32 protein-coding genes and 4 pseudogenes are annotated in these 47,396 nt (G+C 40.1%); 13 read left to right on the top strand and 23 right to left on the bottom strand.

Annotated elements, in window-relative coordinates; genetic code table 11:
* From LC605_RS10260 to LC605_RS10160, 21 genes and pseudogenes are all read right to left on the bottom strand, one after another.
* Positions 1-628: pseudogene (locus tag LC605_RS10260) on the bottom strand (hypothetical protein); the annotation flags it as partial.
* Positions 625-1,050 carry a hypothetical protein gene (locus LC605_RS10255; protein ID WP_229547446.1) on the bottom strand — a complete coding sequence of 142 codons (426 nt, stop codon included), beginning with the start codon at positions 1,048-1,050 and terminating at the stop codon, positions 625-627. The pseudogene LC605_RS10260 and the gene LC605_RS10255, both read right to left, overlap by 4 nt.
* A 209-nt stretch (positions 1,051-1,259) precedes the next feature.
* Complete coding sequence (locus LC605_RS10250) at positions 1,260-3,290, bottom strand: ABC transporter ATP-binding protein/permease (RefSeq protein WP_229547445.1); 2,031 nt, start codon at positions 3,288-3,290, stop codon at positions 1,260-1,262.
* A gap of 265 nt (positions 3,291-3,555) precedes the next feature.
* Positions 3,556-4,947 (bottom strand): MFS transporter, encoded by a 1,392-nt coding sequence (locus LC605_RS10245; protein WP_229547444.1) that lies wholly within the window; start codon positions 4,945-4,947, stop codon positions 3,556-3,558.
* 526 nt (positions 4,948-5,473) lie between these two features.
* Complete coding sequence (locus LC605_RS10240) at positions 5,474-10,303, bottom strand: non-ribosomal peptide synthetase (protein WP_229547443.1); 4,830 nt, start codon at positions 10,301-10,303, stop codon at positions 5,474-5,476.
* Between the two features lie 92 nt (positions 10,304-10,395).
* A complete protein-coding gene (locus tag LC605_RS10235) occupies positions 10,396-11,373 on the bottom strand; it encodes a hypothetical protein (RefSeq protein ID WP_229547442.1) in 978 nt (325 codons plus the stop codon).
* Between the two features lie 148 nt (positions 11,374-11,521).
* The gene (locus LC605_RS10230) at positions 11,522-12,760 is read right to left on the bottom strand and encodes a glycosyltransferase family 4 protein (protein ID WP_229547441.1); all 1,239 of its coding nucleotides are present in this window, start codon (positions 12,758-12,760) and stop codon (positions 11,522-11,524) included.
* A 69-nt stretch (positions 12,761-12,829) separates the two neighbouring features.
* Positions 12,830-14,641, bottom strand: a complete 1,812-nt coding sequence (locus tag LC605_RS10225; RefSeq protein WP_229547440.1) for an ABC transporter substrate-binding protein — start codon at positions 14,639-14,641, stop codon at positions 12,830-12,832.
* A gap of 19 nt (positions 14,642-14,660) precedes the next feature.
* Entirely contained in the window at positions 14,661-15,830 is a 1,170-nt protein-coding gene (locus LC605_RS10220; RefSeq protein ID WP_229547447.1) for an aldo/keto reductase, read from the bottom strand.
* A gap of 29 nt (positions 15,831-15,859) precedes the next feature.
* On the bottom strand, positions 15,860-16,435 hold the full coding sequence (gene cysC, locus LC605_RS10215) for an adenylyl-sulfate kinase (RefSeq protein ID WP_229547439.1): 576 nt from the start codon (positions 16,433-16,435) through the stop codon (positions 15,860-15,862).
* Positions 16,436-16,469: 34 nt separating this feature from the next.
* Positions 16,470-21,356: a non-ribosomal peptide synthetase gene (locus LC605_RS10210; RefSeq protein ID WP_229547438.1), complete on the bottom strand. Its 4,887-nt coding sequence runs from the start codon at positions 21,354-21,356 to the stop codon at positions 16,470-16,472.
* 107 nt (positions 21,357-21,463) lie between these two features.
* A complete protein-coding gene (locus LC605_RS10205) occupies positions 21,464-22,258 on the bottom strand; it encodes an SDR family oxidoreductase (RefSeq protein ID WP_229547437.1) in 795 nt (264 codons plus the stop codon).
* 10 nt (positions 22,259-22,268) lie between these two features.
* Positions 22,269-22,991 (bottom strand): cupin domain-containing protein, encoded by a 723-nt coding sequence (locus LC605_RS10200; protein ID WP_229547436.1) that lies wholly within the window; start codon positions 22,989-22,991, stop codon positions 22,269-22,271.
* Entirely contained in the window at positions 22,984-23,592 is a 609-nt protein-coding gene (locus LC605_RS10195; protein WP_229547435.1) for a LysR family transcriptional regulator, read from the bottom strand. The genes LC605_RS10200 and LC605_RS10195 overlap by 8 nt, the downstream gene beginning before the upstream one ends.
* 142 nt (positions 23,593-23,734) lie before the next feature.
* A complete protein-coding gene (locus LC605_RS10190; RefSeq protein ID WP_229547434.1) occupies positions 23,735-28,510 on the bottom strand; it encodes a non-ribosomal peptide synthetase in 4,776 nt (1,591 codons plus the stop codon).
* Complete coding sequence (locus LC605_RS10185; protein ID WP_229547433.1) at positions 28,511-32,845, bottom strand: SDR family NAD(P)-dependent oxidoreductase; 4,335 nt, start codon at positions 32,843-32,845, stop codon at positions 28,511-28,513.
* 482 nt (positions 32,846-33,327) lie between these two features.
* Entirely contained in the window at positions 33,328-33,723 is a 396-nt protein-coding gene (locus tag LC605_RS10180; RefSeq protein WP_229547432.1) for a hypothetical protein, read from the bottom strand.
* Positions 33,724-33,919: 196 nt separating this feature from the next.
* Complete coding sequence (locus LC605_RS10175) at positions 33,920-36,055, bottom strand: patatin-like phospholipase family protein (RefSeq protein ID WP_229547431.1); 2,136 nt, start codon at positions 36,053-36,055, stop codon at positions 33,920-33,922.
* 588 nt (positions 36,056-36,643) lie between these two features.
* A pseudogene (locus LC605_RS10170) lies at positions 36,644-36,871 on the bottom strand (transposase); the annotation flags it as partial.
* 152 nt (positions 36,872-37,023) lie between these two features.
* A pseudogene (locus LC605_RS10165) lies at positions 37,024-37,473 on the bottom strand (transposase); the annotation flags it as partial.
* A 74-nt stretch (positions 37,474-37,547) separates the two neighbouring features.
* Complete coding sequence (locus LC605_RS10160; protein ID WP_229547430.1) at positions 37,548-38,855, bottom strand: DUF4158 domain-containing protein; 1,308 nt, start codon at positions 38,853-38,855, stop codon at positions 37,548-37,550.
* A 9-nt stretch (positions 38,856-38,864) separates the two neighbouring features.
* Between LC605_RS10160 and LC605_RS10155 the strand changes: the two genes are divergently transcribed.
* Together LC605_RS10155 and LC605_RS10150 are read left to right on the top strand one after the other, a co-directional pair.
* Complete coding sequence (locus LC605_RS10155) at positions 38,865-39,047, top strand: hypothetical protein (protein WP_229547429.1); 183 nt, start codon at positions 38,865-38,867, stop codon at positions 39,045-39,047.
* 523 nt (positions 39,048-39,570) lie between these two features.
* A pseudogene (locus LC605_RS10150) lies at positions 39,571-39,894 on the top strand (DUF1257 domain-containing protein); the annotation flags it as partial.
* Positions 39,895-40,056: 162 nt separating this feature from the next.
* On the opposite strand, the gene LC605_RS10145 reads toward LC605_RS10150, so the two are convergent.
* Together LC605_RS10145 and LC605_RS10140 are read right to left on the bottom strand one after the other, a co-directional pair.
* Positions 40,057-40,470, bottom strand: coding sequence for an HNH endonuclease (locus tag LC605_RS10145; RefSeq protein WP_229547428.1), 414 nt, complete (start codon positions 40,468-40,470; stop codon positions 40,057-40,059).
* A gap of 5 nt (positions 40,471-40,475) precedes the next feature.
* Positions 40,476-40,853: a hypothetical protein gene (locus LC605_RS10140; RefSeq protein ID WP_229547427.1), complete on the bottom strand. Its 378-nt coding sequence runs from the start codon at positions 40,851-40,853 to the stop codon at positions 40,476-40,478.
* Positions 40,854-41,016: 163 nt separating this feature from the next.
* Between LC605_RS10140 and LC605_RS10135 the strand changes: the two genes are divergently transcribed.
* The 11 genes from LC605_RS10135 to LC605_RS10085 form a co-directional block, all read left to right on the top strand.
* A complete protein-coding gene (locus LC605_RS10135; protein WP_229547426.1) occupies positions 41,017-41,220 on the top strand; it encodes a hypothetical protein in 204 nt (67 codons plus the stop codon).
* A 15-nt stretch (positions 41,221-41,235) separates the two neighbouring features.
* The gene (locus tag LC605_RS10130; protein WP_229547425.1) at positions 41,236-41,625 is read left to right on the top strand and encodes a hypothetical protein; all 390 of its coding nucleotides are present in this window, start codon (positions 41,236-41,238) and stop codon (positions 41,623-41,625) included.
* A 45-nt stretch (positions 41,626-41,670) separates the two neighbouring features.
* Positions 41,671-42,489, top strand: a complete 819-nt coding sequence (locus LC605_RS10125) for a hypothetical protein (RefSeq protein ID WP_229547424.1) — start codon at positions 41,671-41,673, stop codon at positions 42,487-42,489.
* Positions 42,490-42,556: 67 nt separating this feature from the next.
* A complete protein-coding gene (locus LC605_RS10120; RefSeq protein ID WP_229547423.1) occupies positions 42,557-42,766 on the top strand; it encodes a hypothetical protein in 210 nt (69 codons plus the stop codon).
* 14 nt (positions 42,767-42,780) lie between these two features.
* Complete coding sequence (locus LC605_RS10115) at positions 42,781-43,062, top strand: helix-turn-helix domain-containing protein (RefSeq protein ID WP_229547422.1); 282 nt, start codon at positions 42,781-42,783, stop codon at positions 43,060-43,062.
* On the top strand, positions 43,059-44,039 hold the full coding sequence (locus tag LC605_RS10110; protein ID WP_229547421.1) for a DNA cytosine methyltransferase: 981 nt from the start codon (positions 43,059-43,061) through the stop codon (positions 44,037-44,039). The genes LC605_RS10115 and LC605_RS10110 overlap by 4 nt, the downstream gene beginning before the upstream one ends.
* A complete protein-coding gene (locus tag LC605_RS10105) occupies positions 44,036-44,494 on the top strand; it encodes a DUF1392 domain-containing protein (RefSeq protein ID WP_229547420.1) in 459 nt (152 codons plus the stop codon). Before LC605_RS10110 ends, LC605_RS10105 begins: the two co-directional genes overlap by 4 nt.
* A 19-nt stretch (positions 44,495-44,513) precedes the next feature.
* Positions 44,514-45,311, top strand: coding sequence for a BRO family protein (locus LC605_RS10100; RefSeq protein WP_229547419.1), 798 nt, complete (start codon positions 44,514-44,516; stop codon positions 45,309-45,311).
* A 26-nt stretch (positions 45,312-45,337) separates the two neighbouring features.
* Positions 45,338-45,610 carry a hypothetical protein gene (locus tag LC605_RS10095; protein WP_229547418.1) on the top strand — a complete coding sequence of 91 codons (273 nt, stop codon included), beginning with the start codon at positions 45,338-45,340 and terminating at the stop codon, positions 45,608-45,610.
* A 73-nt stretch (positions 45,611-45,683) separates the two neighbouring features.
* Positions 45,684-46,280 (top strand): alpha-ketoglutarate-dependent dioxygenase AlkB, encoded by a 597-nt coding sequence (locus LC605_RS10090; RefSeq protein WP_229547417.1) that lies wholly within the window; start codon positions 45,684-45,686, stop codon positions 46,278-46,280.
* Between the two features lie 98 nt (positions 46,281-46,378).
* On the top strand, positions 46,379-47,396 hold a 1,018-nt coding region (locus tag LC605_RS10085), incomplete at its 3' end, for a DUF3854 domain-containing protein (RefSeq protein WP_229547416.1).

The raw sequence follows: 47,396 nt of genomic DNA, 5'->3' as shown, positions 1-47,396 counted from the left end.
TAGGGTCTTCGGCTGTGCCTTTATCATAGGCAACACTAAAATGGTACAAACCACGAAAAATCATTTCTAAAGAAATGCGGTCAAACGGTAGAGATAATTCGTCAGCAACCGCGTCTGCTAAATCCACTAATACTGCATAAAATAGCCAAAACGAGTAACTAAGTCAATAACTGTACAAATTTTACCTGCTAGTTGCCCTGTTTTCAAGTCTTCCAGGCTTTTTAGCTTACGGAATAAGGCTTCTAGCGTTGAGCCATCAGCAATCCAAATTCGTTCAAAATTACAGAGTGTAAATTTAACACTATCTGCTAATGGTCGCTGAAGCCGTTGTTGCCAATTCAGTTGTAATTGAGGTAGTAAATCTTTAAAGACTCGTTCAAATAATTCCGAAGGAAAAACTAAAAACCAAACTGAAGAGTGATTGTTGGGCAACTTTGGTGACTTGACACCATAAAAAACCTTCTCGTGCTAACAAACGATTTAACTCCTGAACGCCAGGAACTTGTCGCCACAATAACGTTAATACTGCTGCCACCATTAACGATAAATTCAGAATCCTGTCTCGACATCCTAACTGCTTATAATACTTTTGTTGTGCAAAAACTGCTGGAGTTAATAAAGCTTCTAGTACTTCTTAGTATTATTTATTTTTGTCCCCATAATTGATTGCTCTTTATCCTTTATGAGAAATTTAGAACTATTAATTCTCATGACTTCATAATTTTCTGGTGTAAACACAGAACTTAAAGTAGCTACCATATCTCCAATAGAAATCTTAAAAGCTAGTGGGATATGGAAATTCAAAAATGATTTTGGCAGTTTTTTAACATTTAAATACAATTTCTTTTGACTTACATACCATACTCCAGTAAATTTATTACCTGTTATAAGTTCTTTAGGTTTAGAGAAAAGCAATGTTTGAATTTTGGTTTGTTCATAAGTCATATCATCTTTAAATTCAATAGTAATTTTTTCTGAATCAGTATTAAAACGCCATTTTCCTAAAAGTAAAAGTTCTATTTCTAAATCGGAATGCTTACTATTACTCATATTTATTCTTGAATTAGCTTTAGTTCTAATTTTTCCCATTATTAACAAATATGCGATGAAATCATCGGAAAGTTGAGTGACAACTTTTTACACGAGAAAAGAATAAGTGCATTTGCCAAACTAAAAGTCCCCATTACAAAACTGTGCTTCCGTTAGCGTAGCGGTAGCGAGTCCGCGAGCGTCCTTCTGACTTCCGACTTCCGACTTCTTTAAGTTCTTACCCATTTCAACACCTTTGGGTCTTTGTCATAGCGGTAGGTAAAGCCATCTTTAGTAGTAATGGACTTGCCAAGGCTAGCCTTGCTTCTGATAGTGTTAATCTTGGAGTCTGTTAATCTCTGAATCTCTTGGTGAGACAGTCCTACAATTGTGCTTATCTCCGTCGATATTTCTGGTTGACTTTGGGATTCGTTATCGGGTAAAACATCTATTGTGATTTCAGTATTTTTGGGAGAATTAGTGACAAGTTCTTTTGCTTTTTGCAGTCGGTAATCCTGCACAGTTAAAAGTTGCCAACTAGAATCTTGTGAGAGTTCTAAAACCCATTGATGATAATTAAACAAACTTTCTCGATGTCCAACACTTATAAACGTTGTTTTTGTCTCTTGTAATTGTTGGTATAAATTACATTCATTATTCAAATCTAAAGCACTGGTTGCTTCATCTAATATAGTAAAGCTAGGATCGGTAACTAACAGTCGGGCGAATGCTAGGCGTTGTTGTTCTCCCAACGACAATATACTTTCCCAAGGGACTTCTGTATCAAAGCCTTCAACTCGACTGAGTAAGTTTTGCAGGTTTACTTGTTGCAAAACGTCTTTGAGTTCTGCATCGGTCATTTGACGATTCGTATTCGGATAAAGTAATTGTTCGCGTAAAGTTCCCAAGATGATATAAGGACGTTGGGGTAAGAATAAGACTTCTTCTAAAGGAGGTCGTACCAAACGACCAGTTCCCGCATTCCATAAACCTGCGATCGCCCTCAACAGAGAACTTTTACCTCGACCACTCGGTCCTATAATTAATAAGCCTTCGCCTGGTTGAACAGAAAGTGACAAGTCTTCAACGATTACCTGTTCATAGTTGGGCGTTTGTAAGGTGACATTCTCGAAAGCAAAACGGTTTTCTTCTATTGTTTTAATCGTACTGACATTCTCTGGTTGTTTGTTAACTGCTTCTAACGCATCTGAAAATTCAGATAAACGCTCAACATAACTAGAAAACCGTCCAGAATTTCCAAATTCCCTAATTAATGTTGCTATAGCATTGGCAAACTGATTACAAGCTATACTGGCTTGGACAACTTCTCCGAAATCAGCTTGACCACTCATATATATAGGTGCAAGTACCAGATATGGGAATATTTGAATAGCAGCTTTATATCCTCCGTCAAAAAAATCCTGATTTCTCTCCCAATTAATTTTGCGTTCGACATTTTTTAGGAGATTACTAAATCTTCGTTGAATTATATTAGACTCTTGGTTTTCTCCCTGAAAAAAAGCTATCGATTCAGTGTGGTCGCGGACATGAGTCAGACAATAATTGTATTCTGCTTTAAATTCTAGTTCTTCTTGATTAATTTTATTTAATTGTTGAGCTAAGTAAATAGCAATCAAATTACCAATGACTGTATAAACAACCAGAACAGTTGCGATAAATTGGGAGATTGACCAAAGAATTACCAAAAAAGTCGTCATTTCCAGCACTTTTTCTAGGAAAGTAGCTGAAAACGAGAGAGCATTACTGGTAATGGGTTCTATTTCTTGAGATATTCTTTGATCTGGGTTATCAACATCGGATCTAAAGTTGATTTTATAATAGGCACGATTGCTCAAATATTTTGATAGTGTGTGATTATTTAACCATCTGTACCAATCAAGAGCAATTTTTTTTCTGACAAATTTAGAAAATCCGCTTAAGAGTGTTATGCAGATAAGAGCAGCGCTGAAAAGCACTATTGTCTTAATAAAGTTAGGATAATCTTTCTCTTCAATAACATCTGTTATGTAGCGAGTAACGAAACTATTAAAGGCAGTTATGCCTACCAACGCGATTATTAATAAAACTAGAAGAATGAGCATCCCCCATGTCCGAATTACGTCCGAAAATACTCTTTCTTTAGACTCTGTTGGATACCAGTAAGGCCCGGCGATCGCTCTTACATTCTCCCAAAATTTATTAAAACCCGGAGGAGAAGGATCGTTTATTAAGGATTGAGTGTGAGAAACTTTGGTTGGCATATTCTAAAATCAAATGAATATCTTTTCTTAGCAGCTAAATTCACAATTATTTATTTTTAAAAATAGAAAATTAAAAAAATAAAATAATAGTTGGAAACTAGTACTCTAGCGACCCAATTTTGATAAGTAAAGGAACGAACCGCAGAGGCGCAGAGAACACAGAGAAAGAGGAAAAGAGAGATTCTAAAAGTTGATTTAACAAGGAAAATTGATTGGCAGAGTACTAGTAGAGTCTTTAATTAACTACCACTATGCAACGCCAAATTTAGGATACCAAAGAAACTGTGTCATTCTTGCTAGAAGCTGTATCAGCAGCGATCGCCACTGCATTACTAACATTAGGAAGTTCATCTTCCACAAATCGTAGGCGAGGGTACAAGTAGGCAATAGAGCTTTCTAAAATGGTCAAGACTCCCATAATAATTAGTAGAAGTTCCATACCACGACCTGACCCAACACCGATGATTTGTCCGATGCTTCCCGCTAAAGAACCGTCAGTAGCCATTAAGGGTTCAAAAACCTTCTCGGCTAGCGGCCCAATCGTGATGTAGCCTAGAGGTAAAGCAGCCGCTTCAATCGCTCCTTTGATCGCAAAAACTCTACCTTGCACACTAGGTTCTACTTTTTTTTGCATGACAGCTTGCGTAGAACTAGAAATGATCGGTTGTGTCAGGGAGAATAAGAAGATGCTAACAGTGAAGATGACAAGAAAGGGTTGCAAACCAGCGACGATAATAAATACACCATTCAAAAGCATACACCCGTATATTGCATATATATTGCGTTCTAATCCTCCCCAAATGCTCACGAGCAAGCCGCCGACTAAAATAGCAATACCGAATAGTGAAAGAATAGTTCCCAGAACGCTTACTGAAGCGAAATTTAACACTAGTGGCACAGTGATAACATTAATACCTCCTACAAGATAAAGACTGGAAGCTGAGAATAAAACTAGTCCTAGCAGTCCGGGTCGAGTGGTCAAATATGTAAATCCGTAAGTTGCTTCACTTAGGAATGAACTTTTTGCAGTTGCAACAGCACTCATGTTGACTTGTGGAAACCGAACCAGCATTAGGGAGACAACAGCAATCAACACACTGGTTACGTGAAGCAAAATAATCCATTGGAGATGAACAATGCTTAGTAGAACACCTCCGAGAGTTGGTGCAATGATTAGGGAAATGCCATACATCAGACTCATCAACCCATTGGCACGATTGAGGTGCTGTTTCGGCACTAGTAAGACTGTTGATGCTGTATAAGCAGGTGTGTGAAAAACCATGAAAACAGCAGTGAAGGTATTGGCTAGGTAAATATGCCAAACTTCCAACCGACCTATGACAAATAAAACGCCGATCGCAACTGTTCCCAAACACGCCAAGACATCAGCAATAATCATTGTCTTTCGACGATCCCACCTATCTACTAAAGGCCCGGCGATTGGGGAAATTAAGATTAGTGGTAGAGTATTGAACAGGGTAACTAAAGCAAACTGAGTGACTGAACCAGTGCGATCGTAAACCCAGATATCTAAAGCAAAGGCAGTGGTACTCGAACCAATCAGGGCAATCAACTGTCCTAGCCAAACAACTATAAATAGCTGCATTTCCCGTAAAACAGTCAATCTTGTTTTTTCTATAATCTGTACGTCTGACATAATAATCTGGTATTTTCTAACTTTTTACTGTCCAAATCCGAACACTGTATTTTTGAAAAACTACTTGTTAGCTCGACTTTATCCAAAATTAAGAACTTGGCTCTCTTGATATGACCAAAGCCTAGCTTTTTGGCAAAAACTTTTTCCATGTCACTGATTATCGGTGAAATCGAAAAAGTAGAACTACCGTAGCACAGAGGTTTCAGCGTCAAGTTGAGCGTTGGCAAAAAATGGATAAAGTCGAGGTTAGAGCATGTTTGAAAAGTCCTATTGTTGGTAGCAAAACGTTTTAGATCCCCCTAAGTCCCCCTTAAAAAGGGGGACTTTGAGAAGTTTTCCCCCCTTTTTAAGGGGGACTAGGGGGGATCAACTAGTGCTTAACATCACGACCAACAACTTTTCAAACACTCTCTTATACCTCCAAAATTAAGTAACAGATATAAATCATAAAATTCTTGCTAATTTTAAATTACGAATTACGTTAGCGCAGCGTTAGCGACGCAGGAGTGTCATTACGAATTACGAATTATGAAATTGCACGGCATTGAGAATTATGCCGTCGAAATAATAAGGAAAGGTCACTCAGCCGGTATTCGGGATTAGTAATTAGCAGCTCAAGCAACACTAGAAACTGAGTAACCACACGGCTAATAGTAGTAGCATCAAACAAATCGATTTTGTAGCACCATTTCCCTTCAATGCTTCCTAATGTTGTTTGTTGAAGATAAATATCCCAATCAAATTCTGCTGTATTAGTTTCAATTGACCAGGAACGAACAGTCAAATTTGTCAGTTTTAAATCTGATGGAGGCAAAAAGTTAAACATCACTTGATATAACAAAGAATGGCTTGGTTCTCGTTTTGGCTGTAGTGCTTCTACTAACTTTACGAAAGGAATTTGCTGGCGATCGCAGGCTGCTAAAAAACATCCACGCACCTGATACAGCAACTCACTCAGACTTGGATTGCCCCCCAGGTATGTACGTATTGGTAGCATGTTAATGAAGCAGCCAATAAGTTCTTTATTTTCCACCTGCTGGCGATTGGCAAAAGGAGTGCCGACAATAATATCTGACTGTCCAGTGTAATAGAACAGTACTATTTTGAAGGCTGTTAGCAGAGTTACGAATAGAGTTACATTATGCTGTTGGCTCAAATTTAAGAGAGTATTTGTTAGGCTTTTAGGAATGGTGAAAGTTTGACTTGCACCTTGAAAAGTTCTTATTGGTAAGCGCGGGCGATCGCTAGGAAGCTGTAGTAAAAGTGTGCTATTGCTTAGTTGCTGTTTCCAGTAGTCAAGCTTAGATACGAAAGCAGGACTAGTAACCCACTGCTGTTGCCAAAGGGCAAAGTCAGCATATTGGATAGGTAAATCGGGAAGCGGTGAGGGCTGACCATGACAAAATGCTGCGTATAATTTTGTTAGCTCCTCTGAAAACACACCCACAGACCAACCATCAAAAACCAGATGATGGATAGTTACTATGAGTAAATGCTCGGCATCAGAGAGCCGTAACAGCTTAACGCGTAACAATGGGCTTTGTTCTAGATCGAAAGGCTGATTTTTTTCCTCATTTACAAATCTTTGAGCTAAAGCCTTTCGCTCAGTTTTAGAGTGAGAAAGTTTTCGCAAGTCTACTACTGAAAATGGTAAAATAGGCTCTTTGGCAATTTTCTGAACCACTTGTCTATCCGTAATAGCAAAAGTAGTTCGCAAAGCTTCGTGACGACGGACAATTTCAACAAGGCTTTGCGTCAGAGCAGTTACGTTGAGTAAACCCGTCAAGCGATACGCCAAGGGAATGTTATAGATGGGAATGCCCGGATGCAATTGAGCTAATATCCAAAACTCAAGCTGAGTCAAAGAGATTGGCAACTCTTTTGTGTTCTGGGGTACTGGTTTGAGCGATGGAGTCAACTCATTTTGACAAGAGGGCAGAGGGGCAAAGAGGGATAAGGAAGATGAGGGAGATGAGGAAGATAGGAAAATAACTTCTTCTCCTGCTCCCTGCTCCCTGCTCCCCTGCTCCCCTGCCTCTTTTTGGCAGTATTCTGAAATCTGCCGATCTAGCTCGACTACTGTCGGGTAATCAAACAGACAGCTTATGGGTAACTCAACTTTGAAGGTTTCTCGCAACCGAGCAATGACTTGCATTGCTGATAGGGAATGCCCTCCCAATGCAAAGAAATTGTCGTGGATACCAACTTGTTCTAGTCCTAAAACATCGCTCCAGATTTCTGTCAGAACCTCTTGGGTAGCAGTACGAGGTGGGATTAAGTCTGTAGAGATATTACGTTCCCTACTCGAAGGTGCTGGTAAAGCGCGGCGGTCTGTCTTGCCACTGGGGGTTAGAGGTAGAGCATCTAGCAACTTCACGAAAGCAGAAGGCAGCATATATTCTGGTAGCTTTTGTTTGAGGTAACAAAGCAGTTCGCTGGTGTCTAGGTGCTGTTTGGGAACAATGTAGGCGACGAGACGCTTGTTTCCTGGTTGGTCTTCTCTGGCAATAACTACTGCTTCTTTTACCTGTGGATGCGCGGCGAGTACGGTTTCAATTTCCCCCAGTTCAATGCGAAAGCCCCGCACCTTCACTTGATTGTCAATTCTACCGAGAAATTCAATGTTGCCATCAGGTAAATATAGAGCGCGATCGCCTGTTTTATATAAGTGCTGAGTGCTGTTAGCGGAAGCGGGGCGTTTAGCCCGTGCTGAGTGCTGAGTAAGAAGTGGAGAGTTATTTTCTTGGCTCCCCTGCTCCTCTGCCCCCCGCTCCTGATCACTGAGCGTAGCCGAAGTGCTGCCCCCTGCTCCCCTGCCTCTTCGGAAGGGGTGAGGAATAAATTTAAGAGCAGTCAATTGAGGCGAATTAACATAATTTCTAGCGATCGCAACGCCGCCAATATACAGTTCTCCAGGAACTCCAACAGGTAAGGGCTGTAAATACTTATCTAGGATGTAAATTTGCGTGTTGGCAATGGGACGACCAATGGGCGGAAGTGGCGACCAACTGCTTGCAGCATTTTTTAAAGTAAAACTTGTTACTACATGGCTCTCCGTTGGGCCGTACTGATTTTGCAGCGTACAACTAGGAAGCTCCCTAAAAAAGTTGACTAAAACAGGAGTAATTTGTAATTGTTCTCCTGCCGTCATAATCTGACGCAAAGATGCAGGATAGCATTGAGCAATAGAGGCGGCATTGGCTAACTGCTGAAGGGCGACAAAGGGTAAAAATAGTCTTTCCACCTTTTCTTGTGCAATTAACTGTAATAATGCGAACCCATCCTTCTGTACTTCTTCGGTGATTAAAACTAAGGTTCCGCCGTCACACCAGGTAGAAAAGATTTCTTGAAAAGAGACATCGAAACTGATAGAAGCAAATTGCAAGGTTTTGGCACGACAGCAAGCACTTTCTTCCATTTGCCAATATAAAAGGTTAACCAGAGAACGGTGACTCATAGCTACACCTTTGGGTTTGCCGGTTGAGCCTGAAGTATAAATCACATAAGCCAAGTTCTCTGGTGTTACTTTACTAACAGGATTTTCCTCGCTGTTTTGGCAGAAATCCGATGTATCTAAACAAACTACTGTTAATAATTGCCCAGATAAGGGAATTGACGAATCTGTTAGCAACACCGACGCTTGAGAATCACTTAATATATAATTCAAGCGTTCTTGAGGCGATCGCGGATCTAAAGGTACGTAAGCACCACCAGCTTTGAGGATTGCCAACAATCCTACTACCATCGATAAAGAACGCTCAACGCAAATCCCTACCCGCACTTCTGGTTTTACCCCAAGTTTTTGTAGATGGTGCGCTAACTTGTTAGCCTGACAATTTAACTGCTGGTAAGTCAGTTGTTGGGATTGGAATGAGACTGCTACTGCATCCGGTGTCTGTTCCACCTGTTCTTCAAACAACTGAGCGATACATTTGTCAGGATAATCTATTTGGGTATCATTCCATACTAAGATTTGGCGTTGTTCGCTAGCAGTTAGCATAGGTATTTCTCCTACCATCTGCTCAATGTTAGTGACCATACCCTCTAACAAAGTCACAAGATGTCCCATCATCCGGTGAATCGTTTCGCCATCAAAGCGGCTACCATCATAAAGAATGCGTAGGGATAACTCTTGTCCTGGTACAGCGATCGCTGTTAGTGGATAATTGGTTTGTTCGATGACTCGGCGTTGAGTGATTTGAATGCTGCCATTTAAATTGAATAAAGATGTATCTTGCGGGTAGTTTTCAAACACTACAATACTTTCAAACAAAGGCTGTTCTGGAGGAATTTCGCTGAGAGCCTTGATTTGTACTAATGGACACCAAGAATAGTGCGATCGCTCTACCTGTTGAGCCTGCAATTCCCTCAGCCATTGCCATAAAGGAGTTGCTGGTGGTACTTTCACCGTGACTGGTAGAGTATTAATAAATAGTCCCACCATAGATTCCACCCCCGATAAAGTGGGAGGACGACCGGACACAGTTGCTCCAAATACTACCTCAGACTCATCAGTGTAGCGACTGAGTAAAATTGCCCAAGCAGCTTGGACGAAAGTTGAAAGTGTTAGATGATACTGCTGTGCTTGGGACTGTAAAGCAGCAGTTGTAGTTGCCGATAAACAGCAGTGCTGCTCGTGGTAGGTTTTTGATTGTTGAGAATGTGCCTCACCTTTATTTACTAGCAAAGAGGTAGGCTTAGTAAAGCCTTGGAGTTGTTGTTGCCAAAAGATTTCTGCTGCTCTTAAATCTTGTTGTTGTAACCAATTTATATAATCTCGATAAGGGCGGGGGTTATTTAAATATAAATATTTGCCTTTAACTAAGGCATGATAAAAAGCAAGCACTTCTTTAAAGAGAATTGGCCAACTCCAGCCATCAATTAATAAGTGATGAAAACTCCAAATAAATTCGTAAGTATTATCGGCAATTTGAAATAAAGTGAAGCGCATGAGTGGCGCTTTGTCAAGAATAAAACCTTGAAGTCGATCTGTTTGTAAAAAAGCTTCTAAGCGCTCTTGTTGTTCTTGAGTAGATAAAGAACGCCAATCATAATTTTGCCAAGGTAAATCTATTTGTTTACATACTACTTGAAGCGGCTTTTCTTGTTTTTCCCAAACTATCAGAGTACGCAGAATTTGATGACGCTTCACTACTTGCTGACAGGCTTGCTGAAGCACTGCAATATCTAAATTGCCGGAGATAGTTAAACAGAATTGCTCGAAGTAGACTCCTGATTCTGGCTCATACAGGGTATGAAAAAGCATACCTTGTTGCATGGGAGAAAGAAGATAAATAGATTCAACGTTTTTGTTTTTAAGTAGTTGCAGCTTGCTCATATCATACAGATATTTCATTTTCAGCCATAATTTTACAGGGCTGATAGCAATTCATAAATAAAATACTCTACATAAATGTTACAACTAAAAATTAAAATCATAAATATTAATTATAACTTATTGGCAAATAATTTTCCATCTTTATGACCCAAATACTTGATAGCTAACTTACTATTTGATTGCTCAAATTGCTGCATAAATTTCTGCTTTTCTTCTGGCAATACAAGCAGATCATTTACTAAAAATGTAGGTATATTTGAGATTATTTTGCATATGATTCTATCGTTGACAAAATATCTTAAAAAATCTTGATATCTTCGCCAGTAATTATCATAAAATTTATTGACAAATTTTTCTATAACTATCTCATTAAAACTATTTAAATGCAAAATTATTTTCGTCATTCTGGCTGAAGGAGATACATTAATTTTTTCAATACAATCAATTTCAAAAGAAGCTTTATTCTCTAATAGATTAATGGCTTTTAAAAAATCATCAAAAATATTATTTTTCATATTTTTTTTGTCAAATTGTCTAACAATAATATTTTGATATCCAAATATATCTGCCCAATTTTCTAGTATTTGATAATAATTAAACATATGTTTATATTCATTATAAAATTCTTTGATGTCTACTCTACATGCTCCTATATTAACCATGTAACGATAACAAGATTCTAAAAAATCATCTTGTTTTCTTAGATAAATAACGATCTTGATTTCATAATTGTTTAAGAAATCTTTGACTTTAGCAATTGTTTCAGGTTTATAAAAGACATCATAAAAAGTAAAAGCCTCTGCCGAAATTATCACATTTTTAGGATTAATAGAATCTATTTCGGTTTTAAGACCTTCCCAAGTCGAAAACTGTGAAAGTAAATCATCTTTTTCTTTAAAATCAAGAAAAAATAGAGCTAAAAGATTATGACAATAGCGATCTTCTATTTCTTTGGCATTATGACGTATACCAGACAAGGGATATAAATATCCATTTTCTAAAAGTTTATCTCGGTTATTAAATAATACTTTTTGTAGGGAAGTTGTCCCGGTTTTAGGCATACCAATATGTAAGTAAATAGTTGTCATTTTATCTAATCTGTAGGGTTTATTTATTGAAAAGGCAAGAATTTATGATTGTGAGTAATCCCACGCTAAAATTCAAACTGAAAGTAGACAAAAGGTTGATGTTAATACTAACATAAATTATTTTTCATCAATTGTGTTCTCCCAAATTTTAAATTTGTTTGTACCGATCAAATAGACTTTCACTCAAGCGATCCCAAGAAAATTTTTCAACCGCTCGTTGTCGTCCAGCTTTTCCCATTGCTTTGCTGAGATTTTCATCTTCGAGTAAGCACAGGATTGCCTCAGCTAGAGCATCGGGATCATTTCTCTCCACTAAAAAACCTGTCTTTCTTTGCTGCACAAGTTCTGGAAAAGCACCGCTATAAGTAGCAATAACAGGCAATTCCATAGCCATTGCTTCGATAATTGGTATTCCAAATGGCTCGTTCCAAACAGATGGGAAGATAAAAATATCACTTTGTTCATAATGTTCAATTAACTTAAAATTTTCGACTGTTCCCACAAAAAATACTGAATTGACAGCGTTTGCAGAAATTATCTTCCGCAGTTGCGAACCATAGTTTTCTTTATAAAAAGGAGTTAGTTTTAATACATTGGGGTCTTCTCTATTCATCATTCCCCAAGGTAATATAGCATTTTCGGGCCCGATTATTTTCAGTTGTACATTAGGATAATTTAATATCACTTTATTGAAGGCTTTTAATAAGATATGCACTCCTTTTTCTGGTGAGATTCTACCAATAAACAGTAATTGTTTAATTTTATTTGCTTTTATTTGGTTATTTTTAGTATTCGGAGAAAAAATATTAACGTCTACACCATTAAAAATAGTTTGACACTTAATCTTAGGAAAGCTTTTGTGGATTTTATTAGTAACGTAATCGCTACATCCAATGACCAGATCGACTTGCTTAATTTGTCGTTCAATCATCACTGAATCAAGCTGTGTCAACCACTCGGTATTCATGTGTAAAACAATTTTGGCTTTAGGATTAAATGCTCGGATGAGAGGAACAAATTGAGAAACAAGGTGCATATGGACAACATCACATTGCTGCAACTGTATATCTCTAGCAATCTGCAAATAATATCCTAAATAATATAATCTAGAAGCAAAAATTGGTCGTTGAGGATTAGATATTTGCCAATTATCAAGTAAATTCAATGGTTCTAATAGCCGATCGATAAAGCTCTTTGGAATTCTTCGATAAAGAATTCCTTCTTCGTAGTATTCTAATTCTTGATGCTGTGGGGCTTTTGAACCATAGAAAATAACTTCATGAGAACGAGCTAAATAACGTCCCATTTGATAAGAATATAGACATAGCGACCCAACGGTAGGTGGCTCTGCAACAGTCCAAGGATAATCAAAAAAGGCAATTTTCATGTTTTTCGTCCTTATTTAATATTTTGAATGCTTATTCTAAAATCGATAATTTAGACGGGTTAAAATCAGCTAATCTTCAGTCAGTTTCAAGTTATAAGAGTTCCAAAATGTTCCTATTAGGGCAGAGTGTTCAATACCTTGGATACGATTTCGTACTGCCATCATTGAGAAAGGGTTAACTAGATAAATAAATGGCAAATACTCCTGAGTAATTTGTTGAGTTTCTACATAGATAGCTTTACGCTTTGCTTCATCCACCTCAGAGGCTGCCTGAATGTATAAATTACCAATTTTTCGTTCCCAATCTGCAACCTGTCGCCCTATTATCGGCGTTTGTCCTGCTTGAGATTCTTGATTAAAAAAGTGCCAACCAGCTTCAGGCAACCAAACATTAGCCCAATCATTTGGTTCTTGACCGACAGCAACCTCAAGTAATTGACACTCCCAATCGAAAGTTTGAGTCAATTTGTTGATGAAAATGCTAGCAGCTACGGGATTAAAATCAACAGTTATGCCAAGATTACTCAAATTTTGTTTTATGTGTACTCCCATCGCCTGCAATGCATTATTGGTACTATTCGTCATTAGGCTAAAGCGTACAATATTTCCTTGCTCGTCTAATAGCTGACCTTGATTGTTGTATTTAAAACCTGCTTTTAGAAGTAATTTTTTTGCTTTTTGAAGATTGTACTCATAGACAGTTTGGACAGGATAATAATACTTGCTCTGTACAGCAATCGGCGAATTTTGCAGTTTACCCAATCCTTGATAGATATTGTTGAGTATTTGTTGGCGGTCAATTCCATAGGCAACTGCTTGTCTAAATTCTACTGTATTGAACCAACGAGATTTTATAGGATCGACCAGTGCTTGACCATTCCTACTGCCTTTATTGAGATTAAAAGTAATAGCAGTTGACCCGACGAAAAGACCGCCATTATAGATAGTAAACTTTCCTTTGCTTTCTTCATGTTTTAATAATGAAAAATAATTAGTATTGACGTTGATGTAATCTAATCCTCCAGAACGAAATTGGATTAAAGAAGTATCTTGATTAGGAATAATTTGCCCAATCACACGCTCGATATAGGGTTGTGAATTGCCTTGAATATCTTTACGCCAGTAATAAGGATTTTTGCGGAAAATTATTCGCTGGCTCGGAGTATAAGATTCTATTGTATAAGGGCCGTTGACAATAATATTTTCTGGGGGAGTATCAGTCCCCCAAGTAGACATAAATTTAGGTCTGCCTTCCTGCTCTTTTGTTTTGACGCTTTCCCGAAAAATATGGGCTGGTAAAATTTCGAGTTTTGTAGCCCGAATAAATGGAGCAAATGGTTCAGGTAATGTAAATTCAACTCGCAAATTATCAAGCTTTCGCACAGTAGGTAAGGTACGATTTTTACCAATTACAAAAAAGTCTTTAGCGTAAGTAGGAATGTCTGGATTACGGTAAATTTCATTGTAGGTAAAAACGACATCTTCAGCCGTTAGTGGTTTTCCATCTGACCATTTTAGCCCTTTTCTGAGGGTATAAATTACTTGTTTATTATCTTTGGAAGTTTGCCACGATTTGGCTAGATTAGGTTCAATTTCTCCACGAGCATTTTCTTTAACTAGCCCTTCATAAGTATAATTTAAAATATAAGCCGATTCTACAATTAAAGCTGGATTGAAAGTTGTGGGTTCAGTTGGGAAAGGGACAATAATTTCAGATATTGGTTTTGCTTGGATTTTTAAGTTAATTTGATGATAGATAATTATGGCGTAGGCGAAGCCCGTCGTAGACATCGCAGTTATCAAAGCCAATAAAATTACTAGCCAACGATGACGAATTAAAGTATATTTCTTATTAATTTTTAATAACTTATAATCCAACATCGCCAAACCACTCCGCAATTTATTCTTGACTAGGTTGAGATAACAATCTATGAGTATCTTCTAATAAAGCTGGTATTTTGTCAGCATGAGGACTATAACGCAAGCAATTGCTTAAATCAAATTCTCTAACTCGTTCTGCTGTTAAGCCAGGAAACCAGGGATCGGCAGTATTTAAGTGGTTGTAACGCCTTGTAGCATATTCAAACATATCAAAAGCGATCGCTAAATTTCGTAACCATAAAATAACTGGAATATTAATCTCACCAGGGGTTTGTTTATAGGTGGGTAAACCAATGTGCCAGTTACAATACCAGTCTTTTCCGAGTGAGGCGATCGCTGCTTTTTCTAAACGGTTTAAAATTGGCGGTAAAATTTCATTCGCTTGCTCTAAAAGTTCTATAACCTTCAAGTGTTCATCAAAATCTGATGGTTTAGATGCGCCCAAGCTGAGAGTATGTACTTGAGGATGGCTCAAACAAAACAGATCGTTAAACACCATCGGGCTAAGAGGATGGCACAAGTCTAATAACTTTTGTGGAGGCTTATAAAGCATACCACCTTTATCTGATGGGCTAATGATAAATACACCCATGTCATGATGTTTAGCGGCTTCAATGGCGGGCCAATTGAATTGATTAATGTAGTACCAGTGGAGATTGACATAATCAAATTGATTGGTTTCAATGGTTTTGATAATTAAGTCTGTCGGAGCGTGGGTAGAAAAGCCAATAAACTTTACCTTACCCTTAGCTTGCAACTGTCGCGCTACATCAAGACAGCCATTGGGACGAATGCTATCTTCGAGATGTTGATAATTATTAATGCCATGCAGTGTTAATAAGTCAATGTAATCTAGCTTTAATAAAGCCAAAGATTTCTCACACAAACGGCGGAAGTCTTCAGAGTCAGATGTAGGAGTAACCTTAGTCTGGACAATAATTTTTTCTCTAGGCAATTTAGGTAAAATAGCTCCTAATTGCATTTCAGAAGTCCCATACATTCGCGCAGTTTCGATGTGATTGATGCCAACTTCAAAAGAACGGCGAATAGTGGCTTCTAGATTCTGTTGATTTTCATCAGGAATTTGTTCTTGAGTCAGCTCCTTATACTCAGTATAGACGTAGCGCATTCCGCCACAGGAAAAGACTGGCATTGGCAATCCTGTACGCCCAAATCTACGATATTGCATCATAAATGTGTTTTTATTGGAGCGATTCATTATATCCGCGAGTAATTGTGAAATTGTGGCAATAATAGAGGATTGATGTACCCTAACTCTTCTAACTTATTTAAAATTTTATTTGCACTTTCGGCAATACTTTCTTGATCAGTTTTGCATTCAACATCAGGGTTAAGAGGTATTTCGTATAAATTATCAATTCCAGTGAAATTTGTGATTTCACCAACTCTGGCTTTTTTGTACAAACCTTTAACATCTCGCTGTTCGCAAACTTCTAGTGGTGCATTGACGTATACTTCAATAAAATCTCCAATCTGTGCTTTTAATTCTTCTCGAATTACTCGATATGGTGAGATAACCGAAACCAGTACAATGATATTATTTCTAGTTAGCAGGTGAGCTACAAAACCAATTCTCCGAATATTCTCGTTTCGATCTTCCTTGCTGAAAGTTAGCCCCTTACTTAAATTTTGGCGTACTACATCGCCGTCAAGTACTTCAATTTGATATTCATGCGATCGCAATTTTGTATCCAAAAATTGGCAGATAGTAGTTTTACCAGCACCACTCAAACCAGTTAACCATATTGTTACACCACGCTGTTTTTCTACCACCACTTTACCTCTATAATTTTATTAAACTACTAGTCTAAAAAGCGTTTTGACTGTTTAATCGATATTGGATGGCTTCTGCTAGCCGAACTACAGTAGGTTTCTCAAACAGGTAGACTAAGGGAAGTTCTACTTGAAAAGCTGATTGTAGTTTGCATATAACTTCAAGAGTTTGAGAAGAATGTCCTCCAATTTCAAAAAAGTTGTCTTGAGTGCTAATCTGCTCTAGCCCTAAAATTTCCTTCCAGATAGTTAACACAACTTCTTCGATAGAATTTTGAGGTCTAACAAAATCCTTCGATATTGGGGATACAACAGTTTGAGTGGGCAAACTTGGGGGTTCAGATATTAAAATAAGTTCCGCCAGACGTTGCTTATAATTGGTCGTTATTTTTTCCAGCAAGGTCTGAAAATTCTCGACCATCTTGGTAATAGTGGCAGCTTCAAATAAATCTGTTCTGTATCCAAGCAAACCTTCAATACCTGTTGATGTTTCTTCGAGGGTTAATTCTAAATCAAACTCTGCGGTATCTTTTGTATCTCTAGCAATAAACTGCTCTTTCAAAGTGAGATTGGCAAATTCTAAATTATCCCCTGGAGTATTTTGAAAGACAAACATTACTTGATTTATTAATGTGTAACTGGGATCTCTCACTGGCTGGAGTTCTTCTATTAGCTTGATTAAGGGCATTTCTTGATGAGCGTAAACACCCAAGGCTACCTCACGCACTCGGACAAGTAGTTCCCGAAAGCTGGGGTTTCCTTCTAAGTTGGTACAAAATGGCAGTAAATTGACAAAAAAACCAATCAGTCCCTCAGTTTCCACTCTGGTGCGATTGGCAAGGGCGCTGCTGACAATGATCTCTTCCTGTCTTGTATAAGAGAAGAGTAATGTCTGGAATGCTGCCAATAAAGTCATAAACAGGGTTACGCCTTCCTGTTGACTTAGCGCCTTGAGTGCATCGGTTAATTTATTGGAGAGAACTACCGATTGACCTGCACTTTTAAAGGTTCGCGCTGGTGGACGTGGGCGATCGCATGGTAGCTTCAATATTGGCGGACTAGTGCCTAAATGCTTTTTCCAAAACTGAAGCTGAGACTCTAAGACTTGTCCTTGTAACCACTGCCTCTGCCATTGAGCAAAGTCGGTATATTTGATCGGTAACTCAGTCAGAGGCGACGGCTTACCCTCACAGAAGGCTTCGTAAACTTTTGCCAGTTCTTGGGTTAGGACACTAAAAGACCAACCGTCAGCAACAATATGGTGGGTAACGGCAACGAATAGATACTCTTGTTCATTCAAACGCCAAAGCTTGCTGCGTAATAAAGGGCCTCGTGCCAAATCGAAAGGATGCTTAATTTCCTGTTCAGCCTGTTGTGTGGCTTGAGCTTCGCGCTCAGTTTCGCTTAGGTGCTGGAGATCAATTACTGAAAAATCAAAGACAGGATCGTTAACAACAGCATAAACGACTTGTCCATTGTTAACCTGAAAAGTCGATCGCAATGTCTCATGTCGGCGGACAATTTCTCTTAAACTCTCCTCTAATGCTGTCTCGTTAAGCGCACCTGTGATGCGATAGACCAAAGGCAGGTTATAGATGGAATTCCCTGGATAAAATTGGTCAAAAAACCACAGTTCTAGCTGGGTTAAAGAAATTGGTATTGGCTCATCTTGGGAAGGCAACCGTTTTAGAGATAACTCCTGCCTGTCTGGCGCTTTAGCTGTGGCAATTTTTTGGGCTAAAGGTGCGATCGCGGGAGACTCAAATAAACTCAATAGTGGTAATTCTATCCCAAATGCTTTGCGCGTTAAAGCAATAACCTGAGTTGCTAGTAAAGAATGTCCCCCCAAATCAAAGAAGTTATCGTAAATGCCAACTTGTTCTAACCCTAAAACATCTCTCCAAATCCCAGCTAAGATTTCTTCGGTGGGAGTACGCGGCTGAACAAAAGTTTGACCTAATTCCGGTCGGCTAGTTGTCGGTTCTGGTAGAGCGCGACGGTTTACCTTTCCATTGGGTGTGAGCGGGAACGATTCCATTTCGACAAAAGCTGATGGAATCATATAATCTGGCAATTGCTCAGTCAAAAAAGTCCGCAGTTGTTCGACTGTGATTGTCTCTCCCGGAATTGGAACAAAGTAAGCCACTAAATATTTTTCCCTGGCACTTTTTCCATGTACTTTAGCTACTGCTTGGTTAATTTGAGGATGTTTGCTCAGAACGGCTTCAACTTCTCCAAGTTCAACGCGAAAGCCCCGAATTTTTACTAAATCATCTATGCGTCCCAAAAACTCGATATTACCATCTGGTAGGTATCGAGCTAAGTCACCAGTTTTATAAAGTCTTCCGCCTCCTGCCTCCTGCCTCGTGCCTCCTGCCTCCTGAAACGGATTAGGGAGAAATTTTTGATTGGTCAAATCTGCACGGTTGAGGTAGCCACGAGCCAAACCATCACCACTCACGTAGAGTTCACCAGGAACGCCAATCGGCACGGGTTGAAGGTTGCTGTCTAACAGATAAACTTGCACATTGACAGCAGCTTTACCAATGGGAGGATAAATCGGCCATTCATCTGGTTTTTGGCTAAAAGTATAAGCTGTAACTAAGTCTGCTTCTGTGGGGCCATAGAAATTGTAGAGTGTACAATTTTCCAGACGCTTAAACAGCTTAATCATCGGCTGAGTAATTTGGAGTTGTTCGCCACAAGCGATCGCTTCCCGAATATTTTGAAATAAATGTGATTGCTCTGTGTATATTTCTGCTAATTGCTGCCAAAGGCTAACTGGCAGAAAAACTTTACCAATTGGATTGTTGCCAAGTAAGTGGATTAATTTATCTAAATCTTTGCGATCGCATTCAGGAATGATATACAGCGTCCCTCCGAAGCCCCACGCCACAGATATTTCGTGATAGCTGACATCAAAACTCAGGGAAGCAAACTGAAGCACACCAACACCTGTGGACATTTTTGCCTGATGGTGTTCTATTAAATTGGTGAGCGATCGCTGGGGAACAAGAGTGCCTTTAGGAGTGCCGGTAGAGCCAGAGGTATATATGATGTAAGCTAAATTATCAGCTGCTACTTCAACTTGCAGATTACTCTCAGATTCTTTGGCGATTTCGTCCCTATCTTCATCTAACACAATTAGACGATGAGCAAAGTTGCCATTAAGTAATGACTTCCAACGTGTTTGAGTTAAGACGACTGGTGCTTGAGAATCGTTGAGCATGAAGGCTAAACGCTCTGGCGGATAGGTAGGATCGAGGGGAACGCAAACTCCCCCAGCCTTGAGAGTTCCTAAGATGGCGCTAGCAGCTGCTAGCGATCGCTCCACACAAATACCCACTGGGACATCTGGTTTTACACCCAAGCGTTGCAAGTAGTGGGCGATTTGATTAGCTTGCTGATTTAACTCCTGATATGTCAATTGTTGGTTTTCATATACCACCGCCAAAGCTTGGGGTGTTTTTTTTACTTGCTCCTCAAATAATTGATGGATGCAACGATTGATGGGATGCGCTGCTGAGGTAGCATTCCACTCGACTAAAAGCAAATCTTGTTCTGCTGGAGTTAGTAGCGGTAACTCGCCTGGGGTGCGATGAGGATTGACGGTAATTCCCTCCAACAGGGTGAGGAAATGACCAGCCATGCGATCAATAATGTCTGCATCAAAGCGATCGCGATCGTAGCAAATTTTTACGGTCATTTCCTCGCCAGGAATTGCCACCACTGTCAAGGGATAATTGGTTTGCCCCCTATCTTGCAGTTCCGCTATTTTCAAGTTTCCAGGGAGTTGCTGCAACGTTACATTTACAGGATAATTTTCAAATACAACAATGCTTTCAAACAAAAGTTGAGTACGAGGAACTTTACTCACGGCTTGAATATCCACCAGTGGAGTGTATGAATACTGCTCTCGCTCCATATACTCTTGTTGCAACAATTGTAGCCAGCTTAACAAATCGGTTTGATCAGGGATTTTCAACCGTGCGGGTAAAGTATTAATAAACAACCCCACCATCGACTCCACACCAGATAAACTAGCAGGGCGACCAGATACAGTAGTGCCAAAAACTACATCAGACTCACCACTGTAGCGACTTAGTAACAGCCCCCAAGCTGCTTGTATTAGGGTGGCAAGGGTCAGATGATGTTGTTGGGCAAAAGATTTTAAGGTAGTTGTCGTCTCGGTTGATAAATGCTGCGATCGCACCTCAATATTTTGCTGTTGGTGAGAACTCTGCCCGATGGCTCGTTCAACTATCAAAGGCGTAGGTGCAGTAAAACCCTCAAGATTTTGTTGCCAGAACGCCTTTGCTCTAGCCAAATCTTGCTGTTGCAACCAATTAATATAATCCCGGTAAGGGCGACTGGGAGCTAAATATAATTGTTGACCGTTCTTTATAGACTCATATAAAGCAAACAATTCTTTGAAGATAATCGGCCAACTCCAGCCATCAAGCAGCAAGTGATGAAAACTCCAGACAAACTCATAAATTTCATCGGCTACCCAAATTAAAGCAAAGCGCATTAATGGAGCTTTGTCAAGTTCAAAACCTTGTTTTCTATCTGAATCTAAGAAAGAATTGAGACGTGTTTCTTGCTCTTGTTTAGAAAACATCCGCCAGTCTAAATTAGACCAAGGCAAACTTACTTCTTTACGCACCACCTGAACTGATTGTTTGCGATTCTTCCAAACAAAAAGAGTCCGCAAAGCCGAGTGTCGCTCTACCAAAAGTTGCCAAGCTCGCTCAAATATACCTGGATCTAAATTGCCATGAATAGTTAATTGAAACTGCTCAAAATAGATTGTTGATTCCGGCTCATAGAGAGCATGAAAGAGTATGCCCTCCTGTGTAGGTGAAAGGGGATAGATAGATTCAATATCTTTATTTTTACTTTCTTTTTTTGCAATTACCATTGTTTTTTATATGATATTAATTATGGAATTTTCTCTCTTTTCTTTGCGCTCTTTGCGTCCTTTGCGGTTCGTTTAAAAAAGTAGCGGTTCGTTTAAAAAAGTAATTATTAAAAAGCAGACGTTGACAATCCGCCATCTACGGGAATAGTAACACCTGTAATATAGCTAGCACATTCTGACGCTAGAAAAGCAACCAAATTAGCAACCTCACTAGAAACACCGCGACGACCAAGAGGAATCATCTTATTGGTTCCTTCGATAATTGAATCAACAGTCTGACCCTCCTCTTGAGCGAATACTTCTAAATATTCTCTATGCCTTGGAGTATCAATCAGACCAGGATTTACACAGGTAACTAAAACATTCCACTTAGCAACTTGCGTGGCAACAGTTTTAGTAAAATTGATTAATGCAGCATTTCCCACCCCCGATTTTACAAGACGACTAGAAGGTTCTTTTCCTGATGTTCCAACAATATTGATAATGCGTCCCCATTGCTGATTTTTCATCGTCGGTAGCACTAAATTCGTCATGCGAATATAGCCCATTAACTTGCCTTCAAAGACAGCCGACCAATCTTCATCAGATATATTTTCTACTGCTTCATTAGAAAATGTTGCCCCCTCAGAATTATTAACCAAGATATCAATTTTTCCAAATTGGCTGAGAGCTTCTTGGACTAACTTTTGAGAACTACTTGCATTTTGCACATCAGCACAAATGGCGATAATTTTTGCTTGAGAACCAATCAAACCTTGATAAGCTTGTTCTAATCGCTCAGAATTTCTCCCACAAATTATTAGCTGACAACCTTCTGCTGCCAGCTTTTGGGCAACGCTATAACCTATACCAGCACTTGCTCCTGTCACTAAAGCTACTTTATTTGTTAATCCTAAATCCATGATTATTCCTTTATGAAGTAGCTAGCGATGCGGAAGCCGCCGCCTTGGGCGATCGCACTACATCTGTTTTTGAAAAAGCATCTTTGGCTGAGAAGTTAGAGTGAGGTTTAATCAAAATTTCAATCAAAGATACTGTCTGATCAGAAGAATTATATCCTCCATAAAGAACATTAGCAGGGGCATAATAAACACTACCATATTTTAACTGCTGCTGTTCTTCTGCCACTGCGATCGTCAATTTATCATTCAGGACTATTGCCATTATTTCATTAGCCGATTGGCGAATTGGTATTATTCCTTTGGGAGGAATTTTGGTAATAATAATCTCAAACCAAGAACCAACAACAGATCGGCAATCGAAACCTGTAATTTCAGCTTTAGTTGCTGTAACTTTCAGAATAGCCTCTTCAGCTTCGTCAGAATTGGTAATGCGTTTCACATCAAACGCTAATGCTGTTTCTGAGAAAGGGTTTATAGAACCATGAAGAACATTGGAACCAGCTACATAAACCTGCCCAAGGGGTTCAAGAATTTCTTTAGTCCCGTTGATGTTAATTTCTAAACGCCCCGCGATTTGCATTCCAATTTGACTTTCAGGATGTCGATGTAATTCAAAAGTAGCTCCTGGTGGAATAGAAGCTAATTGCACAACTGTATCTTGACATTGAAATGCGATTAACTCTACATCTGAATTAATGTTTATAATTTTTGGCTGGGGAAAATATTTAGACATAACTTTCTGTTAATTTTTTCTGAAAAATCGACCAACTCATACGGATGTTTCCATAGATTGAAATAAATTCTAAATCGTACGCTTTCACAGCATTCTCATTAGTAATAGCGAAATCGGCTAAACCCTGCATTACCTGAATTGCTGAATCGCTCGTAGAAGGAGACAAATCCACTTCTATTTGTGTTTGATCTTGAGAATCTGGCAAGAGTTTTGTTAACAAAGGTAGAGGAGCCTGATGGGTAACAATTCTAGAACCGTTGAAAACTACGTCTTTATTTTTTTTCTTAGCCAATCCATAAACTGGAGTAGGAAATATAAAAATGAAGCCTAGATCAAAACTTGGCTCCATATAAAACTCATTAATTCGGTCGTAAGCATGAGGTACTAAAGCCATATCTACTTTGTCTTGTAGCAAGGCTTCTTTGACATCTATAAAAGTATCAAACAACTGAGTTGATGCAGTAAATTGCTCTGAAAGCAGTTGGTTAGTTATATGCTTGGCAGCGTAGTCACTACTAGTAGCAATAGGCCCCAAAGTACCTATGACTAAATTTTTTGAAGGAGGGATACGAGGTTTAAATTCAATTTGAAATTCCAGCATAGTTTTTTCTGAGTAATCATCATGATATTTTTTGGTAGCGAGTCATTAGTAGTTTTGTTATAAATCACCTCCAGTAACTTTGTTTATTTGCAGAAAATATTGTTAAAACAGAAACCAGGTTTCTAAATATGGACGACTTTATTTAATTAATTTCTGCTAGCAGTTCGTCCAAAGCTTCTTGGCTAAACTCAACTTCCGGGAAATCAGAAGGAGTATAGCCACCTGCCTCTGGGGATAAACAATGAGTAATAATAGTTTTTAAGGCTTCTATATACTCATTAGCCAGATTTTCTACAGTGGCCAAAGAATGAAAATGCTCGCTATATTGCCACTCTACTTTCAGCCTCCCTTCAACAACTAATCCATTCACAGCCAACAAATGGCGGCGCTGTCCTTTGGGGCTGTGAATGCAACCGCTAGACTCGTGGGCAAATTTCCATCCCAGGGTTGCTAACTGGGTTTGATCAAATTGACCTAAGTAGTTAAAGCTCACCTCAGCTTTGGGGAGGGCTTGTAATTGATTGTGATCGCTCTCATCTATACTTAGATAGCGCCAGATGCCATAACCAATACCCCGGTTGGGAATACGTCGTAATTGCTCTTTTACTGACTTGAGAACCTCTCCGGGATCGTTGCGATTTTCAAGTTTTAAGAGAACGGGGAATATACTAGTAAACCAGCCTACCGTGCGGGACAAGTCCACATCCTCAAACAAGTCCTCTCGTCCATGACCTTCTAAGTCAATTAGTAGGGAGTCAGAACGCGTCCAACGAGTGAAAGTCTGCACCAACGCTGTCAATAGTACATCGTTAATTTGGGTGTTGTAGGCGACCGGGACATCCTGTAACAGAGCGCGAGTCTGTTCTACACTCAGGTATACAGATACAATTTGACTGGAAGCTACAGTATTATCTTGGGCAACAGCAGCATAATCCAACGGTAAAGGAGCAATTGGGAACCGCATTGAGTCCAGCCAATAATCTAGCTGTGAGTGCAGTTCTTGACTGCGGGCATAATCCTGCAATCGAATTGCCCAATCCTTAAAGGAAGTTGTTTTTGCTCTTAGTTGGATACCTTTGCCAACTTCTAATTGTTTGTATGCCTCAGATAAGTCTTCTAGCAAAATCCGCCACGAGATCCCATCGACAGCCAAGTGATGGATGACGATGAGTAACCGTCCGGGGGAATTGCCTAAGTTAAATAGAACGACCCGCATCAGCAGCCCATCTGTTAAGTTCAGCGTCCTTTGTGCAACGTCCGCCCTGATTGCGATCGCCTTTAACTGTTCTGCTGGGGGCAGATATGACAAATCTACAATGCCCAACGATACTTCATCGCTTGCATCACTGTTGTACTGCTGCCATTGCCCATCCTGCTGCACAAACCGCAGGCGTAAAGCATCGTGATGGGAGAGTAACTTTTGTAATGCCTTCTCTAGTAATTCCGGTTGCAAATTTGCGGGAACTTCTAGTAGGAAGGATTGGTTAAAGTGATGAGGTTCAGGTAGATTTTGCTCAAAGAACCAATGCAGAATCGGTGTTAGAGGGACAGCCCCTGTAACTAAACCTTGTTCTGATTGAATCGAATTAATTGTACCAGCAACAGTAGCTAATTCAGCAATTGTTTGGTGTTGAAATAATTGTTTGGGAGTAAGTTTGAGTCCAGCTTGATTAGCTTTGGCAACAATTTGGATACCAATGATGGAATCCCCGCCCAATTCAAAGAAATTATCGTGGATACCAACTTGTTTAAGTACTAAAACATCCCGCCAAATCTTGGCCAAGACTTCTTGAGTATGGGTGTGGGGCGAGACAAAGCCAGTAGATTCGTCGAACTCGAACTCTGGTACTGGTAATGCACGACGGTCTACCTTGCCGTTGGGGGTAATCGGTAGAGCTTCTAGAAATGTGAAGGATGCAGGTACCATGTAATTGGGGAGCTTTGACTTGAGAAATAGGCGTAGCTCATTACTAGTCGGCTGTGTCAATTTTGGGATGATATATGCTGCCAAACTTTTCACACCAGGTATATCTTCCCTTGCGATCGCAACAGCGTCGCGTACCAGAGGGTGTTGAGTCAGAACAGCCTCAATTTCGGAAAGTTCAATGCGGAAGCCGCGAATCTTAACTTGGTTGTCAATGCGACCCAGGAATTCTATATTGCCGTCGGGTAAGTAACGAGCCAAATCTCCTGTTTTGTAGAAGCGATCGCAATTGTCATCGTTGAATGGGTTTTGGATAAAGCTTTTTTCGGTTAACTCTGTGCGGTTGAGATAACCTCTAGCTAAACCATCACCTCCAACATATAGTTCGCCAGGAACCCCAATAGGTGAGGCTTGTAGATGGCAATCTAGAATGTAGATTTGTGTATTGGCGATGGGACGACCAATTGGCAAGTTAGTTGCTTTCTCTGGTACTTCCTGCACTAAGTACCACGATGAGAAGGTGGTACTTTCGGTTGGCCCATAAACGTGAAGCAGTCGCTTTGGCGGTTCATGTTGTAGTGTTGCTCTAACCGTAGTGGGGTCAACCGCCTCTCCACCGAATAGGACAGTTTCTAAGGTTTTGAAGATTCCTGGCACTTGACTAACCAACTGGTTAAACAAGGCTGTTGTTACAAATAAAACATCAATCTGTTGCTGATGCAGTTGTCTAGCAAGTTCTGGCGGTGCAAGCAGTACTTCTTTAGTAATGCCTACTATCGTAGCTCCATGTAGTAAAGCTCCCCAAATTTCAAAGGTAGCAGCATCAAAAGTCGCATTGGAGGCTTGAGCTACTCGGTGTTTGGGTGTTAAGTTTATATAGTTGGTGTTGCAGACTAATCGATTGACAGCCTGATGTATAACAGAAACACCTTTGGGTTGTCCTGTAGAACCAGATGTATAAATTACGTAAGCTAGGTTATGAACGGATGCTTCGCTAGTGGGATTTTCCTGACTGTAAGTGCTAATTACCTTCGAGTCAATCTCTAAACAGACTACTCTAGCTTGAGTTTGAGGTAACTGCGATATTAACTCTTGTTGAGTGAGTAAGACTGGCACTTTTGCATCTTGCAACATATAAGCCAAGCGTTCTTGCGGATATGCTGGGTCAAGCGGTACATAAGCCCCACCAGCCTTGAGAATGCCCAGCAATCCTACCAACATTAAGGGCGATCGCTCAACGCAAATTCCTACTAAAACTTCTGGTTTCACCCCCAGAGTTTGCAGATAGTGCGCCAATTGATTTGCGCGATCGTTCAACTGTTGGTATGTTAGAGAATCGTCCTCATAGACCACAGCCACTGCATTGGGTGTTTTTTCAACCTGTTCCTCAAACAACTGATGGATGCATTTGCTGTCAGGATAAGGCGTATAAGTATCATTCCATTCCACTAGTAACTGATGTCGCTCCTGCTGGGTCAGCAGTGGTAATTCACCAATGGGTTGATTCGGATTAGCAATAATCGCTGCTAACAAAGTTTGGAAATGACTTGTCATCCTCGCAATAGTATCTGGCTCAAATAGGTCGCTGTTATATTCCCACGAACCTATTAACCCCTGTTTTGTATCCCAAACTGCCAAGGTCAAATCAAACTGAGATGTTCCACGTTCTACAAATTGAGGAGTCAGGGTAACATCAGGCAATTCTAATGTATCCAACAAAAAATTCTCTAAGACAAACACCACTTGGAATAGGGGATTGTAACTGAGAGAACGTTCTGGTTGCAATGCTTCTACCACTTGTTCAAAAGGAACATCTTGGTGAGTGTAAGCGGAGGTTGCAACTTGTCGCACTTGAGAGAGAAACTCACAAAAACTAGGATTTCCCTCGATTTGGTTACGCAGTACCAATGTATTGACAAAAAAGCCAATCAATGGTTCCATTTCTCTGCGGTTGCGGTTGGCAATGGGGCTACCAATGCAGATATCATCTTGACCACTGTAACGAAACATTAAAACGACGAAAGCCGCTAGTAATGTATGGAATAGAGTACCTCCTGACTGTTGGCTGAAGGTTTTGATTTGCTTGCTCAAATTTTGGTCAATTTGAAATTCCTGGGTAGCACCACAGAAAGTCTGAACAGGGGGGCGTGGTTTGTCTGTGGGTAGTTCTAATAAGGGTGTAGCACCAGCTAACTGTTGCTTCCAGTAGTTGAGTTGCTGTTTTTGAATTTCCTCAGTCAACCACTGTCGCTGCCAAACTGCAAAATCAGCATACTGAATGGGCAACTCAGCAAGGAGTAAAGGGGAATCAATAGTAAAAGCTCGGTAGAGGCTGGACAACTCTTGAATGAATATCCCCATTGACCAGCCATCTGTGATGATATGGTGCATAATCAACACCAGCACATGGGACTCTGGCCTCAGCCGTAGTAAAGTGACCCGCAACAAAGGGCCATTACTCAAATCAAAAGGTTGGCGGGCTTCCTTTGTGACAATCTGTTGTATCTCTGCTGCTTCTAAACCTTGCAAGTCCAGAACTGGTATGTTCATCGCCAAGCTAGAAGAAATTACCTGCACGGGTTTTCCATCTACTGCTGGAAATATTGTCCGTAAAATCTCGTGACGACGGATGATTTCGTTGATACTCTGCTGTAAAACTTCTACGTTGAGTACACCTTCAAGGCGCAGCTGTAAACCCTCGTTATAAAATGGGCTTTGGCTCTCTAATTGATAGAGAAACCACATCCTCTGCTGGGCAAATGATAAAGGCAAGTCTCCAGAGCGATCTATAGATAGTATTGGCTCAAAAGAGGAGTCTGTTGCAGTCTGAGCTTCTTCTAGAAAAGCCAGGATTTCTGATTTGCGTCCTAGCAGTTGGTTTTTGAGGTCTGGGTTCATCACTCCCTTGGGAGCGCGATAGTTTAACTGGCCGCCTTCTAGCCAAATTTTGATGCCTAAACTATTTAAATAAGATACAAATTCTATTATTGTCATTTATAATACCCCTCCCTCATATTCTTTTTCTGCGTCATCCATAGCTACATTCCACTTTCTGACAACAGTTTGTAGCGCCTCAAGGCTTTCTGCCAAACCAGCTACAGTCGGGGATGCAAAAAAACGATTTGGCGACAACTCAACAGAAAAAGTCTCGCGCAACCGAGAAATGACTTGGAAGGCTAGCAAAGAATTTCCTCCTAGTTCAAAGAAGTTGTCGTGAATGCCGATCTGGGGTATGCCTAAAACTTCTTGCCAGGTTTGAGCTATTTGCCGTTCCGTTTCATTTCGGGGAGCGATCGCTTCTCTACGAGTCATCCCCCTAGCCAATAATTCTCGATTGATTTCGCCACTAGCAGTGAGGGGCATTTGTGATAGTTGCACAAAGTCACAGTTAACGGTTGTTGTGAAGCGATCGCGCACTGTAAAATCTGATAATTCTGGTACGGTAGAACCGTTACTCGTAGTGAAATAGGCAGTTAATTTCTGTAACCCCGGAGACTCCGAGGTAAAACGCCGAATTTTGGGATTGCTGCCATCTAAACCGACTATCAACTGTGCTTGGTCATGATATAAACCAGTCAACAAGGAATATAACCCTTGTTGCAGGCTCATCTCATAAAAGCCTTGAGCGCGGGTGATTTCTTGCCTCTGATAACCCTTGTTGATCCCTGTGTCACGCCAAATTGCCCAAGCAAAGCAATAGCTGTGCAACCCACTAATAGAACGTTGATATTGATTAAAGCTTTCCAAAAAATTGTTGGCAGCAGCATAAGCAGAAATTGTGGCTCCGCCAAAAAAACTCGCCAAAGACGAAAAGCTAATAAAAATCCCTTTCTCTTGCTTGTTCAGCAACTGATGTAGCGCCCAAGCACCGAATACTTTGGGTCGTAAGATTGCAGCTAAACTTTGTGGTGTTTCATCCACTAGCATTTTTTCTTGGTAAGTTCCCGCCAGATGAATCACCCCATCCAGCTGACTTCCCCAGTTAGCCTTGACTTTTTCTAGCACTTGTTGCAATGCTTGAAAATCGCAGATATCCACTGCCTCATAAACCACCGAGCCCAGCTGCTTTAATTCCTGATAAAGCTTTACTTTTTCTAATATTTCCGTCGAGAGGTTGGATGTGATATCTTCATTTGGTAAATGAGTCCGACCTACTAATAATAATTTGGCATTAAAAAATTTAATTAGATATTTAGCAATTTCAACTGCAATACCCCCAAGCCCACCACTGATTAGATACATCCCCCCTGATTTAAAGGGAAGTTTTTGCTTCGGTTTGTCTTCCAGATTAACTTTTTCTAAACCTGCAATCAAACGCTGTCCGTTTCGATAAGCTACCTCTTGCTCTTTTGATAAAACCTGAAGTTCTTGTAGAAGATAGTTTGCATTCACCTGTATCGAATTTGGTGGCAAATCGATGTGACGACAATTTAACCAGGGTATTTCCTGGGGGATAGTTTTAATTACACCAATAACAGGAGATTTTTCATAAGCTATCTTGTCTGTTGGTTGCGTAGACTGGGTGTAGCTAGAAACAAACAATAGCTGAACTAAATCTTGGAAATTCTGAGTTTTTGCTAGGGCTTGAGTAAGAAGCAATAAACTGTAAATTCCCTGGCTTTGGGCTTTTTCAATAGCTTCTATGCTTTTTATTTCTCCTTGATACTCTTGATGATTCCACAAATGGAGAATTTGACCGATGGTCAGGTTATCTGCTTTTATGGTCTCAAGCAATAGCTGATAATGATCTGCATTTTCAGGAGATAAAAAGAAGTGATTGGGACTTTTTTTAACAAAATATGATCCAGGTGAGACACACAGATATGGTAGGTTTTGCTGTTCTAGTTGCTGACAAATAAATGTCCCCAACCCTAACTCGTCAAGGAAGACTATAGTTAGAAATTTTTGGGATAAAGTCTTCAAAGCCTTGACTTGCTTGGGTCGCCAAACTTTTTGGTAGAACCAATCAGGAATAGTTTTGTTATTGCCTAGTAAGATATCGAATTGTTTGAGAATTGAGTTGAACTCACCTGCATGAAAGCGATCGCTAAGTTGCGATCGCTGGATTTTACCAATAACGGTTTTAGGGATATCTTTTTTAGCTAATAAAATTAAATAATCAGGATTTAAGCCGATTTTGTTCACCACTTTTTGCCGAATTTTCTTCAGTAACTCTAGCAGTTTTGGTTCTTCTGTAATCGGCGAACTGAAGAAAATAGCCAGTTTCTCTGTTGCATCATCAGCATTGCACACTGCACAAGCGGCAGTGTAGGACACTTCAATTTCTGCAATTTCTTCAACTACTGCTTCAATTTCATGGCTGTAGTAGTTGGCTCCATTGATGATAATAGTTTCTTTGGCACGACCAGTAACCACCAATTGTCCGTTGGTAATAAATCCTAAATCTCCAGTATCAAACCAGCCATCTTTTAAAAAGGATTGACTGTTGGCATTGTGGTTGTTGTAATATCCTGGAGAAACTGCATCACCTTTGACTTGCAAACGCCCGATAGTGTCTTCTCTTAATACAGAGTTTTGCTCGTCTACTATGCGAATGTTAATTCCAGGAATTACTGAGCCTAAATCGGCAAAAGTATTGTAGTTCGGATGGTCTATTTCTACTCGTTTAATAGTACCTTGCAATATAGATTTGTCTACTCTATGGAACAACAAAGGTGCTTCCTGGAGGGGCTGATAATATGTAATTCCCGAACCCATCTCAGCCATACCAAAAGCTGGTCGAATTGCCGTTGCTTTGAGTCCATAGGCAACCAAGTTTTCTCGAAAATCCTCCACAGCTTTACTAGATACTGCTTCACCAGCTGTAAGCAAGAATTTCACACACGATAAGTTCCAGTTTTGTTCTGGTTCTTGTTTGAGGGAGTCATTAACTATCGCATAAGCAAAGTTGGGTGCCCAGCTATGAGTAATCTGGTATTTATGAATTAAATCCAACCAGTTGAGAAGGCGACCCAAGATATATTCTTTCTGTGCATAAACCAGCGTGCAACCTAATTCCACACCACGAATATGCAATTCGGAAATGCTGCCAATGTGATCGAACGGCAGCCAATTCAAAATTACATCTTCTGACTCGTATTGATTAAGTAGGTTAGCCCCTCTGGCGCGAGCAATAAGATTTTTATGAGTCAATTGAACGCATTTTGGTATTCCTGTACTGCCAGAAGTCAGGTTGAAAAGAGCTACCTCATCTGGTTGACTATGGTGATATTGTTTACTGGCAGTATTGTTTTTTAATACTTCAATTGTGCCTATCTTGAGGCGTTCTGTTGGTAGCCATTGCGATAGTAATTCTATCTCTGGTTTGAGAGCTTCTGTAGTTAAGATAACTGGACTATCTAAGAACTGCCAAATATGACAAAGCTTATCCACCACCTTGTTTGATTCTCTATAAGTCGGTGGCACTTCTATGATTACGGGTATAAAGCCTCCCAATAAGCAGCCCCAAAAGGTAGGAATAATGTCACAGCTAAGTTCCATCTGCAATATGACTTTATTTTTTGGCTTGAGTCCCAACTTTCTCAAACCAGTGAGAATTCGCTGTGCAACTTCAAGTAACTCAGCGTATGATTGGCGTAGTTCTGTGCCATCGGGCAACAGGTAAATAATTCCCCCACTTGTAGCCTGTTGCGCGGCTTTTTGCAAAACTTCGGGCAAGGTAATAGGTGCGTTGGGATCAACCGTGAGAATACTACCGTGGCTGATAGCAAGTGGTTTTAGTTCTGAGAAATGTTGTTGTGTACTGGATTGGGAGTCTCTTGGAACTGGGGCAAAATTAGCGATGGGCAAAGCCCCGCCTTCTCTACCCTTCGGGAACGCTTTCAGCGAACGAGACGCTACGCGAATGGCGATCGCGCTTTTATCTTGCCAATCTGGGATCAAATTTGACAAATGGAGTGAAGGGATCTGCTTTCTCAACTCCTGCACTACTATCACTGCCTGTTCAATTTTGTGATGAGAATTAAGTTGCTTTTCTACTCGCTCAATTAAACTCTCATCAATAACAGGAATGTTGCTCAAAGCTAATTCGTCTACATTTCCTGTGGCAGTTAAAGGTAGGTTTGACACTGATACAAAAGTTCTTGGTAGTAATGCTTCATCGCATATATCTTGAAGGTAAGAGCGAATTTGTTCTAGTGAGATATTTGAGCTTGAAACAATATATAGTATGACTTCCATCGGAGATGTTTTCTTGACAATTACTGTGCATTCGTTTATTGAAGTTTTCTCTAATAAAACTAATTCAAACTTAGGTTTAAGTTGCTGTATCCTCTCTAAATCTAAACCTTGTTTTTCTGTAAAATTCATTTGATTATTATCCCATACTACATAGTAACTGGTAGTTAAAAGCTACAAATTTATACTTGTAACTATTAAAGGATGTTTGAAAAGTATTTGACTGTGATTTTAGGCACTTGTTGATCCCCCCTAACCCCCCTTATTAAGGGGGAAACCGGAATCAAAGTCCCCCTTATTAAGGGGGATTTAGGGGGATCTAAAACGTTTTGTTACCGACAAGAGGACTTTTCAAACATCCTTTTAAGGTATAATCAACAAAAACGAAAAACTATTGTTACAAATACTCGGTTTGATATTGCAAAACATTTTTGGTTTTGGGGTTTAACATTAATTCAGAAATAGCCTATTGCATGATTCTGAGTGATGGCCTTTGAGGGTTTACTCCGATGCAAACGGACTCAGAGTCCATTTTATTTTTGACAGCAATTAAACGCGATCGCGCTTAATTTAGTAACCTTTTGTCTGTAATCTCAACGAATACAACAGTAAAATTATTCCTCGACAATTTCAATTGTCTTTGGTGGCTGAATCTCTTCAAAATTATCAGTGATTGTTGGGTTCAGTTCATTTTTCAGTTTGAGTTTTAGATCCTCTGTAATCGGTAAATCTTTAATTTCTTTGAGTAGATATCTCACAGATTCGGTTTTACGACGTTCTGTATAAATGCTCTTGAGAACTGCTTCAATTCCAAATCCCGCTATAGCTTCTCCTACAAGCGTTGTCAAACCAAGCACACCTAGACCGCCGATGATGCCAAACGGGCCTCCCAAGCCCGCCAGGGCAGCTACAACGCCATAACCACCCGCCACTCCTGATACAGAGATTGCAATCACCAGAAGTATACCAGGAAGACCCAGAGCAGCGATTTTTTTAACGACTTCATCCATTGGAATTACCTCAAATCCTTACATGATTGGTTAAATCTTGATTAAGGGTACTAAAATCTATTCACCCTTAATTGATAGCTTAGTACTTAATCGAGATGGTGACTAATTTTTCCTTTGCCATCTGAAATACGCCTATCAAAACGACTTTCTTTTCCTCTGCCCCCTGCTCCCTACTCCCTGCTCCCTTGCCTCTTTTTTAGGTTGACAAAATACTACATAACTCATCGATTTGTTGACTTTTTTCTGTAATCAGTCGATGGGCTATTGTTTGTAGCTGACGAATATTTTCTGACTTGACATTATCTATGTCTTCCAAGTCACCTGTTAGGAATGTTTGAAACCTATAATAAGAGCCTCTGATTTCCTTGTCAGTAGACTCAAATAAGTGTTCTAATTCTCCGGCTACAACTTCACTACCACCATCCAGAACAATGTTTAAAAGAGGTTTTACCCATTGCAATTGTCCCCAATTTTTAACATCGTTATACTTGTAGACACTCGTCAGGGAACCTGTACCCAAGGAAACTAATAAGATATCGTTGGTGTGTAGCACAGCTTTTTGAGTTTGTCTAGTGATTTTTGCTTCTGTAATCGCCAAGCTTGCGGGATTATTAGCAACTAATCCCCCATCTACTAAATTGTAGAAGCCACTAGGATTATGAGAAGTCGCAACTCGATAGGGAGGAAAATAAGTAGGTGTTGCACTAGTTGCCATTGCTGCATCTTTGAGTGTAAAGCCAACACTTACCTTGCGAAACTTTTTAGATTCTATCTGTTGTTTTTCGATTTTGTTGGTAAAGAATATAGGAATTCGCTGCTCGATATCGTAGCTAGTCACGAAAACTTCTTTAAGATTATTTTCTAGAGGGGCATTACCAAAATATTTGTCGATAATTTCTTCTCTGCCGTCAGAAGCATATTTAGGCTGAGTAAACATATCTTCAAGAGGGCCAAGCATGTGTTCAAAAAATGGCTCGTAAAATATCTCAGCCCCATACTCAACATATAATTTGACCAACTGTTCGGCAGTGTAATGAGCTTGGGCTTCACTCTGGGGTATAGATGGATCTAAACTTAATTGGGGTTTAGTCAATCCTAGTGCCAGGATTCCTCCAGTTGAAGTGCCTGTAATTAAATCGAATAAACTAAAAATCGGTTTTTTTGTGCGCTTTTCAATTTCTGCTAATATTAATGCTGGGATAATGCCCCGAATACCGCCTCCATCAATGGAAAGAATTTTATATCGGGGATTGGCTGTAGTAATCATAGTTTTTTGCGATCGCTCCTGAGTTAATGTTTGTGGTTGTTGGATATTGGTTTGAACTTGACTTTTCGTAGTTTGGACTGTTTCGGCTTTCTCCTCCTTCGGCTGGGGAGTTTGAATATTGGCATTTTCGCTCTGCCGCTTTGTCTCTTTTCTTCCCTTTCTTTGTTGTGTGGTTGAGGCTGTGGAAGTGGGAGTTGCGAGAACGTCGTTTTCTACCTCTGGGGGAACCTCAACTGATTGCCGCAAGTCGGCTTCTCTACGAGAGGCTGCGCCAACGGCAACATCAGTTAGTTCAGTGGCGGACTCTGTAACTGACTGCTCCTCTTGGGAATTGCTTGTTGTCTCGCTCTGGTTCGATAGTTGTGTAATTCCAAATGGAATTTGTGCTAAACCCCAACTAGGATTACCATGCAAAGTTCCATTATGAGTATTTTCAGTCTGGTCTTTTACAGTTGTCCCTTCTCCTTCGTTTAAAATCCAATAAGCTACTAATCCTTGTTCATTCCCGACTAGAGCCTCAGAACGATGCCTCTGTATTTCCACTGGGAGACAGGGGTAATTCCAGACGCTAATGTGAGCTAATTGACCTGTGAAATATATGCTGTTGTGTAGAGTCGCACCCAGAGTCACAGGACTAGTTGCTTTGTTTAAAGAGTCACCTGTCAAATAGCCAAAATACTCATGCTCATCAATATATATAGTCAGTTGACCTTGATTAAAGACAATAGCAAAAAAGTGCCATTGTCCGACGGTTAATTCTCCATTACCAAAAGTTTTGATAACCTTCTCAACTTTCTCATCGATGTATAAATCTATGTTTCCTGATTCACTGATGCCAAACTCAAAGTTATCACTATATCGGTCTGAGGAACGGGCAAAAAAAACGTTGTGCGTTCCGTATGTAGTGGCTTGATTTTTTAGTTCTTGAGGATTAATCCATCCGGATACCGTAAAGGCTGAACTTCCCTGGGCAAAAACACCACCAATATCATTCCTGCCAAAATTTATGTAATCATCTTGACCATCAAATGTTATAACTGATTGGTTGTATACCTGGGTTGTCACGATATTTTAATCTCCGAATAAGAGTAGAACTGAAGAAAGTTCTTGGCAACGATTAAAATCTCTGGCGATCGCTTAAATTAATGGAGTGTAACCCTAACTCGATCCGTGGCTACAAGCTACTTCACTATCAAAAGAGCTATCTAAAAGTTCTGCGGTACAGTTTTGCCACATCTGCTCAACTTTCAAGCAAACGCGCTCACTGTTAGTTGTCGTCTTTCACTCACCATTAAGATTTTTTCAATTAAAACCTTGGCAAGTATTAAATAAAATTGCTAGACCTTTATCAACTTCAAGTTGACTGATAATTCTAATTTATTACAATCTTTAAAAATTTTAAATATTACACTAAATATCCTAAATTTATGGTCACTAGTAAAAAATATAGTGTGTTTGGGTTTTCTAGTCAATATCTTTATCTAAATATTTACTGGACTTACGCAACTGGCACAATCGGTCTGGGTGCGGCTTGCCGCACCTTGAATATGAACCGAGGTCAGTTGACGCTCTGTGGGAGGGTTTCAGCCTTCATTTTTGGGACTGGTAATCATAACCTTTAGAGGGTGTTTGAAAAGTTTTGAGTGGTCAAATTTATGCCAATCGCCTCACCATGATCCGGATCATGGCAAGGTAGATAAAGGTCTCTGATGTTTCGGGCAATAATTCATAATCTCTGACCAATCGCCGACACCCCATCAGCCAACCAAAAGTGCGCTCCACCACCCAACGTTTTTTGAGTAAGACAAAACCCTTGGTTTGCTCAGGTCGCAGAACCACTTGCACAATCCAACGGCAAAAGTCCATCACCCACTGCATGAACATTAGTGACAAGTTAAGGCTGTAAGTCTTTTGTCAAGAGGCTTTCAGAGAATTGTTGAAAAAAAACTGGTCAGACCCTCGTTGAAGATCGGGAAAAGGAGCGACAATCAACTTAACATTTGGTTTTCGTTTCTGTTTGATAATACCTAAATCTCGATTACTAAGTAAGCCAGAGGGATAAAGCCAGAGATGATCTGAAATAGATTCTGGATCATCTTCTGTATTCGTAGCAATTCAGATGTAAAATTTACCGCCGTTTTATTCTTGTTCTTACTACCTTTTGGTCGTCCACGTCCACGCTTTTGTTGAGATTGGATTTCTGGGCTGGGCGATACACTATTTTTTTCTATATCGCTCTTTATTACCTGTTCTATCTGAATCGGAAATGAGTGCCTTTGTTTCACACTTATTAATGATAATGTAAAGAATGATAGCCCTGTTATCGGCTTGCTTAATAAGCTAGAGAAGAATTTATCTAATCCATAAGTTTCTTTGCCCGATTTACTGATTACTACTTCGTCTCCTGCCAGCAGATAAACATCATCTGGACAAAACAGATGCCGTCGAAAAAATACCCAAAATACGGTTGCCCACGGGATGACTTTTTGGCGTAGGTCGTAGCTGTAGGGTTTGGGCATGACAGCAATCGGAGTAAAAGTGGAAGAGCTTTTCTATTCTATGTCCTAACCATAATGGCGACTGCTATATCTTTGATAAATTCGCCACGTCGGTGTGAGTTTTCAATAAGGAATTTTAATGCGTCTACTACGCTTTGTTCACTGGTAGTAGATGAAAACTTTAAAGCACTTAGTAACTGAAAAAATACGCGGCGGTGGCTTTTGTAAAACCTCCATACTAGCGGAAGATAGTTGTTCCCCTTATAGGCGTTAACAGCTTCGCATTCATTCAACAATTGCTGCGCTCCTCCCGCAGGTGCAAAAACCTGATTCACCTGACCCAGAACTTCTGTATTTATTGGTTCATCTACAAAAATTTCCAGAACATTGGTAAAAACTCCCAGCAATTTCTCTAGAGTTGATTGTTGTTTTTGTCGAAGTTTCTCTAGTTCTTCTTTAGCTTTATTATGAATGCTCCGCATTTTTTTGAGGAACATTTCAATTAAGTTATCCCTAGTTTGTACCTGAGCCGAGTAAATTAAGCATAATAAAATGGTAATCCGTTTGGGAAGCGTAATTGCTTTCATCTCAGAAGCAGTTAAAACCTTAGCCTCAGCAGCAAAATGTTGTATTTTGGTAGCGGTAATTTGGTCTAAAAATGGTTTGATATTCCCTAAGGTTTCTAACCAAGTGAGATGAACCAGTAAATCATTAAGATGATTGCGAGTTGGACGTTTAGGCAGTTGCTTGAGATTATTAAAAGGAGTGCGTTTTTCGGGAGGATAACTGTCTAATAAGCTATTTATATACTCGATATACTCTTGCTCAAGTCCTCTGATAAGAAAATTAAATATTTTTTGATTAACTAAATGACGTATACGACGTACTAATCTATCTAAAGTATTAAATCCAGGTAATTCATACCGTTGTTTTATTAATTCCCCAATAGCAACGTTGATTAAATCAGCATGATTATCCATGACTTTAGCTGATTCATGCACAGCTAATACCGCCAAGTGTCTGGCATTTTTATCAAAAGCGTTTACCTTGAGATATTCGCGGATAGCAACTCGATGCCGATACATTGTTTTGTTGTTTTCATAACCCAAAACAATCTCACTTGGCATTTTTAAGCAGCCACGAATGTGATTGATTATTGAGTTAGGAATTTCAGAAAGTTTGGGAAAATACCCCAATCGCTGAAATGCTTTTAATAACACTATTAAGTTAAAGATATTGCTTTGTCCCTTGCTGGTGCTATAGGCAAAAGCAATTTCTGATTTTGTCGGAGTGTAAATTTTTGTAAGTTCTTTGCTAGTAAAGTAGCGCTTCAACCTGGGGTAAGCAGTACGTTCTATAGATGTCACTCTGAATTAGTGTGTGCAATTGTTAACTCCAAAAAATATATATCACCAACAAGCCACTCATCTCTCGCCCATGTATGGAAACATTACCAAAAAGAACTATTTATGGCTTATCTGGGACATAAGAATATTCAACACACTATTCGCTACACAGAACTAACGAGCGATCGCTTCCAGAAATTTTGGCTCGACTGAACCTAGTTTTGATTCAAAATTTCTACAAATCAATGCTTTCAGCCGGATTTCTTGACAAAACTTTACAACGTGTCCCATTTTACACGTATTTCGTCATGACCCCAGTTTGGCGGAACCTATAGTAGAAGTGGGGTTTGAGCCTTTATTGGTTTACTCACCTGCAACCAAGAGTTTTATATTTGGCAAGCTAGAGGATGCGGTTGAGCAATTTGAGGAAATTCTGGATGAGGAAAGTCAGCTATGGGTTGCTGGTGTAAGTTTGCCTATTCCTGAAAAGATAATCAGTGCAATTTTAGAAACTAAAGAACATAAAGTTCGTTATCTTCGAGCCTCTGATAATGGATTAAAAAGAATTGAACAAGCCATAACAAAAAAGCGTTGGAAAAAAGTAGATAAACGTTGGATTGAAGCTGCTAATACTTCAGTAGAGAATTTAGAAAACTTTTGGAATCAATTAGAAATTCCTGAAGATGATTTTATCAGAATTTGTCAGGCTGTATATGTTGATTGGGAAGATATTATTATACAGAGTGGTCACTTTATTACGTTGCGTACCAAAATTAAAGATGAGGAAATTCTCAAAGCTGCTCTCCGAGACTTGGGAATAACCGTGAAAACAGACGCTGATGCTCGTGGTTCTAATGGTCAGAGAGTTCGCTGTGACGTTGTTGCAGTTCTTGAAGGCAAATATGACATAGGTTTTTCTCAAAATTCCGATGGTTCTTATGACTTAATTGCTGACTTGTGGGGCGTTGCAAAAAAGCACAATCAAACAGAACTAATCAACTCCATATATCAGAAGTATGCCGTTAATAAAACTTTGGCAGAAGTCAAACAGCGTGGTGTTATTAAAAAGATGAAATCCCCTAGATGTACTTCAGATCAAATTAGCAAATATGGCTACTTTCAAGGAAAACAAAACTACAAGTGTCGTAACTGTGGAACTCAATTTACAGATTTTTAACCAAAACTAATCTTAAAATCCAATATTTCAACAATGTAATTACCTCTATGGATACTGCCCTTGGCTCATCAAAACTTGCCGTTCCAGCACACGATTAGGAATATTCAACTGAAGTAACCTTGCAGTCCCTTGACCAATTTGAGTTTTCCCTTCAATTCTCGCACGTTCAACATGGAAATGTTCATCCCAAACCTGACGACGGGGATTAAACAACGGGACAATTTCTTTAGTAACTTGGTCTATCGTAGCAAAGTCAGAACCTTTATGACGGTTACAAGATAAACATGAAAGTGCCAAATTATCAGCAGTCGTTTCACCTCCATGTTTTACCGCAATAATATGGTCTACTTCATGGGTATAAATTGAAAAATCCTGATGTATTAGGCAATATTCACAACATCCTGAAGCTCTCTGTATTACAAGCTTACGCAGTTCCGCAGAAATTGAATTAGATGTCATCTTAGCTAATCGCGTTTTAAAGCTCGTGCCTTTAATAAAATCATCATATGTTCTAATTGCTCATAAACATCTAACTCAGCTAATTCCATTGGATTGAGTGTTGTCGAGCGGTTTTTTTCTAATAATTCTGACAACCGCGTTTGCGCTTGGGGCGAAACTTTAAAAGCAACTATTTCTTCAGGAGTTGGACGCTTAATTAAAAAATCAAGAACTTCTTGATAAACTGCGGGAATATCTGTCGTCTCTGTTTTGATTGTTGGCTGAGAATTTGTTGGTAAATTAGCAACGTCTAACAATTGCCAAAGCAATTCAGGTAAGCGATTTTGCAGAGGTTCTAAACGTTGAGCTAGTTCATCAGAAATTTGAATTGTTAATTCTGCCATATGTGATTCTTCATCGGCGCTATCTGGCTTGTCTTGTATCCTAATTATAGCTTTACTACCCTTCAAGTCGATTTCATCGCAGTCGCAATCTCTGCAATGAAAGGCTGATTGTTTGCAGTTTTATCGCTGGATGTTTGCAGTTCGCTACAGTTAGGTGCAAACAATGGCTAAAGAAGTAAATAGCAACTTTGACCGTAGAGCCAACCATTTACTGCGTTTACTTCAACTTTGTGGGGGTTGCATTCCATTGCACTCTCTTCAATTCCAAGTTTCCAATTCAGTCATTCAAACACTGCTAGATAAAGAACTGGTGCAAGTGCAGAATACTGGATGCGGCTTTCTGTTGGAGATTGCAGAGGATTTTTAATCCTATAGAAAAATCATGAAACTTTACACCAGAACGATTGCAGAAACTTTACCCGATTGGACAAATATTGCCACACAGAGCGCAGGTTTATTTGAGATTGAAATTAACGATGAACATCCTAGTTTTCAATCTCTACTTGAAGAGTTAACCACAGAAATTGAACCAGGAACCATCGGGGTGAAAGCCAGAGATTTATGTTCCAGACTCGGCTTTGAAATGTCTAATTTGAATCTCAGCCAATTAGTTGAAATTGCCCAAAGCCTGATATCTCTTATTGCTTCCCATCCCGACTACAAGCAACTGTTGTCCGAGGGATACACCCCTGATTTAAATATTGCCGATGCTCAAACTGCGCTTACTTATTTGCAATGGGAGCTAGACCGGAATCAGCAAGATTCTGTTTAGAAAGCAGATGATACTACAAACCACTAATTATCACACCAAAAACACATGACTACTGAAATCAAACTAGGTTTATGCCACCCACCATCACCGATTTACCTCTACGTCAAAAACGGAGAATTAAGCGGGGAATCCTATCTCTGGTATCACTACGATATGGATAAGGATAAAACGATTCCTGTTTTAGAAAGAGGGCTGACTGGTTACATATCAGAACTGAGATTAACAGCGAAAGAATTTAAAGGTAAGGACAACATTAAGTTAGACATCGTTGTGAGAGCCGATGAAATCTACATTGTCAGAACTGGCATTGAAACCAATTTCGCCAAAAGCTTTCTTTTAGCTGCATCAAGCGTTCAAGATTTTGATAAACCCCTAATCATTTCTGTTGCTGCTGGAGAAGAAAACGTGGTGTTTTGCCGACTTTATGATGCAGTAACGCGTGTACGTATTCGTAGGGAGTGGGATAAAGATGCTGACTGGGCAACTATCATTCATGACATTCAATTTCGGTTAAATGGCACTTCATCCACACCAAAACTTAGTGTAGTTCCTCAAGCAATACACACACAAGACTTACGAGTAAAACAGATTCGCACTTTGCTTGATTATCCCCTCGATTTGGTCAGAGAGTGGTTGGAATTTCAAAATGCTACTAATCCCAGTCAATTAAATATCAGCAAGATTGATGAACTGATAAAAACGATGTGTTTGGCTTGGGCATCAGACAAGTGTGAATCTCCCAAGGATGCTGAATCTTCTTATCAAAATCTTGTTATTGATGCTGTTGCTAAGGGTGCTGATGAATTAGCTGCAATCAGTGCATGGATAGAGCAATTGCAAGCGGTAAAAACTGGAGCAGTGTAATTCAGTTGTCAGGAGTCAGAATTATTCTGACTCCTGATTTATCCATTAATCACAGAGGAATTAAACCATGAAAGTCATTGTCACAGTAGTAGATAAAATCATCAGTGAAGCACAGATAACTATTCCTGATGGGCTGTCAGATTTGGCAATTAAGCAGCACATTACAGACCTTTATAACAGTGGAGAAATGTTGATTAATTTGAAGATTGCTCAGGTGGACTTTGAATCTATCAGCGCTCAGATTCTCAAAGAAAATTCTACTAAATCTGCATCTTGAAGGGAGGTAATCAGATGCATACCAAATGGACTGAACAACAGCTAAAAATTATTGAGGCAAAAGCTGAAATCTACACTATAAAACAAATAGCTCAAGTTCTTCGATTGAATTTCTCAACTGTCTGTAGGTGGGTAAAAAGAGGATGGCTCAAAGCTACAAGACGCTCTGCTAAACATTACCAAATCCGCAGATGGCATCTTAAACAATTTCTTGAGCATCCACCTCAATCAATTAAAAAACGTATTACCTCTCTTGATCCAGAAGCCATTAATTATTTATTGGGGAGAAAAGCATGACAGAACAAATCACTCCCTTTAAAACCCAAAAAGTTCTTGACATCTGCTCTGGCATCGGCGGTTTCACCCTTGGTCATATAATTACTGGCGGTTTTGAAACCGTGGCTTTTTGCGAGATTAATCAATACTGCCAACAAGTTCTAAATCTGCGCTTCCCACAAATTCCAATTATCGGGGACATCCATGACATTACAGTTAAGTCTTTGGCAGGAGTCGGAGTTGGAGAAATTGACGGCATCATCGCCGGACTCCCCTGCCCTCCGTTCAGCCTCGCGGGGAAACAAAAAGCATCGCAGGATGAACGCAATCTGTTTGGGGAATTCAAGAGAATCATTTGCGAGATTCGACCAAACTGGGCGATTGTGGAAAACGTACCCGGATTGCTCACTGCTGAAGGAAGTGGGTTTTTCCGTGCCGTACTCTGGGAGTTTGCCCAGATGGGGTTTGATGTCGAGTGGGGAATTGTTTCGGCTGCCCAAGTGGGGGCTGTCCACAAGCGAGAAAGAGTGTGGATTATTGCCTACTCCCAAAGCGACCGACGGGATACATCCTGGAATCAGCGCATACAAGAGAGGACAAACCCTGCATCTGTCGGCGGCGGTGATGCTGGCAACTCCCAGAAACACACATTTATCAACTCAGTTGAATACGGGGCGTTCACTGAATCCACATCTGGTAGAGGCGATGATTGGCGTACCACAGGGCTGGACGGATGTCTGCTTAAAAGAGCAGGACTTGATTATTGGCTCACCTCTGCCACAATCCCCAGTTTCAATCGGCTCACTCGTAATGAAGTTGCAGCGCTTACGCTCTCTTGCCAACGAGAATATCACCAACTCTATACAGAATACCTTGCGCTCAGAAGACAACACAAACAGCAGTTGATCGCTCTGGGCAATGCCATTGTCCCTCAATGCGCTGCACTAGTTTTTGACCGACTAAAAAGAATTTTATCTCAACAAAGGAAAAATGCATGATTGACCATATTAACGCGCTTAAAACAAGCTGGTATCTCTCTCCTCCTTGGGGAAAAACAATGCCACCTGTTGAAGTCAATTTACTAGAAAGAGTTTACTTGAGAAGTAGCAAAACATTCGGTTACTGCTGCGGTGTTCAGTGGAAACATGAATGTTGGTTTTATTCAGTTGATTGTCGTAATGAAATTGTTCACGCCACACAACATCAAATCATCGGGACTGGAGAATTAGTAAACCTACCCGTGCCAAAACCCGCTTTTGTTTTGGGGCAAAAAGTAATCCTATGTTCTTACGGCAATGATGCAAAACAGCGTCTCATTTTGGGGATTGCGCTAGTAAATAATTCCTGGTTTTACCTTGTTGAATTGGTGTCGCCAACCTTAACTCAATTACCGATTATATCGAACCGTTTTTCACTGGTCGGTGAAAAAAGTTTAGTCCGTGTGAATCTCTAAAATTTTGAAGGAGACGATTATGATATCTAACTTGATAAGTCACCAAAGCAATCATAACAGCAGCCCGTTTAACACAATTCGTCACCTAGACGATAACGGTAATGAACACTGGCTAGCTAGAGAGTTGATGGAACTGCTTGGTTATAAAAAGTGGCAGCGTTTTGTAGATGCTATCGACCGAGCCAAAATTGGTTGTCAAAACACTGGCTCCTCAGTACTCAATCACTTTACCGACGCTGGGCTTTATACAAGAGATGTACCCAGTGACTATCGTCTTTCTCGCTATGCCTGTTATTTAGTGGCAATGAACGGAGATCCACGAAAACCAGAAATAGCAGCAGCCCAAAGTTATTTTGCTGTCAAAACTCACGAAGCAGAAACTCGTCAGAACTACCAACCAAAAACAACCATAGCTCACGAAGCCGCACAGTTGGCAATGATGCTAGGTGAGTTCGCTGGACTAGACAAATCCCTCACCGCCCAGTTAGCAGTTAATGCCGCCACCAGAGTCAACCCCGCACTTAAGCCAGCAGCAGATGAATTAAAAACTGCTATCGCTTCCACTAATACCGCAGAGGACGCATTTCTCAACCCAACACAAATTGGCGAGGCGGTGGGAATGTCTGCACGTTTGGTCAACAACTTGCTAGTAGATTCTGGACTGCAATACAGAACAAATGACTTGAAAATTCCCTATCGTCCTACTGAATCTGGTAAGCAATGGGGTCGCATGGTTCCCGCAGTCGCCAAATCTTCAAATCAAACTGTTTTTCAACTGCGTTGGTTGCCCGAAATAGTAAAAGTCATCTTGAAATAATTCCCTACCTAAATCAACCTTTCATTATGAATACTCTACGAAAAACCTTGGCAGAAAAATACGGTCTTGTTGCCGATATCATGCACGACGATTATTTTTTTGTTCAGCTACCAAACAACGAAGATCATTCACTCAAGTTTAAGATAAGCAATTTACCAGAATGTATTCGGGTTGAACTAGCAGAATGTTTTGCTGGTAGCGTTATTGCCGCTTGGGAAGTCCCGTTATTTTTACTCCCTCAAGTGTTACAGCAAGCCCATGATTTTGTTATTGAGTATTGGGAGCAAGTATCTCAATAAACTTAAAGTATTTTTCCCAAACCAAAACTAACAGTAATTCCTTCAGCAGACATTCTTTATTCGGAGAAAAACCATGCAACAACTCAATTTATTCAATGAATCAGCACCAGTTTTACCCATCACTTATTACCCTGATTTCTTAAGAACTGAACAAGCCAACGAACTATACCAACACTGTTTGAAACTGAAGTGGCAGCAAAATCAAATACGTATGGCGGGTAAAACAATGCCCGTTCCCCGCTTGGAGTGCTTATACGGTGACAAAGGCTGTGATTACCTATACTCCAATAGCGTGTTTTTGAAACCCCTGACTTGGACAGACAATCTGGCTAACTTGCGGGACAGAATCACTGCGCTAACTGGTTACAAGTTCCGTATCGTCATCGGTAATCAGTATCGCACAGGTATGGATTCTATCGGCTGGCACGCTGACACTGATTCTTCGATGGGACTATCCCCAGCGATTGCTTCAATCAGTCTCGGTAGTGTTCGCAAGTTTCAAATTAAACCCCTAATTGGCAAACCTACTGACTTTTGGCTCGAACACGGGAGTTTGTTGATTATGCACCCCGGCTGCCAGTCCACACATCTGCATCAGGTTCCCAAGACCAATAAAGTCGTTAGCACACGTATTAATCTCACGTTTCGACCGCACACCGGGGGGAAATGAGAAAGTTTTGGGTTAAAGGATTTTTTCACTCCTTTAACCTTTTCCCTTCTTTTTTATAGCAATTCGATTCAAATTAAGTCACTAATCGGAGTTAAATCATGGGAGAAGCAAAACGTCGGCGCTTACTAGATGCCAATTACGGCAAATCACTTCAACCCTATAGTCGTCAAAAAATCACTTGTGAAATTCTCAACCAACAAACTTCACAAGAGATTGCATCTGTTTTTGATTTCATAATTGACGAAAAAGAATTAACAAAACATCATCTAATTCTGCCTCCATTACCGAAGCAAAACGATACTCCAGATGTGATAATTGATGCAGTTGAAAAGTCAGAGCTTGGGGCAGTTCTTCCCAAAAACTCTCTTCCTCTTATTTCCCCCAGCGTTGCGCCTCCTACCAAGAGCCTACGCGTTGATGCACATCAAAATCCCAATAGTCAGCTAGCTCCTAACCATTGGCATGAATGGGTTATCAATTCCGGCGTTGACCCCATAGTTACCGAGCTAAATGTCCGCTCTCTCAGTGGTTCGGAAATCTACGAATACCTTTTATACGCTCTCCCCCACACCGCTCGACGAAACGATGGGCGACTGCGTGATAGCTATTTACAACGATACGCTCACATCAACAGTGCATGGTGGGCTAGTGGACTTGACCCTCATAACGATTGGCTACCGATGGAGTGGGGAAGAATGAAACCCGACAACCCACGACTCCAATGGGATAAGGAAACCCAAGAACAAACCCAAAAACCAGTTAAGTACGAGTCCCCGCCGAAAACCCCCAACCGCGTTACCTACCTGAGAGTCCCCCTCCATATCTGGAAGTTGGTATCGTTGAGGTATGACGTGCCGATGCCAGAAAATATAGTTGTCACCCATGATGGTGTTGCGTTAGGATTCTGGGCTTGGGTCATGGCACACCCCGAAATAAGAGTAATCCTTACAGAGGGCGAGAAGAAGGCTGGTTGCTTGCTGTCGTTGGGGTATGTAGCGATCGCACTCCCCGGAATCTGGAACGGTCGAGTCGGTAACGAAAATTTAGAACGCTTGCACCCCGATTTAGTTCCTATGGCGCAACACAAGCGTAAGTTCACCATTCTTTTTGATTACG

This window comes from Nostoc sp. CHAB 5836, from assembly GCF_020829445.1.
GTDB lineage: Bacteria > Cyanobacteriota > Cyanobacteriia > Cyanobacteriales > Nostocaceae > Nostoc.
Note: the sequence above shows the minus strand (reverse complement) of the source record. Positions and strands in the feature narration are given on the sequence as shown.

Bases quoted from the DNA above. Each gene is read 5' to 3' on its own strand.
- LC605_RS10125 (WP_229547424.1), top strand. From the start codon at position 41,671: ATGACTACTGAAATCAAACTAGGTTTATGCCACCCACCATCACCGATT.
- LC605_RS10250 (WP_229547445.1), bottom strand. From the start codon at position 3,290: ATGCCAACCAAAGTTTCTCACACTCAATCCTTAATAAACGATCCTTCT.
- LC605_RS10090 (WP_229547417.1), top strand. From the start codon at position 45,684: ATGCAACAACTCAATTTATTCAATGAATCAGCACCAGTTTTACCCATC.
- LC605_RS10235 (WP_229547442.1), bottom strand. From the start codon at position 11,373: ATGACAACTATTTACTTACATATTGGTATGCCTAAAACCGGGACAACT.
- LC605_RS10180 (WP_229547432.1), bottom strand. From the start codon at position 33,723: ATGGATGAAGTCGTTAAAAAAATCGCTGCTCTGGGTCTTCCTGGTATA.
- LC605_RS10135 (WP_229547426.1), top strand. From the start codon at position 41,017: ATGGCTAAAGAAGTAAATAGCAACTTTGACCGTAGAGCCAACCATTTA.
- LC605_RS10105 (WP_229547420.1), top strand. From the start codon at position 44,036: ATGATTGACCATATTAACGCGCTTAAAACAAGCTGGTATCTCTCTCCT.
- LC605_RS10130 (WP_229547425.1), top strand. From the start codon at position 41,236: ATGAAACTTTACACCAGAACGATTGCAGAAACTTTACCCGATTGGACA.
- LC605_RS10145 (WP_229547428.1), bottom strand. From the start codon at position 40,470: ATGACATCTAATTCAATTTCTGCGGAACTGCGTAAGCTTGTAATACAG.
- LC605_RS10205 (WP_229547437.1), bottom strand. From the start codon at position 22,258: ATGGATTTAGGATTAACAAATAAAGTAGCTTTAGTGACAGGAGCAAGT.
- LC605_RS10230 (WP_229547441.1), bottom strand. From the start codon at position 12,760: ATGAAAATTGCCTTTTTTGATTATCCTTGGACTGTTGCAGAGCCACCT.
- LC605_RS10210 (WP_229547438.1), bottom strand. From the start codon at position 21,356: ATGGTAATTGCAAAAAAAGAAAGTAAAAATAAAGATATTGAATCTATC.
- LC605_RS10110 (WP_229547421.1), top strand. From the start codon at position 43,059: ATGACAGAACAAATCACTCCCTTTAAAACCCAAAAAGTTCTTGACATC.
- LC605_RS10225 (WP_229547440.1), bottom strand. From the start codon at position 14,641: ATGTTGGATTATAAGTTATTAAAAATTAATAAGAAATATACTTTAATT.
- LC605_RS10095 (WP_229547418.1), top strand. From the start codon at position 45,338: ATGAATACTCTACGAAAAACCTTGGCAGAAAAATACGGTCTTGTTGCC.
- LC605_RS10140 (WP_229547427.1), bottom strand. From the start codon at position 40,853: ATGGCAGAATTAACAATTCAAATTTCTGATGAACTAGCTCAACGTTTA.
- LC605_RS10200 (WP_229547436.1), bottom strand. From the start codon at position 22,991: ATGTCTAAATATTTTCCCCAGCCAAAAATTATAAACATTAATTCAGAT.
- LC605_RS10100 (WP_229547419.1), top strand. From the start codon at position 44,514: ATGATATCTAACTTGATAAGTCACCAAAGCAATCATAACAGCAGCCCG.
- LC605_RS10240 (WP_229547443.1), bottom strand. From the start codon at position 10,303: ATGAAATATCTGTATGATATGAGCAAGCTGCAACTACTTAAAAACAAA.
- LC605_RS10255 (WP_229547446.1), bottom strand. From the start codon at position 1,050: ATGAGTAATAGTAAGCATTCCGATTTAGAAATAGAACTTTTACTTTTA.
- LC605_RS10195 (WP_229547435.1), bottom strand. From the start codon at position 23,592: ATGCTGGAATTTCAAATTGAATTTAAACCTCGTATCCCTCCTTCAAAA.
- LC605_RS10185 (WP_229547433.1), bottom strand. From the start codon at position 32,845: ATGAATTTTACAGAAAAACAAGGTTTAGATTTAGAGAGGATACAGCAA.
- LC605_RS10245 (WP_229547444.1), bottom strand. From the start codon at position 4,947: ATGTCAGACGTACAGATTATAGAAAAAACAAGATTGACTGTTTTACGG.
- LC605_RS10115 (WP_229547422.1), top strand. From the start codon at position 42,781: ATGCATACCAAATGGACTGAACAACAGCTAAAAATTATTGAGGCAAAA.
- LC605_RS10190 (WP_229547434.1), bottom strand. From the start codon at position 28,510: ATGACAATAATAGAATTTGTATCTTATTTAAATAGTTTAGGCATCAAA.
- LC605_RS10120 (WP_229547423.1), top strand. From the start codon at position 42,557: ATGAAAGTCATTGTCACAGTAGTAGATAAAATCATCAGTGAAGCACAG.
- LC605_RS10220 (WP_229547447.1), bottom strand. From the start codon at position 15,830: ATGCAATATCGTAGATTTGGGCGTACAGGATTGCCAATGCCAGTCTTT.